Origin of the sequence: Rhodopila sp. (genome assembly GCF_965277825.1) — a bacterium.
GTDB lineage: Bacteria > Pseudomonadota > Alphaproteobacteria > Acetobacterales > Acetobacteraceae > Rhodopila.
Genome location: NZ_OZ255846.1, coordinates 1468103 through 1522962 on the forward strand (window position 1 = coordinate 1468103; position 54860 = coordinate 1522962).

At 65.5% G+C, this 54860-nt stretch carries 55 protein-coding genes, 2 tRNA genes and 1 pseudogene (2 of these 58 running past the window's edge); 28 read left to right on the plus strand and 30 right to left on the minus strand.

Annotated elements, in window-relative coordinates; translation table 11 throughout:
* The 3 genes from ACQY4T_RS07425 to ACQY4T_RS07435 form a co-directional block, all read left to right on the plus strand.
* Window positions 1–1375, plus strand: the 3' portion of a protein-coding gene (locus ACQY4T_RS07425) for a hypothetical protein (protein WP_428539527.1). The gene continues 497 nt to the left of window position 1, outside the view; 1375 of the gene's 1872 nt are visible here — the last part of the coding sequence; the start codon falls outside the window, past its left edge; the stop codon is at window positions 1373–1375.
* A 246-nt stretch (window positions 1376–1621) separates the two neighbouring features.
* The gene (locus ACQY4T_RS07430; RefSeq protein WP_428539530.1) at window positions 1622–1792 is read left to right on the plus strand and encodes a hypothetical protein; all 171 of its coding nucleotides are present in this window, start codon (window positions 1622–1624) and stop codon (window positions 1790–1792) included.
* A 92-nt stretch (window positions 1793–1884) separates the two neighbouring features.
* Entirely contained in the window at window positions 1885–2223 is a 339-nt protein-coding gene (locus tag ACQY4T_RS07435) for a ComEA family DNA-binding protein (RefSeq protein WP_428539533.1), read from the plus strand.
* 38 nt (window positions 2224–2261) lie between these two features.
* Here the strand turns inward: ACQY4T_RS07435 and nikR are convergent, their stop codons facing one another.
* Together nikR and ACQY4T_RS07445 are read right to left on the minus strand one after the other, a co-directional pair.
* Window positions 2262–2582, minus strand: coding sequence for a nickel-responsive transcriptional regulator NikR (gene nikR, locus ACQY4T_RS07440; RefSeq protein WP_428539536.1), 321 nt, complete (start codon window positions 2580–2582; stop codon window positions 2262–2264).
* A gap of 74 nt (window positions 2583–2656) precedes the next feature.
* Window positions 2657–2719, minus strand: a pseudogene (locus tag ACQY4T_RS07445) (hypothetical protein); the annotation flags it as partial.
* Window positions 2720–2812: 93 nt separating this feature from the next.
* Here ACQY4T_RS07445 and ACQY4T_RS07450 point away from each other — a divergent pair.
* Entirely contained in the window at window positions 2813–3871 is a 1059-nt protein-coding gene (locus tag ACQY4T_RS07450) for a HoxN/HupN/NixA family nickel/cobalt transporter (RefSeq protein WP_428539539.1), read from the plus strand.
* Window positions 3872–3892: 21 nt separating this feature from the next.
* On the opposite strand, the gene ACQY4T_RS07455 is transcribed toward ACQY4T_RS07450, so the two are convergent.
* Together ACQY4T_RS07455 and ACQY4T_RS07460 are read right to left on the minus strand one after the other, a co-directional pair.
* Entirely contained in the window at window positions 3893–5410 is a 1518-nt protein-coding gene (locus ACQY4T_RS07455; protein WP_428539542.1) for a 4-hydroxyphenylacetate 3-hydroxylase N-terminal domain-containing protein, read from the minus strand.
* A 150-nt stretch (window positions 5411–5560) separates the two neighbouring features.
* Window positions 5561–6007, minus strand: a complete 447-nt coding sequence (locus tag ACQY4T_RS07460) for a SufE family protein (protein ID WP_428539545.1) — start codon at window positions 6005–6007, stop codon at window positions 5561–5563.
* Window positions 6008–6188: 181 nt separating this feature from the next.
* Between ACQY4T_RS07460 and ACQY4T_RS07465 the strand changes: the two genes are divergently transcribed.
* Window positions 6189–7793 (plus strand): flavin-containing monooxygenase, encoded by a 1605-nt coding sequence (locus tag ACQY4T_RS07465; RefSeq protein ID WP_428539548.1) that lies wholly within the window; start codon window positions 6189–6191, stop codon window positions 7791–7793.
* 10 nt (window positions 7794–7803) lie between these two features.
* Here the strand turns inward: ACQY4T_RS07465 and ACQY4T_RS07470 are convergent, their stop codons facing one another.
* The 4 genes from ACQY4T_RS07470 to ACQY4T_RS07485 are packed head-to-tail and all read right to left on the minus strand — an operon-like array spanning window position 7804 to window position 11151.
* Window positions 7804–8790 carry an alpha/beta fold hydrolase gene (locus ACQY4T_RS07470; protein ID WP_428539551.1) on the minus strand — a complete coding sequence of 329 codons (987 nt, stop codon included), beginning with the start codon at window positions 8788–8790 and terminating at the stop codon, window positions 7804–7806.
* A gap of 53 nt (window positions 8791–8843) precedes the next feature.
* Window positions 8844–10487 (minus strand): thiamine pyrophosphate-dependent enzyme, encoded by a 1644-nt coding sequence (locus tag ACQY4T_RS07475; protein ID WP_428539554.1) that lies wholly within the window; start codon window positions 10485–10487, stop codon window positions 8844–8846.
* Window positions 10488–10504: 17 nt separating this feature from the next.
* Window positions 10505–10906, minus strand: a complete 402-nt coding sequence (locus ACQY4T_RS07480) for a type II toxin-antitoxin system VapC family toxin (protein ID WP_428539557.1) — start codon at window positions 10904–10906, stop codon at window positions 10505–10507.
* A complete protein-coding gene (locus tag ACQY4T_RS07485) occupies window positions 10906–11151 on the minus strand; it encodes a type II toxin-antitoxin system Phd/YefM family antitoxin (RefSeq protein WP_428539560.1) in 246 nt (81 codons plus the stop codon). Before ACQY4T_RS07485 ends, ACQY4T_RS07480 begins: the two co-directional genes overlap by 1 nt.
* A 110-nt stretch (window positions 11152–11261) precedes the next feature.
* On the opposite strand from ACQY4T_RS07485, the gene dnaE reads away from it, so the two are divergent.
* The 3 genes from dnaE to ACQY4T_RS07500 all read left to right on the plus strand — a co-directional run bounded on the left by dnaE (window position 11262) and on the right by ACQY4T_RS07500 (window position 15896).
* Complete coding sequence (gene dnaE / locus ACQY4T_RS07490) at window positions 11262–14684, plus strand: DNA polymerase III subunit alpha (RefSeq protein ID WP_428539563.1); 3423 nt, start codon at window positions 11262–11264, stop codon at window positions 14682–14684.
* 89 nt (window positions 14685–14773) lie between these two features.
* Window positions 14774–15064 (plus strand): hypothetical protein, encoded by a 291-nt coding sequence (locus tag ACQY4T_RS07495; RefSeq protein WP_428539565.1) that lies wholly within the window; start codon window positions 14774–14776, stop codon window positions 15062–15064.
* A 73-nt stretch (window positions 15065–15137) separates the two neighbouring features.
* Window positions 15138–15896, plus strand: coding sequence for an SDR family NAD(P)-dependent oxidoreductase (locus ACQY4T_RS07500; RefSeq protein WP_428539568.1), 759 nt, complete (start codon window positions 15138–15140; stop codon window positions 15894–15896).
* 18 nt (window positions 15897–15914) lie between these two features.
* Here ACQY4T_RS07500 and ACQY4T_RS07505 read toward each other — a convergent pair whose 3' ends face one another.
* From ACQY4T_RS07505 to ACQY4T_RS07515, 3 genes are all read right to left on the minus strand, one after another.
* Window positions 15915–16550, minus strand: a complete 636-nt coding sequence (locus ACQY4T_RS07505; RefSeq protein WP_428539571.1) for an isochorismatase family protein — start codon at window positions 16548–16550, stop codon at window positions 15915–15917.
* Window positions 16551–16631: 81 nt separating this feature from the next.
* Window positions 16632–17918, minus strand: coding sequence for an ABC transporter substrate-binding protein (locus ACQY4T_RS07510; RefSeq protein ID WP_428539574.1), 1287 nt, complete (start codon window positions 17916–17918; stop codon window positions 16632–16634).
* Window positions 17919–17975: 57 nt separating this feature from the next.
* Window positions 17976–18620: a DUF2889 domain-containing protein gene (locus ACQY4T_RS07515; protein WP_428539577.1), complete on the minus strand. Its 645-nt coding sequence runs from the start codon at window positions 18618–18620 to the stop codon at window positions 17976–17978.
* 357 nt (window positions 18621–18977) lie between these two features.
* Here ACQY4T_RS07515 and hemA point away from each other — a divergent pair, with 357 nt between their 5' ends.
* From hemA to ccmI, 5 genes are all read left to right on the plus strand, one after another.
* Window positions 18978–20195 (plus strand): 5-aminolevulinate synthase, encoded by a 1218-nt coding sequence (gene hemA, locus ACQY4T_RS07520; RefSeq protein ID WP_428539580.1) that lies wholly within the window; start codon window positions 18978–18980, stop codon window positions 20193–20195.
* Between the two features lie 70 nt (window positions 20196–20265).
* A complete protein-coding gene (locus ACQY4T_RS07525) occupies window positions 20266–22254 on the plus strand; it encodes a heme lyase CcmF/NrfE family subunit (RefSeq protein WP_428539583.1) in 1989 nt (662 codons plus the stop codon).
* Window positions 22255–22257: 3 nt separating this feature from the next.
* Window positions 22258–22794 (plus strand): DsbE family thiol:disulfide interchange protein, encoded by a 537-nt coding sequence (locus ACQY4T_RS07530; RefSeq protein ID WP_428539586.1) that lies wholly within the window; start codon window positions 22258–22260, stop codon window positions 22792–22794.
* The gene (locus ACQY4T_RS07535) at window positions 22791–23351 is read left to right on the plus strand and encodes a cytochrome c-type biogenesis protein (protein WP_428539589.1); all 561 of its coding nucleotides are present in this window, start codon (window positions 22791–22793) and stop codon (window positions 23349–23351) included. Before ACQY4T_RS07530 ends, ACQY4T_RS07535 begins: the two co-directional genes overlap by 4 nt.
* Window positions 23348–24844 (plus strand): c-type cytochrome biogenesis protein CcmI, encoded by a 1497-nt coding sequence (gene ccmI / locus ACQY4T_RS07540; RefSeq protein ID WP_428539592.1) that lies wholly within the window; start codon window positions 23348–23350, stop codon window positions 24842–24844. The genes ACQY4T_RS07535 and ccmI overlap by 4 nt, the downstream gene beginning before the upstream one ends.
* Before the next feature lie 162 nt (window positions 24845–25006).
* On the opposite strand, the gene ACQY4T_RS07545 is transcribed toward ccmI, so the two are convergent.
* From ACQY4T_RS07545 to ACQY4T_RS07560, 4 genes are all read right to left on the minus strand, one after another.
* On the minus strand, window positions 25007–25309 hold the full coding sequence (locus ACQY4T_RS07545; RefSeq protein WP_428539595.1) for a ribbon-helix-helix domain-containing protein: 303 nt from the start codon (window positions 25307–25309) through the stop codon (window positions 25007–25009).
* A 136-nt stretch (window positions 25310–25445) separates the two neighbouring features.
* On the minus strand, window positions 25446–25910 hold the full coding sequence (locus ACQY4T_RS07550) for an Lrp/AsnC family transcriptional regulator (protein ID WP_428539598.1): 465 nt from the start codon (window positions 25908–25910) through the stop codon (window positions 25446–25448).
* 127 nt (window positions 25911–26037) lie between these two features.
* Complete coding sequence (locus ACQY4T_RS07555) at window positions 26038–26367, minus strand: BolA family protein (RefSeq protein ID WP_428539601.1); 330 nt, start codon at window positions 26365–26367, stop codon at window positions 26038–26040.
* 226 nt (window positions 26368–26593) lie between these two features.
* Window positions 26594–27868, minus strand: a complete 1275-nt coding sequence (locus tag ACQY4T_RS07560; protein WP_428539604.1) for an MFS transporter — start codon at window positions 27866–27868, stop codon at window positions 26594–26596.
* 185 nt (window positions 27869–28053) lie between these two features.
* On the opposite strand from ACQY4T_RS07560, the gene ACQY4T_RS07565 reads away from it, so the two are divergent.
* The 6 genes from ACQY4T_RS07565 to ACQY4T_RS07590 all read left to right on the plus strand — a co-directional run bounded on the left by ACQY4T_RS07565 (window position 28054) and on the right by ACQY4T_RS07590 (window position 31608).
* Complete coding sequence (locus ACQY4T_RS07565; RefSeq protein ID WP_428539607.1) at window positions 28054–29025, plus strand: DUF2891 domain-containing protein; 972 nt, start codon at window positions 28054–28056, stop codon at window positions 29023–29025.
* Window positions 29026–29305: 280 nt separating this feature from the next.
* Entirely contained in the window at window positions 29306–29524 is a 219-nt protein-coding gene (gene infA / locus ACQY4T_RS07570; protein ID WP_158924133.1) for a translation initiation factor IF-1, read from the plus strand.
* A 27-nt stretch (window positions 29525–29551) separates the two neighbouring features.
* Window positions 29552–30160, plus strand: coding sequence for a Maf family protein (locus ACQY4T_RS07575; protein WP_428539610.1), 609 nt, complete (start codon window positions 29552–29554; stop codon window positions 30158–30160).
* Entirely contained in the window at window positions 30157–31269 is a 1113-nt protein-coding gene (locus ACQY4T_RS07580) for a ribonuclease E/G (protein WP_428539613.1), read from the plus strand. The genes ACQY4T_RS07575 and ACQY4T_RS07580 overlap by 4 nt, the downstream gene beginning before the upstream one ends.
* Complete coding sequence (yacG, locus tag ACQY4T_RS07585) at window positions 31262–31444, plus strand: DNA gyrase inhibitor YacG (protein ID WP_428539616.1); 183 nt, start codon at window positions 31262–31264, stop codon at window positions 31442–31444. Before ACQY4T_RS07580 ends, yacG begins: the two co-directional genes overlap by 8 nt.
* Window positions 31445–31532: 88 nt before the next feature.
* A tRNA-Phe gene (locus tag ACQY4T_RS07590) sits at window positions 31533–31608 on the plus strand.
* Between the two features lie 276 nt (window positions 31609–31884).
* On the opposite strand, the gene ACQY4T_RS07595 is transcribed toward ACQY4T_RS07590, so the two are convergent.
* From ACQY4T_RS07595 to ACQY4T_RS07610, 4 genes are all read right to left on the minus strand, one after another.
* Complete coding sequence (locus ACQY4T_RS07595) at window positions 31885–32946, minus strand: OmpA family protein (protein ID WP_428539619.1); 1062 nt, start codon at window positions 32944–32946, stop codon at window positions 31885–31887.
* Between the two features lie 171 nt (window positions 32947–33117).
* A tRNA-Sec gene (locus ACQY4T_RS07600) sits at window positions 33118–33210 on the minus strand.
* Window positions 33211–33229: 19 nt separating this feature from the next.
* Window positions 33230–34588: an L-seryl-tRNA(Sec) selenium transferase gene (selA, locus tag ACQY4T_RS07605; RefSeq protein ID WP_428539622.1), complete on the minus strand. Its 1359-nt coding sequence runs from the start codon at window positions 34586–34588 to the stop codon at window positions 33230–33232.
* A 103-nt stretch (window positions 34589–34691) separates the two neighbouring features.
* Entirely contained in the window at window positions 34692–35903 is a 1212-nt protein-coding gene (locus tag ACQY4T_RS07610) for a carbohydrate porin (RefSeq protein ID WP_428539625.1), read from the minus strand.
* Between the two features lie 399 nt (window positions 35904–36302).
* On the opposite strand from ACQY4T_RS07610, the gene ACQY4T_RS07615 reads away from it, so the two are divergent.
* From ACQY4T_RS07615 to ACQY4T_RS07625, 3 genes are read left to right on the plus strand one after another with little or no spacing between them, the layout of a single operon-like run.
* On the plus strand, window positions 36303–37169 hold the full coding sequence (locus ACQY4T_RS07615; RefSeq protein ID WP_428539628.1) for a metal ABC transporter solute-binding protein, Zn/Mn family: 867 nt from the start codon (window positions 36303–36305) through the stop codon (window positions 37167–37169).
* Between the two features lie 4 nt (window positions 37170–37173).
* Window positions 37174–38004 (plus strand): metal ABC transporter ATP-binding protein, encoded by an 831-nt coding sequence (locus ACQY4T_RS07620; protein WP_428539630.1) that lies wholly within the window; start codon window positions 37174–37176, stop codon window positions 38002–38004.
* Window positions 37988–38827, plus strand: coding sequence for a metal ABC transporter permease (locus tag ACQY4T_RS07625; RefSeq protein WP_428539633.1), 840 nt, complete (start codon window positions 37988–37990; stop codon window positions 38825–38827). The genes ACQY4T_RS07620 and ACQY4T_RS07625 overlap by 17 nt, the downstream gene beginning before the upstream one ends.
* Before the next feature lie 13 nt (window positions 38828–38840).
* Here the strand turns inward: ACQY4T_RS07625 and ACQY4T_RS07630 are convergent, their stop codons facing one another.
* The gene (locus ACQY4T_RS07630) at window positions 38841–39305 is read right to left on the minus strand and encodes a Fur family transcriptional regulator (protein ID WP_428539636.1); all 465 of its coding nucleotides are present in this window, start codon (window positions 39303–39305) and stop codon (window positions 38841–38843) included.
* 509 nt (window positions 39306–39814) lie between these two features.
* Here ACQY4T_RS07630 and ACQY4T_RS07635 point away from each other — a divergent pair.
* Complete coding sequence (locus ACQY4T_RS07635) at window positions 39815–41260, plus strand: NCS1 family nucleobase:cation symporter-1 (protein WP_428539639.1); 1446 nt, start codon at window positions 39815–39817, stop codon at window positions 41258–41260.
* 196 nt (window positions 41261–41456) lie between these two features.
* Here ACQY4T_RS07635 and ACQY4T_RS07640 read toward each other — a convergent pair whose 3' ends face one another.
* From ACQY4T_RS07640 to ACQY4T_RS07660, 5 genes are all read right to left on the minus strand, one after another.
* Window positions 41457–41801 carry a type II toxin-antitoxin system PemK/MazF family toxin gene (locus ACQY4T_RS07640; protein ID WP_428539642.1) on the minus strand — a complete coding sequence of 115 codons (345 nt, stop codon included), beginning with the start codon at window positions 41799–41801 and terminating at the stop codon, window positions 41457–41459.
* Window positions 41801–42034 carry an AbrB/MazE/SpoVT family DNA-binding domain-containing protein gene (locus ACQY4T_RS07645; protein ID WP_428539645.1) on the minus strand — a complete coding sequence of 78 codons (234 nt, stop codon included), beginning with the start codon at window positions 42032–42034 and terminating at the stop codon, window positions 41801–41803. The genes ACQY4T_RS07640 and ACQY4T_RS07645 overlap by 1 nt, the downstream gene beginning before the upstream one ends.
* A gap of 103 nt (window positions 42035–42137) precedes the next feature.
* Window positions 42138–43523 carry an MFS transporter gene (locus ACQY4T_RS07650; RefSeq protein ID WP_428539648.1) on the minus strand — a complete coding sequence of 462 codons (1386 nt, stop codon included), beginning with the start codon at window positions 43521–43523 and terminating at the stop codon, window positions 42138–42140.
* 137 nt (window positions 43524–43660) lie between these two features.
* Entirely contained in the window at window positions 43661–43909 is a 249-nt protein-coding gene (locus ACQY4T_RS07655) for a hypothetical protein (RefSeq protein WP_428539651.1), read from the minus strand.
* 8 nt (window positions 43910–43917) lie between these two features.
* A complete protein-coding gene (locus ACQY4T_RS07660; RefSeq protein WP_428539654.1) occupies window positions 43918–44361 on the minus strand; it encodes a hypothetical protein in 444 nt (147 codons plus the stop codon).
* Between the two features lie 524 nt (window positions 44362–44885).
* Between ACQY4T_RS07660 and ACQY4T_RS07665 the strand changes: the two genes are divergently transcribed.
* Window positions 44886–45719 (plus strand): TIGR03084 family metal-binding protein, encoded by an 834-nt coding sequence (locus tag ACQY4T_RS07665; protein ID WP_428539657.1) that lies wholly within the window; start codon window positions 44886–44888, stop codon window positions 45717–45719.
* Between the two features lie 61 nt (window positions 45720–45780).
* Here ACQY4T_RS07665 and ACQY4T_RS07670 read toward each other — a convergent pair whose 3' ends face one another.
* The gene (locus ACQY4T_RS07670) at window positions 45781–47262 is read right to left on the minus strand and encodes a catalase (protein ID WP_428539660.1); all 1482 of its coding nucleotides are present in this window, start codon (window positions 47260–47262) and stop codon (window positions 45781–45783) included.
* Between the two features lie 141 nt (window positions 47263–47403).
* Between ACQY4T_RS07670 and ACQY4T_RS07675 the strand changes: the two genes are divergently transcribed.
* Window positions 47404–47574, plus strand: coding sequence for a hypothetical protein (locus ACQY4T_RS07675; protein ID WP_428539663.1), 171 nt, complete (start codon window positions 47404–47406; stop codon window positions 47572–47574).
* 367 nt (window positions 47575–47941) lie between these two features.
* The gene (locus ACQY4T_RS07680; protein WP_428538118.1) at window positions 47942–49096 is read left to right on the plus strand and encodes an ISNCY family transposase; all 1155 of its coding nucleotides are present in this window, start codon (window positions 47942–47944) and stop codon (window positions 49094–49096) included.
* Between the two features lie 167 nt (window positions 49097–49263).
* Here the strand turns inward: ACQY4T_RS07680 and ACQY4T_RS07685 are convergent, their stop codons facing one another.
* Together ACQY4T_RS07685 and ACQY4T_RS07690 are read right to left on the minus strand one after the other, a co-directional pair.
* The gene (locus ACQY4T_RS07685; protein WP_428539666.1) at window positions 49264–49446 is read right to left on the minus strand and encodes a hypothetical protein; all 183 of its coding nucleotides are present in this window, start codon (window positions 49444–49446) and stop codon (window positions 49264–49266) included.
* A gap of 194 nt (window positions 49447–49640) precedes the next feature.
* A complete protein-coding gene (locus ACQY4T_RS07690) occupies window positions 49641–49880 on the minus strand; it encodes a DUF2188 domain-containing protein (protein ID WP_428539669.1) in 240 nt (79 codons plus the stop codon).
* Between the two features lie 257 nt (window positions 49881–50137).
* Here ACQY4T_RS07690 and ACQY4T_RS07695 point away from each other — a divergent pair, with 257 nt between their 5' ends.
* Window positions 50138–51001 (plus strand): class I SAM-dependent methyltransferase, encoded by an 864-nt coding sequence (locus ACQY4T_RS07695; RefSeq protein WP_428539672.1) that lies wholly within the window; start codon window positions 50138–50140, stop codon window positions 50999–51001.
* A gap of 323 nt (window positions 51002–51324) precedes the next feature.
* Here the strand turns inward: ACQY4T_RS07695 and ACQY4T_RS07700 are convergent, their stop codons facing one another.
* Complete coding sequence (locus ACQY4T_RS07700) at window positions 51325–52026, minus strand: response regulator transcription factor (RefSeq protein WP_428539675.1); 702 nt, start codon at window positions 52024–52026, stop codon at window positions 51325–51327.
* Between the two features lie 310 nt (window positions 52027–52336).
* Here ACQY4T_RS07700 and ACQY4T_RS07705 point away from each other — a divergent pair, with 310 nt between their 5' ends.
* Window positions 52337–52810, plus strand: coding sequence for an OsmC family protein (locus tag ACQY4T_RS07705; protein ID WP_428539678.1), 474 nt, complete (start codon window positions 52337–52339; stop codon window positions 52808–52810).
* 122 nt (window positions 52811–52932) lie between these two features.
* Here the strand turns inward: ACQY4T_RS07705 and ACQY4T_RS07710 are convergent, their stop codons facing one another.
* A protein-coding gene (locus ACQY4T_RS07710; protein ID WP_428539681.1) for a primosomal protein N' crosses the window boundary here: on the minus strand, window positions 52933–54860 show its 3' portion. The gene runs 277 nt beyond the window's last position; the window shows 1928 of its 2205 coding nt (coding positions 278–2205); the start codon falls outside the window, past its right edge; the stop codon is at window positions 52933–52935.

The following is a 54860-nucleotide window of genomic DNA, read 5'->3' on the forward strand; positions in this document are numbered from 1 at the left end:
GGCCAATTACGGCGCCGCCGAGGTACGGCTGTGGCTGCGGCTGTTCGATAGCGACGGTGCGGTCCTGGCTACCTGGGAGCAGGCGTTGCCGTCTGGTGCCGGCGGGTTCTCGATCGACAGCCGCCAGGTCAGGCAGCGTTTCGGCCTGGGCCCGTTCACCGGCCAGTTGTTCATCCATGCGATCGGCGTCGCCGGCCACGACGTGGTAAAATACGCGCTGGATACTTACGCCTCCGACAACGGCGCGTCGTTGTCGTGCACGCACGACGCTAACGCGTGGCCGTCGGACCGCTTTGCCGGGCTGCCGGCGCCTCGACCGGACGAGCGGGTGGTGCTGTGGCTGCAGAACAGCCACGCGGTGCCGATCCCGGCGGCAGGCATTGCGCTCGACCGCATGGGGGCCGAACGACCGGTAGCGATGGCGCACGAAATCGGCCCGTTCGCGACGGTGGCGCTGGATGTTGCCGATCTGCTGCCGGGGCTGCGGTGGCCCGCGCAGATCGAGATCCGCGCCGGGCGCCATGTGGTGCGGCCGCGCTATGAGGTGACGCAGAACGACCGGGTGCGGATCGCCCATGTCAACGTCGAGCGCGACAATCTGCGCGCCGATCCCGGGATAGCCACGCTGCCGGCGGAGATGGGGCGCGGCTATATCCTGCCGTTCCCGATCCTGCCCAAGGTCCGGTTCCGCACGTCGTTCCAACCGACCCCGATGTCCACCGCGCAAACCAACCTGCCGATTCGACTGGATGTGTTCGCCACCGACGGGACCCGGCGGGGCGAGAAATTCCTCGGCTGCCTGCGGCGCGACCATGGGCTGGCGATGGACCTGGACGGGTTCGACGTGGAGCAGGGACATGGCGAGCTGGTGTATGATTTCCGCGACGGCGGCGAGGCCGACGGCTGGCTGCACGCGCTGTTCCGCTACCAGGACCGCGGCTCGGGCCACGCCGCCGAGTCGAGCTTCGGGGCGCATATCTTCAACACCGCGATGACCTATCGCGACGAGCCGCAATCCTATGCCGGGCCGCCGCCGGGGCTGACCACAAGGCTGTTCCTGAGGCTGGGCAATGCGGCCCGACGCAGCTTCGCGGTGCTGATCTATCCGGCGTCGGGGCCGTGGCATAGGTTTTCCTCGACCACGCTGCAACTGCTTGACGGTGCTGGGGGGCTGGTCGCGGAACAGCCGGTGCGGATCGCCTGTTCGGGGTCTGTCATGGTGTGGCCGCACAGCGCGTTCGATGCGGCGGACTTGGCGGCGGCAGGGCCGGATGGCTACGTTCTGGTGCGCGACCAGACCTGCCGCCTGTTCGGCTATCACGGGTTGATGGATCAGGCCGGCGGGTTCTCGCTGGACCACATGTTCGGGTTCTGATGGGGGCGCGGCGGCGGCGCTGTTGCGCCGATCACACGGCGCGCGGTTTCCCGGCGGAAATTTCCGAGAATTCGTAACGAATTCGCTTTTTCCAGTTGCGGCGCGGCTGGCGGATGCGGCAAGAATGCGGCGTTGCCGATCACAATGTCGCGAGTTTATTTAAGCCAACTCCCAGGTAACCGCGACATCGGAACCACCTCGACGGCTCGCTGAACACCGCAACCAAATACGCATAAGGCCAAGTCTATGTCGCACTCCACACCTTTCTCGGTCGAAGAGCATGTCCATGGTGAAACGGTCTGGGTCGCGTTGCGTTCGCGCGGCGCGGACTGGTCCTGGCTGACGCCGGATGAGGCGGTCCGGCTTGGGCGCGAATGGATCGAGAGATACGCCGCGGCTTCGGTCGCGGCCGAATAGTTGTCGCGCCGGTTCGGCTACCGGCGCGAACCGGGCCGAACCGGTGCGCCGTCGCGGCGTTAACCTGCTTGTCGCAACAACGGGGGACACAGATGAAATTCGGCACTCTTGGCCTGGTCGGGACCGTTGTCGCCGCGCTGGCGCTGCCGGCGGCGGCGCAGACCCCACACACAACCCCGAGCAAGTCTTCAGCTACGCTGGCTTCGCCTAGCCCGACGACCGGTTCGAGTTCGGCCCGTTCGACGTTGGTTGACATCAACTCGGCGTCGGCGGCTGACCTCGACGCGCTGCCGGGGGTGGGCAAGACGCGGGCGGCCGCGATCATCAAGGGACGTCCCTACAAGGGCAAGGACGATTTGGTGAACCGCAAGATCCTTCCGTCGAACGTCTATAACGGCATCAAGGACAAGATCATCGCCAAACAAGGCTAGGCATTTTGCCGCTTGGCAGAAGTTTGGGCGGCAAAAGCCTAGGCATGGACATGCGAATGGGCGGCCACGCCGGATCCGTGATCGTGGGTGGCGACCGACGTCCGCACCGGTACGATGTGCAGATTGGCATGCCGAACACCCCTCTGCGCAGTTAGCACATCGGCCAATTCGCGCACCGCGGACGTATCCCCCTTCAACACCGACACCTCTAGACAACTTCCGTGATCAAGGTGGACGTGCATCGCGGCGACGGTGAGGTCGTGATGGTCGTGCGAGGTTTGGGTGAGCCGCCGCGCCAGGGCGCGCGTCGCGTGGTCGTAGACATAACCGAGCACGGCAATGCAGGGCGCTGCGTCCACGAATTAGGCTGCCGCGTCGCCGAATCGCAAATCATGTCCCGCACCGCGTCCGACCGGCTGGAGTAATTGCGCCGCCGTACGACAGCGTCGAGCGTTACAAGCAAATGATCGTCGATGGTGATGGTGATGCGCTGCATGGCGTCCTGATCCGATGACGGCGCCAGACTGCTCACTGGACGTCCTACTTTTCAAGCAAATAGTATGCTGAAAACGACACCGTGGGGACAGCCGTGCAGCGTGTCATATCAAGCATTTTCAGCGACCAGGGGGACAATCTCCGACCGAAGATCGCGGGTCTCTACGCGATCCTGATCGGATTCAATGTCGCCGCCTGGGCTTGGGCGTTGATGGCATTCCGCCAACATCCGGTGCTGCTCGGCACGGCATTGCTGGCCTACGGTTTCGGCCTGCGTCACGCGGTGGATGCCGACCACATCGCGGCCATCGACAACGTAACCCGCAAGCTGATGCAGGAGGGAAAGCGGCCGGTCGCGGTCGGATTGTTTTTCTCATTGGGTCATTCGACGATCGTCGTGCTGGCCTCGGTCGCCATTGCGGCGACGGCGATGGCCTTCAGGAACCGGTTCGACGGCTTCCAGAGCGTGGGCGGCGTGATCGGCACGCTGGTCTCGGCGCTGTTCCTGCTGGCGATCGCGGCGATGAACATCGTGATCCTGATCAGCGTGTGTTGGACTTTCCAGAGGGTGAAGGCCGGGGCGCCGTACGTGGAGGAAGACCTGAACATGCTGCTGGCCGGGCGGGGGCTGCTGGCGCGGTTGTTCCGGCCGATGTTCCGGCTGATAGGGCGGAGCTGGCAGATGTATCCGCTGGGTGTCCTGTTCGGCCTGGGTTTCGACACGGCGACCGAGGTGGGGCTGCTTGGCATCTCGGCCGCGCAGGCGTCGCACGGCCTGTCGATCTGGTCGATCCTGGTTTTCCCGGCGCTGTTCACCGCGGGCATGTCGCTGGTGGACACCACCGACGGCATCCTGATGCTTGGCGCCTATGGTTGGGCCTTCATCAAGCCAATCCGCAAGCTGTACTACAACATGACGATCACCTTGGTTTCCGTGCTGGTCGCCTTGCTGGTCGGCGGGATCGAGGCGCTTGGGCTGATCGGCGGTCAGTTCAGCCTGAACGGCCCGTTCTGGGATGGCATCGGTGCGCTGAACGACAATTTCGGCACCATCGGCTACCTGATCATCGCCGTCTTCGTGTCGAGCTGGATCGCCTCCGCGGTGATCTACCGGGCGCGCGGATACGATCGGTTGGAGGTTAATGCCGGCTGATAACGGCAAACGATCCCGTGGTCAGTTCCAGGTGTCGCCGGTCCAGCCGTTCTCGTCGTAGTCGGCCATGCACTGGTCGACCAGCGCCTCCATTTTGGCCATGTCGCCGCCCTTCTCCGCCCCGGTCAGGGTCTGGGCGCGAATGTCCTCCCAGCCGCCGGCGTAGTTGCGTTCGTACAACTCGTGCCGGCCGCCGAATTCGGTGCCGACGCAGTCCCACAGCAGCTTCATGATCTTGATCCGCTGCTTGTAGTCGATGCCGTGGGAGCCGCGGACATATTGCCGCAGGTAGGGTTCGATCGCGGGATTGGCGAAATCCCTTGCCGACGACGGCAGATAGATCAGGCCCGAGGTGACGGTGCGCTCGATGATGTCCTTGATGCGCGGATAGGCGTCGGGAGCGAACACGCGGTAGGCCTGTCCGGCCTTCATGTCGGGCAGCACCGCGTCGCCGTTCCAGGGGTTCGGGTTGTGCGCCATGGCGTTGGACAGCGACCAGAACAGGTTGCGCCAGGCCACCGCCTCACCCAGCAGCACCTGGTTGCCGCGGGCCTCGTCGCCGCCGGTGCAGCGCAGCGCCTTGGCCAGCAGGCCGACGATGAAGTCCAGCTTTACCGCGAACCGGGTGCAGCCCTGGAACTGGAAGCCCTGGGTGAAGCCGGAGCGCGGGAAAAAGCTGAGCACGCGGGCCGGATCGCGGTAGATGAAGACATCCTCCCAAGGGATGAACACGTTATCTAGGACGAAAATCGCGTCGTTCTCGTCGAACCGCGAGGATAGCGGATAATCGAACGGGCTGTTGTGCCTGGCCGCCTGCTCGTACGAGGTGCGGCAGAACAGTTTGAGGCCGGGGGCATCGATCGGCACCAGGAACATCAGCGACATGTCCAGGTCCTCGGTCGCGGTTTTCGAGGATTGGCCCATGAAGTTGTAGTGCGTCATCGCCGCCGATGTGGCGACCACCTTGGCACCCGATACCATGATGCCGCCGTCGACTTCCTTGCGCACGCAGACGAAGACGTCCTTGCTGGCTTCCGACGGCTTGTGCCGATCGAGCGGCGGATTGACGATCGCGTGGTTCATGAACGGCACGGTTTCTTGGGCCCGTTGGTACCAGGCTCGGGCGTTGCCGGCGTAGGGCCCGTAGTATTCCGGGTTGCCGCCCAGGGTGTTGCTGTAGGCGGCCTTGTAGTCCGGGGTGCGGCCCATCCAGCCGTAGGTCAGGCGCGACCACTCGGCGATCGCGCCCTGTGCCTCGATCAGGTCCTGGCGCGACCGTTGCACCCGGAAGAATTTGTGGGTGTAGCCGCCCGAGCCGGTGTCGGTCGGGCACGTCAGCGTATCGTGTCGCTTGGGGTCGTGCAGCGCGTCATACAGCCGAGCGATCGAGCGGACGGAGTTGCGAAATGCCGGATGGGTGGTGACATCGGCGACCCGCTCGCCATCGATGTAGACTTCGCGTCCGTCGCGCAGACTTTCGATGTATTCCGCCCCGGTGTAGGGCCGGCGCTTGTCGGCGATGACGTCTTCCGGACGCATGTTGGGTTCTCCCTGATGAGACCGACCGGGGCTGACACAGGCCGATCGTCACGCCGGCGGAGGTTAGCCTATCGCAACCTGAAGTGCGCAATATCTTGGAACCCCAATGGATTGCACTTCAACGTGCCGGCAGCGCCGCCGGGCGGCGGTTCAGCCGGTCCGCTGCATGGCGGCGACTTCCCGCACCTTGCGCGCCATCGCCGCGATGCCGTTGCCGCGGTTCGTCGACAGCGCCTCCAGCAAGCCGAGGTCCTTCAGGAACACCGGGTCGGTGGCGAGGATTTCGTCCGCCGATCGGCCGGAATAGACCCGCAGCAGCAGCGCGACCAGGCCCGACACGATGGCCGCGTCCGACAGGGCGGCGAAATACAGCTTGCCGTCGCGCGGCATCGCCTCCATCCAGACCCTGCTCTGGCAACCGGGAACGCGGTGCGCGTCGTTGGTCCATTCATCGGGGAATGGCGGCAGTTTGCGGCCCATGCCGATGATGAACTCGTAGCGCTCCATCCAGTCGTCGAACACCGACAGGTCATCGGAAATGGCTGCGATGGCGGCGGCGGCGGTGGGGTCTTCCGGCTGCACGAATGATTCGGTCATTGGCGGGATGTGCTGGCGGGCGCTGGGCGCGTCAAGCCCGAGGCTGGTGGTCCGGCGACAGGCGGCCGGCTTCGGGGTGCCCAATCGGACGCCCCGGTCTTGTCGTGCCGCGTTCCCAGCGCCCATTATCCGGTCGTGCGCGCGATCAAAGCGCGTGCATCGAACAGCGGAGTGAGCGGCAGTGGCGACCTCGAAGCAGTACGACGCGATCATCATCGGCGCCGGCATGTCTGGGCTGTATCAGCTTCACCGGCTGCGCGAACTCGGGCTTTCGGTGCGCCTGCTGGAAGCCGGCACCGGGGTCGGGGGCACCTGGTACTGGAACCGCTATCCCGGCGCGCGGTTCGATTCGGAAAGCTATTCCTACGCCTATTCGTTTTCGCGCGAACTGCTGGACGAATGGGATTGGGGCGAGCACTTCGCCGGTCAGCCGGAAACCCTGCGCTACCTCAATCACGTCGCCGACAAATTCGATCTGCGCCGTGACATCGAGTTCCGCAGCCGGGTGGCGGCGGCGCATTACGATGACGAAACGCGCACCTGGGACATCCGCGTGGAGGATGGCGAGCGCTTCACCTGCCGTTTCATGATCACCGCCGTCGGGCCGCTGTCGGCGCCGACCCTGCCGGCGATCGAGGGGGTGGAGGACTTCACCGGGCAATCTTTCCACACTGCGCGCTGGCCGCATCAGCCGGTGGATTTCGCCGGCAAGCGCGTCGCGGTGATCGGCACCGGCGCCACCGCGGTGCAGACCATCCAGGAGGTGGCGAAGACGGTCGGTCAGTTGACCGTGTTCCAGCGCACCCCGAACTGGTGCGCGCCGCTGCACAACGCCAAGATCGGGCCTGAGGAAATGGTCAGGTTGCGGGCCGGCTATCCGGAGATGTTCCAGCGCTGCCAGGAGACGTTCTCCTGCTTCATCCATACCATGGACCCGCGCGGCACGTTCGAGGTCACTCCGGAAGAGCGCGAGGCGTTCTGGGAAAAGCTTTATGGCGAGCCGGGCTTCGGCATCTGGCAGGGCAATTTCCGCGACATGCTGACCGATCGCCGCGCCAACGCGCTGATTTCGGAGTTTGTCGCCGGCAAGATCCGGCAGCGGGTGAAGGACCCGGCGACGGCGGAGAAGCTGATCCCCAGGAACCACGGCTTCGGCACCCGGCGGGTGCCGCTGGAGACCCGTTATTACGAGGCCTATAACCAGCCCAACGTGCGGCTGGTCGATCTGTTGGAGACCCCGATCCAGCGGATCACGCCGGCCGGCATCCGGACCAGCGATGCCGAGTACGAGTTCGACATCATCGTCTATGCCACCGGCTTCGACGCTGTCACCGGCAGTTTCGACCGCATCGACATTCGCGGCCTCGGCGGTCAGCGGTTGAAGGAGCGCTGGCGGCATGGGCCGGAGACCTATCTTGGGGTGATGGTCAACGGCTTCCCCAACATGATGATGCTGATCGGGCCGCACATGGCGCTGGGCAACATCCCGCGCAGTATCGAATACAATGTGGATTGGGTGAGCGGCCTGATGCGCCATGTGCGTGATCGCGACATTAGCCGGGTCGAGGCGACCGAGGCGGGGGTGACGACGTGGACCGACCATGTCAAGACGCTGGGCGAGGGGCTGCTGTCGAATGAGGTCGACTCCTGGATGACCGGGGTCAACCGCAACGTCGAGGGCAAGCAGGTTCGTATCGTCAACCGCTACAGCGGCAGTGCGCCGGCGTATCGCGCGCGCTGTGATGAGGTGGCGGCGGACTGTTACGGTGAGCTGTCGCTGGGCTGACGCGGCCGGGCTACAGCGTGCGCAGGAATTCCAGCATTGCGGTATTCACCTCGGCCGCGCGTTCCTGCTGTGTCCAGTGGCCGCATCCCGGCAGGATCGTCGCCGCCCGCAAGCCCGGAACCAAGTTGGCAAGGCCGGAAACCGCTTCGGCCGCGCCCGGAAACGCCAGCACCGGGTCGCGCGAGCCCGCCATGAACAGCGCCGGAATACTCACCCTTGCCCCGGCCATCGCAGCCAGAAGCTCCCAGTTGCGATCAATGTTTCGATACCAGTTTAAAGCACCGCGAAATCCGTTCCGGGCGAATTCCGCGGCGTAGAAGTCGAGATCGGCCTCGCCAAGCCAAGCCGGCAAAGCCATCGCGCCGCTAGTGCTTGCCGACGCGGTCACCGCTGCGAGCCCGCCGACCCGGGGGATCATGGCAAAGTCCGCCGCGCCGCGCTCGCTTTTGTCGTATTCGCCTGACAACCGCAGCAGGATGCCGCGCAGCGCGGCCCGCGGGTCGGCCTCCATATCCGCCTCCGCCACCCCCGGCTGCTGGAAGTAAAGCTGATAGAACACCGCGGCGTCGGTTTGCGGCATCACGGTTGTCGGACGCACCTTGCCGCGCGGCCTGAATGGCACGCTCAGGGCGATGATGCCGCGGAACCGATCCGGCCTGAGCAGCGCCGTGTACCATGCCACCGGCGCGCCCCAATCATGCCCGGCGATGACCGCGGTTTCCTCGCCCAGGGCGTCAATCACGCCGACCATGTCGCCGACCAGATGCAGCAAGGTGTACTGATCGATCGCCTCGGGCGCCTCGGTTTGGCCATAGCCGCGCATGTCAGGCGCCACAGCATGAAAGCCGGCCGCGGCGAGCGCCTCGATCTGATGCCGCCAGGAATACCAGGATTCGGGAAAGCCGTGGCATAGCAAAACCAGCGGACCGCTGCCCTTCTCAGCCAGGTGCAGGCGGATGCCGTTGGTCTCGATCGAGCGGTGGGTGATATCGGTCATGACCGACGTATCCTTTCTTGCCGCGCGATCAAGCTGTTACGGTTCTGCGACTGTCAAGGCAGCGGCGGGCGCCCGGCCGGCCCGCGCACCCGCGGCAGCAGGATCATGTCCCACGGGCTGGGCATCTCGCCGACCGGGACGTGGATCAGCGCCGGCGCGCCGGATGCGAAGGCCTTGCGCAGCGCGGCCTCCAGCGCGTCCGGCGTGGAGGCGCGGTACGCCGCCATGCCGAAGCTTTCGGCGAAGCGGACGAAATCGGGGTTGGTCAGGTCGCTGGCGATCAGCCGGTTGCCGTATTGCTGGGCCTGGATTCGGCGCACATTGCCGAACGCGCCATCGTCGAACACCACCGCCACCACGGCCAGCCGGTGGTGCATCGCGGTCGCCAGTTCGGCGGCCTGGAACATGAAGCCGCCATCGCCGGTCGCCAGCACCACGTTTCGCCCCGGCGCCGCGGCGGCCGCGCCCAGCGCGGTGCCATAGCCCCATCCCAGCGTGTCCTGGTAGCCGGGCGAGAGGAAGGTCCTTGGCGCATGCACCGGCAGCGCCAGGCGGCTGGCGAAGCCGACTTGGGTGACTTCCTCGACGTAGATGCCGTCCTTGGGCAACGCGGCGCGGATCGCGCGCAGGAATCCCATCGGCGGTTCATGCCGCGCCAGCCGCTGCTCGAACGCGAGGCGCACGGTGGCCAGTTCTGGATTGGGCGTCCACGTGGCGCGGCGCGCCGCCAGTTCGGCCAGTAGGGCTCGCAGCGTTACCGCCGCGTCGCCGAGCAGAGCGCAAGTGGGTGCGCGGAAGCGTCCGATCGCCTCGGGATCGATGTCGATCCGCACGATCGGCAAGCCGTCATCGATGCCCCAGTTGGCCTGTTGCCAATACAGCCGGGTGCCGATCGCCAGCACCGCGTCGGCCGTGCGCCACAGGGCGTGCCCCTCGGTGAACGACACCGCCAACGGATGCGAGGTCGGGATCGCTCCTCGGCCGCGGCGGAACGATGAGACCGGCGCATGCAGCAATTCGGCGACCGCCTGTACTTCGGGACCGGCGCCCAGCGCGCCACCACCGACGATGATCAGCGGCCGCCGAGCCTTTGCCAGCAGGTCGGCGGCGGCGGATATGGCGGCCGGATCGGCGCACGGGGCGGTGACCGGCAGCGGCGGGGCCAGCGAGACGTCAGCGGCCTGGCCCCAGACGTCGATGGCACACTCCAGCGCCACCGGCCCGGGACGGCCCGACATCGTCGCCGCGATCGCTTGCGCCACCCGTTCGGAGGCCTCCTGCGGTGAGCGGATCCGTTCGGCCTGTTTGACGATATGGCGCAGCAGGCCGATCTGGTCGTGGATTTCGTGCAGGTGGCCGTGGCCCTGGTCGATCGCGAAGGACGGGATCTGGCCGGCCAGCGCCAGCACCGGCGCACCGGTCGCGTAGGCCAGCAGCAGCGCCGCCGAGGCGTTCAGCACGCCCGGCCCCGGCACCACCGCGAACGCCTGCGGCCGTCCGGTCGCCAGCGCGGCGCCGAGGGCCATGTAGGCGGCGGCCTGCTCATGCCGGGGGTGGATCACGCGAATGCGGTCCGAGGCCTTTTGCGCGGCGTCGAACAGGTGGTCGTTGTGTACCCCCGGCAAGGCGAACAGCGTGTCGACGCCGTGCGCCGACAGGGTTTCGATCACCGCCTCGGCCGTGGTCATGCGCGGCATGGTGCGTCCTTCCCTGTTCAGCCGATCAGGCGCACAGCTTCGCGCCTGGCCGCGGCGGCGAGTTGCTTGTCAAGCGTGGCCAGCGGCAGGTCTCGGCGCAGGGCGAGTTCCAGGTAGGTGGAATCGTACACCGTAAGGCGGTGGCGGCGGGCCAGGCTGAGAACGACATCTCCGGCGGGCGCATGATCGACCTCGACATTCATCCTTGCGAGTGCGCGTAGGAAGATCGCCCCGTCGCGCTCCGAGATACTGCCGCGGCGTTCGTTGACCAGCAGGACGTTGCGGACCTCAAACCACCAGATCGCCGGCGTCACGGCGCCCCCCATCTCCAGTCGCGCCCAGGCCAGATCGGCGATGGTGTCGTCTTCATCCTCCAGGCCCCAGACCGCCGCGACCGAGGCGTCCAGGACGAACAACATCAGTATTTGTGGCCCTCGTGGCGCGCGTCCAGCAGTTCCTGAAGTGGAACCTTCCCCATGCCCTTGCGCAGCGCCTTGATGGTGGCGACTGCCTCGGCCCGCTCCGCCCGGCGAAACTCCTCATCGGGCACCAGGCGGGCGACCGGGCGGCCATGTCGCGTGATCACGACGGTTTCGCCGCGCTGGACGTCATCCAGCAACCGGGGCAGATGGGTTTTGGCTTCGGAGGCCTGAATTTCGCGCATGGTCCGCCTGTTTCGACCGGTTGATTCGACTGGTCGAAAAATAGTGATTCACCACGCACGATGCAAGTCCTGCCCTGCCCAGACTCGGCGGTCTCTGATACAAGGCCGTAATGCCTCATTCTGACTTCGTCCATCTGCGCACCCATTCCGCTTATTCGCTGAGCGAGGGCGCCATCCGGCCCGACAGGATCGCCGCGATGGCCAAGGATGGCGGGATGCCAGCGGCGGCGATCACCGACACCGGCAATCTGTTTGGGGCTCTGGAGTTTTCGCAATACTGCGCCGCCAAGGGCGTGCAGCCGATCATCGGCTGCCAGGTTGGTCTCGCCCGAACCGACAATCCTCGGCTGCCGCCCGATCCGCTGGTGTTGCTGGCGCAGGACGCCACCGGCATGGCCAACCTGCAGCTTCTGTCCTCGCTGGGCTTCCTGGAGACCGATCCGGCGCTGAAGCCGCAATTGCCGTTCGCCCGCATCGCCGGCCACGCTGCCGGTCTGCTGCTGCTTGCCGGGGGCACGACCGGGCCGATTGGCCGCCTGCTGGCCGAGGGTCAGAAGCCCGAGGCGGAGCGCCTGCTGGATGCGATGGCGGAGGCTTTCCCTGGCCGCACGCTGCAGGAACTGCACCGCCACGGCCTGGCGGTCGATGCCGCGATCGAGCCCGGCCTGATCACCCTGGCGGACGCCAGGGGCATCCCGCTGGTCGCCACCAACGACTGCTACTTCGCCGGGCCGGACATGCATGAGGCGCACGACGCGCTGCTGTGCATCGCCGAGGGCCGCACGCTGTCCGAACCCGACCGCCGCCGGGTGACGCCGGAACACTGGTTCAAGCCGGCGGCCGACATGCGCACGCTGTTCGCCGACCTGCCCGAGGCCTGCGACAACACCCTGGCCGTCGCTCGTCGCTGCGCGGTAATGGCCGAAGTCCGCAAGCCGCTGCTGCCGGTGTCGCCCAAGGTCCGCCCCGGCCAGACCGAGGAAGCAACCGTCCGCGCCATGGCGATCGAGGGGTTGCAGCGGCGTCTGGACGCCGCCGGGGTCGAGCCAGCGGCGCGGGAACCCTATCGCGCGCGACTGGATTACGAGTTGTCGGTGATCGCCAGCATGGGCTTCGCCGGCTACTTCCTGATCGTGGCGGATTTCATCCAGTGGTCGAAGGCGCAGGGGATTCCGGTCGGTCCCGGCCGCGGTTCGGGGGCCGGGTCGGTCGCCGCCTGGGCGCTGACCATCACCGACCTCGACCCGCTGCGGTTCAACCTGCTGTTCGAGCGGTTCCTCAATCCCGAACGGGTGTCGATGCCCGACTTCGACATCGACTTCTGCCAGGAAGGTCGCGACCGAGTCATCGACTACGTGCGTAACGAATACGGTGGCGACCGGGTTGCCCAGATCATTACTTTCGGGAAACTGCAAGCCCGAGCGGCGGTGCGCGATGTGGGGCGGGTGCTGGGGCTGCCGTTCGGGCAGGTCAACAAGGTCGCCGAACTGATCCCCAACAATCCGGCCAAGCCGGTCACGCTGCGGCAAGCGGTGGACGGCGAACCCAGGCTACAGGTGCTGCGCGACGAGGACGAGGGTATCGGCCGGCTGATGGAGATCGCGCTGCGCGTCGAGGGTCTGTATCGGCACGCCTCGACGCACGCCGCCGGGGTGGTGATCGGCGATCGCCCGCTGGTCGAACTGGTGCCGCTGTATCGCGATCCGAAATCGGATTTTTTGGTCACGCAGTATTCGATGAAGCATGTCGAGCAGGCTGGGCTGGTGAAGTTCGACTTCCTCGGCCTGACCACGCTGACCATCCTGCGCCGAGCGGAGACCTTCCTGAAGGGGATGGGGATCGAGGTCGAACTCGATCGACTGCCGCTCGATGACACCAGGACTTTCGAGATGCTGCAACGCGGCGATGCTGGCGGCGTGTTCCAGATGGAAGGCCAGGGCATGCGCGACACGCTGCGGCTGATGCGGCCCGACCGGTTCGAGGACCTGATCGCCGCCGTCGCGTTGTACCGTCCGGGACCGATGGCCAACATCCCGGACTACTGCCGGCGCAAGCACGGCGAGACCTGGGACGCGCCGCACCCGGTGATCCACGACATCCTGGCCGAGACCTATGGCATCATGGTCTATCAGGAACAGGTCATGCAGATCGCCCAGCAGATGGCCGGCTACAGCCTGGGGTCGGCCGACCTGCTGCGCCGCGCCATGGGCAAGAAGATCGCCGCCGAGATGGAGGCGCAACGGAACATCTTCACCGGCGGTGCTATCGGCAACGGCATCGACCCGGCCAAGGCCACCGAGGTGTTCGACCTGATGGCCAGATTTGCCGATTACGGCTTCAACAAATCGCATGCAGCCGCCTACGCCTTGGTTGCCTATCAGACCGCCTGGCTGAAGGCCAATCACCCCGAGGTGTTCCTCGCCGCCAGCATGAGCCTGGCGGTCAACAACACCGATCGCCTGGCGGCGCTGAAACAGGAAGCCGAACGCAGCGCGATCACCATCCTGCCGCCCGACATCAACCGTTCCGGGGCCGATTTCGCCGTCGAACGCACTGACGACGGCCGCCTGGCAATCCGCTATGCGCTGGCCGCGGTGAAGAAGGTCGGTTCGGCGGCGATGCAATCGATTGTCGCCTGCCGCGCCGAGGCGCCGTTCGAGGATGTCACCGACTTCGCCGCCCGGGTCGATCCGCGCCAGATCAATCGCATGCAGATCGAGAACCTGGCGCGCGCCGGCGCGTTCGATCGGCTGGACCACAACCGTGCCCGAGTGTTCGCCGGTGCCGAAACGATCCTGCGCCGCGCCCAGGCCGACCAGCAGGAAAAGGACAGCGGCCAGATCGGCCTGTTCGGCGGCATCATCAGCAAGCCCGAACCGCTGCGGCTGCCCGAAATCCCCGACTGGCCGCCGCTCGAACGCCTGGCGTTCGAAGCCGAGGCGATCGGCTTTCATCTTACCGCGCACCCGCTCGATGCCTATGCCCAGGCGCTGCGGCGGCTTGGCGTCGTGCCGTCGGTCCAGGTCGACGCCCGCGCCGCCGCGGGGGTCAGCCGCGTCAAGTTGGCCGGCACTATCGTTGCGACCAAACAACGCATTACCCGCACTGGCAGCCGCATGGCCTGGGTACGGATTTCCGACGCCGCCGGGTCGTTGGAGGTCACCTGCTTCAGCGAGGTGCTGAACCGTGCCCGCGACCTGTTGGTGTCGGGTGCCAACGTGCTGGTGACGGCCGAACTGAAGACCGAGGGCGAGGCGGTCCGTGTCACCGCGCTGGATGTCACGGCGCTGGACAAGGCTGCGGCGGCGGCCGGCGCGTCGATACGCGTGTGGCTACGCGAAACCGCCGCCGTGCCGCATATCCGCGACCTGCTGGGCCGCGAGGCCGGCGGCCGCGGCCGCGTCACCCTGGTGCCCAGCATCGACAGCGAACAGGATGTCGAAATCGCCCTGCCCGGCGGCTATAACGTCACGCCGGGGCTGGCTCAGGCGCTGAAAGCGCTGCCCGGCGTGGATCAGGTCGAGGAAGTCTGACCGGCCCTCAAGGACCAGCCGCGAGCGAGGGCCGAGGCGTCCGCCGCACTTCTTCTCTGCTACGCTTACCGCGTGCTGAGGAGTTGTTCATGGTCCCGACAATAAACCCCCTGGTCGCCGCCGGCGTCGTGGTCGCCACTGCGGCGACCGACGCGGTCTATGTGATGTTTACGTCCGCTGTCGCGGCGCGCCGCCGTGTGCCCGCCGCCACCTGGAGCAGCGTCTGGTACCTGCTGTCTTCCTACGCGGTCATCAGCTACACCGCGAACTGGGTCTATGTGGTGTTCGCCGCGATCGGGTCCTGGCTTGGCGCGTTCATCTCCATCAGCCTGCTGCAGCGTTCGGCCGCCCGGCCGCCGGGACGCGCCACCCCGGGATGATCCGCCGGCTTGAGCGGGTGACGCCAGCCGCCGGATTGACCATGCTGGCAGTCGGCATTCACAGGAGGCTCGGATGGCAGACCTGACAGGTCAAACGGCGTTGGTGACCGGCGCCCAACAAGGCATCGGCAAAGCCATCGCGATCGCTCTGGCACATGACGGTGCCGATGTCGCGATCAACTACCTCGATGACGAGGCCGCCGCCGAAGAGGTAGCCGCCGCGGTGCGTGCGGCAGGCCGCAAGGCGACCGTGCTGCGCGGTGACGTCGCCGCCTCGGGGGCGCCCGGTGCGCTGGTCGATGCCACCGTCGCCGCGTTCGGCAAGATCGATATCCTAGTCAACAACGCCGGCGTGTTTCCGCGCGTCGCGTTGCTGGACATGACCGAGAAAGACTGGGATTTCGTCCATTCGATCAACCTGAAGGCAAGCTTCTTCTGCGCCCAGGCGGCGGTTCGGGTGATGATCGCGGCCGGCATCGGGGGCCGCATCGTCAACCTGGCCTCATCGGCGATGTTCGGCGCATCGCCACAAGGCGTGCACTATGCCGCCAGCAAGGGCGGCGTCGTCTCGATGACCCGGGCCATGGCGATGGAACTGGCGCCGCGCAAGATCCGCGTCAACGCGATCGCGCCGGGCCTGACCGACACCGCGCAGCCGCGCTATGGATCAACCGAGGCGGAACTCGTTGAAATGGCATCCGCCATTCCACTGGGACGGATGGGCCAACCGCAAGACATCGCCAACGTCGCGGTGTTCCTGGCCTCGGACCGGTCCGGCTTCATCACCGGGCAGACGGTGCATGCCAACGGCGGAAACTTCATGGCCACCTGACCAATTGCGCCGTTCGGGTCAGGGTTTGTCGTTGGACCGCCGCCATTGCTCGATCGCCTCGATCGCGCTGGCTGCATCGATCACGTCGGCGTAGCGCCGCTCGACATCCTTCAGGTTCTGCGCGTGCGCCGCGGCATCATGGTCGCCGACACAATCGTGCGGCACCATCACGCGGAAACCCAGCGAGAACGCATCTATCACGCTGGCCCGCACGCAGCCGGAGGTGATGCAACCGGTAACGATGACGGTATCGACGCGCTCCTTGTTCAGGATCGCGGCGGCCGAGGTCGCAAAGAAAATCGATGGCGCGGACTTCATCAAGGTCACGTCGGGGGCGGCCGCGGCAATGCGCGGGTCAAGCTCCACCGATGCCGACCCGCGCAGCAGATCGAACACCGCGCCCACCTTCCAATGCGGCGCCGCGCGCGGGCTGTCATAGCCGTTGACGCAGGCGATGACCGGCAGCCCGGCGCGCTTCGCCGCCGCGATCACCGGAACGGTGTTGCGCACCGCCTGATCCACCATGGGCGCACCGCCCATCGGAAAATCGGCGCCGACGAAGCCGCGCTGAAAATCCACCACCACGACACCGATCTTGGTGCCGAAGCCGACTGGCCGATCGCCGTAGCCGCGTTCCGCGTAGATGTCGGACATCGCTAGAACCCTCAGTGTGTTTTCGACCAGGCCGGCGGCGGGGCTGGCACGCGCGGCGATTACCACCGCGCGCGACGCGCCTCAGGAGTGCACCAGTGGACAGCCTCCGGCGTTCAATGGCCGGAACGCCTGATCCGCCGGCGTGGTCGCCAACAGCTTGTAGTAGTCCCAGTCATACTTGCTCTCGGCCGGCGACTTCACTTCGTAGAGATACACCGGATGCAGGCAACGCCCGTCCGCCCTGATCTTCCCCGGACCAAAACAGTCGTCGTCGGTCGGCATCGCCTTCATCCTTGCCACCGTCGCGGCGCCGCTCTTTTTCGCATCGGCAACGCCCATCGCGGCGACCGCCTTTAGATAGTGCATCGTTCCGGCGTAGCAGCCGGCCTGCCCCATCCCAGCCCTAGCCGAACCGATATGCGGCTGCAGCCGCTTGCTGAAGGCGCGGGTGCGGTCGTCGCGATCCCAGTAGAACGTGTTCGACACCACGATCCCCCGCGCCGTCTGCAGCCCAAGTGCATGTACGTCGCTGACGAACACCAGCAGCCCGGCCAGCTTCACGCCCTTGGCGGTGATCCCGAACTCGCCGGCCTGCTTGATCGAATTCACCGTGTCGGCGCCGGCGTTGCACAGCCCGATCACCTTGGCGCCGCTGGACTGCGCCTGGAGCAGGAACGAAGAGAAATCGCTGTTGCCGAGCGGTGCCAGGACGTTGCCCAGCACCTTGCCGCCGGCCTGGGTGACGAAGTTGCTGGTATCGCGTTCCAGCGCGTGGCCGAATGCGTAGTCGGCGGTGATGAAGAACCAACTGTCGCCGCCGGCCTTCACCATGGCCCCGCCGGTGGAATGGGCCAACATCCAGGTATCCATCGTCCAATGCACCGTGGTCGGCGCGCATTGCGGCCCGGTCAGATCGGCCGTCGCACCGGGTGAGTTGATATAGGCTCGGTCGGCTTGCTTGCAGACGCCGGCCACCGCCAGCGCGACCGCGCTGTTGGGCACGTCGATGATCAGGTCCACGCCGTCGCGCTCCAGCCACTGGCGCACCAGCGCGGCGCCGATGTCGGGCTTGTTCTGATGGTCGCCGGTGATGATCTCGACCGGGATATCGCGGCCGGCCGCTTTGGTGTCGCTGACCGCCAGTTTGACGGCCTCGATGGCGATCGGGCCGCTCAGGTCGCGATACACGCCTGACTCGTCGCCCAGTATTCCGATCTTGATCGCTTTCGACTGCGCACGCGCCTTGAACCCCGGCAGCGTCGCGGCAACAGCCGCGCCGGTCAGAACACCGCGTCGGGCGAGCAACATGGTAGGTATCCTTGTCCAGTGGATCGAGACCCGGCCGAGGCAGCCGACCAGCGGCGGCAATCTTGATCGCCGGCAACAAGCTGTCAATTCGTTGCCGCTGTGCGCGGCAAATCCGCCCTACCCGGCGGTTTCCTTGGCCGCCACGTCTGGCCCAGTATCCGGCCCGGTATAGAGATGCGGCCAACGGCGCTTCACCAGCGGCCCGTTCTGATCATAAGCCAGGCAACTATTCAGCATCTTGTTGCCGCCGCCCCATTGTTCGGTGATCCTTGTGTCGAGGGCCTCGCTGCCGGGCGTCTGGTGCGCGATGCCCTCCGCCGCCATGTCCCGCCGAACCTTGGCCGGGTTGATGGTTTGCAGGGCGGTGGTGGCGAGTTGCTGCAGCAACTCGCGCAGATGGGTGCATCCCACGGTGCCTCCGACCCGCTGGGCCGCCTCACGCAGGAAGCCCGGCTTGATCCGCAGTCCGGTCAGTCGGGCGAAATTGGGCGCCGCGGCCGGGCAGACCGCATACGGCGTCTTGTCGCTGACCGCCTCGACCGCCTGCACATGCATCTGCTCATTTACCGTCAGACGCAGCCACATGTCGTGCACCGGCTCGCCGGGCTGAATGATGCCGCGGTCGAGATTGGTCTGGGCGAAGCTCTTGCAGTCGGTCAGATGCGCCTCGATGTCGTAGTCGCCGTCGCTCCGGCGGTAGCCGTTGATCTCGATGGCGCGCGTGTGCAGGTGTTCGCGCGCGGCGGGCTGGGTCAACGGCATGGCAGGCTCCCAAAGCGGTGCACGGACCGGACGGTAAGCCACCGATGCCGCATTGCAGCAAACCCTATCGCATCCGCCGTGGAGGTTGCAAAGCACCTCGCCGGCATCCCCGGTTCGCCCGCGCGATCCGGCGGACACTGATTAAGCTTAAATAATCCTGGCGATTCCGGTTGACGCGATGATCAATCTGCGCATCTTTCGGTTGCGCGTTGATTAACCTGGAACGTTGATTAACCTGGAACAAAGTCCGCTGTGATCAGGTTCATTGGTTTAGGGGATCCGATCGCCTAGAACGGTCCGTCGCCCTGGATTGCCAGGGCGCAATTTAACGGTGGCGCAAACTAAGGGTTCCGAACGATGAACGCGTTCAAAGAGCATTGCCGCCGGTCCCTGACCTCGATCCGCGACCAGGGGCGTTATCGGATCTTCACCCCGCTACAAAAGCGGGCTGACGACTTCCCGTATTACGGACGGCCCGACGGCGCGCGTGTGCTGGTTTGGTCGTCCAACGACTACCTCGCCATGGGCGGCCATCCGGTGGCGGTCAACGCCGCCTGCCTCGCTGCTCGGACCATGGGCGCGGGGGCTGGGGGAACCCGCAACATCAGCGGCACCAGCCCGGTCCACGACGAACTCGAGGCAGAGGTCGCCGATCTGCACGGCAAACAGGCCGGGCTGCTGTTCACCTCCGGCTTCGTGTCCAACCAGGCGGCGTTGTCCACCATCCTGAACAGCGCGCCATTCGGCGCGGATCAGCCGTGGCAGGTGTTTTCCGACGCCAAGAACCACGCCTCGATGATCGCCGGCATCAAGGGCTCGCGCGGCATCGTCAACATCTTCCGCCACAACGACACCGCGCACCTGGAAGCTCTGCTGCGCGCCGCGCCGAAGGCCGCGCCGAAGCTTATCGCCTTCGAATCGGTCTATTCGATGGACGCCGATATCGCCCCGATCGGCGCAATCTGCGACTTTGCCGAAAAATACGGCGCGATGACCTACCTCGATGAGGTCCACGCTGTCGGCATGTATGGCCCCAATGGCGGCGGCGTGTCGGAACGCGACGGCGTCGCCGGCCGCGTCGATATCATCGAGGGCACCCTGGCCAAGGCGTTCGGCTGCCATGGCGGCTATATCACCGGCGACGCCGAGGTGGTGGACTTCATTCGCTCCACCGCGCCTGGGTTCATCTTCACCACCTCGCTGCCGCCGATGACCGCGGCCGCGGCGCTTGCCAGCGTGCGCCACGTGCGCCAGGACCATGTGCGACGGGCAAAGCTGTTCGAACGGGCCGCCGCGTTGAAATCCCGGTTCGACGCCGCCGGCTTGCCGCGGATCGAATCAATCAGTCATATCGTGCCGCTGCACGTCGGGGAGGCCGCGCTTTGCATGGATGTCAGCCAGCGCCTGCTGAACGAGTTCGCCATGTATGCGACCCCGATCAACTATCCAACCGTGGCCCGCGGCGAGGAACGCCTGCGCTTCACCCCCGGCCCGATGCATACCGACGCGATGATGAACGAACTGGTCGCCGCGCTGTTGCAAATCATCCCGGTGGAACGGCGCCGAGCGGCCTGATCCAGACTTCCGCGGCTCCCGCCGCCTTCGCGGGGGCAAGCCGGACCAGAGGCGGGGGCGGGCGTTTGTCATGATAATCGAGCTTGGCCATTTCGCGCTAATCCTGGCGCTGTTCGTGGCGATCATTCAATCGACGATTCCGCTGATCGGTGCCGAACGGCGCCATGTCGGCTGGATGGCGATCGGCAAATCCTGCGCCCTGATCGGCTTCGCGCTGACCGCGCTGTCGATGCTGTCGCTGATGTATGCCTATGTGACTTCGGATTTCACGGTCATCAACGTGGTGGAAAACAGCCACACCGACAAACCGTTGCTGTATCAGATCACCGGCGTTTGGGGCAACCACGAGGGCTCCATGCTGCTGTGGGTGTTCATGCTGTCGCTGTGCGCCGCCGCGGTGGCGCTGTTCAGCGACAACCTGCCGCCGGCGTTGCGCGCCCGCGTGCTGGCGGTGCAGGGGATGATCGCGACCGGCTTCCTGCTGTTCATCCTGCTGACCTCCAACCCGTTCCTGCGCACGTTTCCGCCGCCGGCGAACGGCCAGGGGCTCAATCCGGTGCTGCAGGACCCCGGCCTCGCGTTCCACCCGCCGTTTCTCTATTTGGGCTATGTCGGCTTCTCGGTCGCCTTTGCCTTCGCCGTCGCCGCGTTGATCGAGGGCCGGGTCGATGCCGCCTGGGCGCGCTGGGTGCGGCCGTGGACGCTGGCGTCGTGGTGCGCGCTGACCATCGGCATCGCCATGGGATCGTGGTGGGCATACTACACGCTGGGCTGGGGCGGCTGGTGGTTCTGGGACCCGGTCGAGAACGCGTCGTTCATGCCTTGGCTGGTCGGCACCGCGCTGATCCATTCCTCCATCGTGGTGGAGAAGCGGGACACGTTGAAATCCTGGACCATCCTGCTGGCGATCATCACCTTCTCGCTGTCCTTGGTCGGCACCTTCCTGGTTCGCTCCGGCGTGCTGACGTCGGTGCATGCGTTCGCCACCGATCCGCAGCGCGGCAGCTTCATCCTGTTGCTGCTGGTGTCGGCGATCGGCGGTTCGTTGACGCTGTATGCCATTCGTGCCCCGGCGCTGAAGGGCGGCGGGCTGTTCGCGCCGATTTCGCGTGAGGGCGCGCTGGTGCTGAACAACGTGCTACTATCGTGCGGCTGCGCGACGGTGTTCCTGGGCACGCTGTATCCGCTGTTCCTCGACGCCACGGGCGGCCCGAAGCTGTCGGTCGGGTTCCCGTTCTTCAACCGAACCTTCGCGCCAATGATGGTGCCGATGGTGATGGCGGTCGGTGTCGGCCCGATGCTGGCCTGGAAGCGCGGCGACGTGCTGGGTGCGCTGCAGCGGCTGTGGGTGGCCTACATTGCAACCGCGCTGGTCGTACTGGTCGCGTTCTATGTCACCCATGGTGGTCCGGTGCTGGCGGTGTTCGGACTTGGCCTATCGGCCTGGCTCGCCACTGCGGTGCTGACCGAGTTCGCCGAGCGGATCAGGCTGTTCCGCATCCCGCTGGGTGACAGCGTCCGCCGCGCCATCCACCTGCCGCGGGCGAGCTATGGCATGAGCCTGGCGCATTTTGGCCTAGCGGTGTCGGTCGCCGGGTTCGCCGCCTCGGCCTGGGCGCAGGAGGCGATCCAGACGCTGAAGCCCGGCGGCAGCATCGACATCGCCGGCTATCAACTGACGTTGCAGCATGTGGACCGCGTCCCGGGTCCCAATTACACCGCCGACGACGCCTCGATCCGGGTCACCAGCGGCGGCGATTTCGTCACCATGATGCACCCGCAACGGCGGTTCTTTCCGCTGCAACAGCAGACCACCGGCGAGACTGCGATCCGCACCAACCTGCTGGCCGATCTTTACGTCGCACTGGGCGATTCCGGCACCGCTGGAGACTGGACGGTCCGGGTCTACTGGAAGCCTCTGGTGCCGTGGATCTGGCTCGGCGCGGTGATCATGGCGTTCGGCGGCATGGTCAGCCTGAGCGATCGCCGCTGGCGCGTCGGTGCCGCCGCCCGAGCGCCGCGGCGGGCCGAGCAGCCGGTCCCCGCCGCCGGCGAATAGATCATGAAGCGCCTGTTTTACCTGCTGCCGCTGGCGATCTTCCTGATCGTCGTCGGATATTTCGCCCTCGCGCTGCGGCCGGGTCACGACATCCACGAACTGCCCTCGGCGATGATCGAAAAACCGGCGCCGGACTTCGACCTCGCCGGCCTGGACAGCGACAAGGCGCTGGATCTGGATGCGCTGAAGGGACAGCCCTTCATTATCAACTTCTTCGCTTCCTGGTGCGTGCCCTGCCGGATCGAGCATCCGCTGCTGATGCGGTTGTCGGAGCAGAACCACCTGCCGCTCTACGGCATCGCCTATAAGGACAAGCCGGCCGACTCGGCAAAACTGCTGGCGACGTTCGGCGATCCGTATCGCCAGGTCGGGGTTGACCAGAGCGGCCGCGTCGGGCTGGATTTCGGCGTCTACGGCGTGCCGGAGACCTATGTCATTGACCGCACCGGCACCATCCGCAAGCGCTTCGTCGGCCCCTTGACCGCCGAGACGGTGAACCAAGAGCTGCTGCCGTTGCTCAAGCAACTGGGTCAGACATGACGGTGGCTTCGGCAACCGTTCGCGCTCGCTTGGCCTGGGCGTGGCTGGCGGGCGACTGGCTGCCTCGGGCCTGGCGTCCAGGCGCCTGGCGGCTGATTGCCTGCGTGCTGGGTGCTGCGCTGTTGCTGACCGCGCTGGCGGCCCATGCCGTCGAACCTAGCGAGCGGCTGGCCAACCCGGCGCTTGAGGCCCGCGCCCGCAACATCAGCGCCGGGCTTCGCTGTCTGGTCTGCCAGAACGAATCGATCGATGAATCCGGCGCCAGCCTGGCGCACGACATCCGCATCTTCGTCCGCCAACGACTGACCGCCGGCGACAGCAACGCCCAGGTGATCCAGGCCGTGGTCAATCGGTATGGCGCCTTCGTGCTGCTGAAACCGCCGGTCGAGCCGGCCACCTACGTGCTGTGGTACGGTCCTCCGGCGCTGGTGCTGTTCGGGTTAGCGGGAACCATGCTCTGGTTGCGCCGCCGCCGGGCAGCGTCGGTGGACGACGCCCCGCTCAGTCCCGAGGAATCCCGCCGCCTGGACGGCCTGATGCGGGAGAGAGACGTTTGATCCTGCCGTTCCTGCTGGCACTGCTGGCCTTCGGCACGCTGCTGCCGATCCTGGCGCCGCTGTTGCGCGGCAGCCGCCCGGTGCCACCTCGTGCCAGCTTCGACCAGGCGGTCTATCGCGACCAACTGCATGAACTCGATCGCGACATCACGCGCGGCATGCTCTCGCCGGCCGAGGCCGCCGCCGCGCGGCTGGAAATCCAGCGCCGCCTGCTGGCCGCCGACCGGGTCCCCGCCGCGCCGCCCCGGCTGTCGCGCAGCCCGGTATTGGCCGCCATCGTCTTGCTCGTCATCGCCGCCGGATCGGTCTCCAGCTACCTTTGGCTCGGGTCTCCTGGCGTGCCGGACGAGCCCTATTCGTCGCGCACCGCTGAACTCGCCGCCGATAACAGCCAGCCCTCGCTGCGCGCGGCGGTCGCAGCCCTTGCGACGAAGCTGAAACAGAACCCAGGGAACGCCCAAGGCTGGGTGCTCTATGGTCGCAGCCTGGCGATGCTGAACCAGTGGGACCAGGCCGAGGACGCTTACCACCACGCCATCGACCTGGGCCAGACCAGCCCCGACGTGCTGGCCGACCACGCCGAGGTGATGGTGATGCAGGCCGGTGGCACGGTGACCCCAGCGGCCGAGACCGCGCTAAGACAAGTTCTGAAAGCAGACCCTGCCAGCGGCATGGCTCGGTATTACCTGGCCATTGCCGCGATGCAGGCCGGCGAGCCGCGCCGCGCGATCGACGGGCTGCAGGCGCTGCTGGCCGAATTGCCGGCGGATTCGCCAGTGCGGCCACAGTTGGGCCGGCAGGTCGCCGGGGCTGCCCAGGCCGCCGGCATCCCAGTGCCGAAACTGGCCGAGGGCAGGCCGCCCGCGCCCGGCCCGACGGCGGCAGCCGAGCTTGCCGGTTCCGGGGGCGCCGGTTCAGGGGTCGCTGGTTCAGGGGCCGCTGGTTCAGGGGCCGCTGGTTCAGGGGCCGCTGGTTCAGTGGGGGGACCGGACGCCAAGGCGGTCGCCGACGCCGCCAACATGTCCGATGCCCAACGCCAGACGATGATCCGCGGCATGGTCGCGCAGCTGGCGGCGAAGCAGCAGGCCGATCCATCGAACCCGGACGGCTGGCTCCGCCTTGGCCGCGCCTATAGCGTGCTGCATGAACCCGACAGGGCGGCTGACGCGTTCGACAAGGCGGCCGGCTTGAAGCCGGACGACGTCTCGATCCCGTTACAGGAAGCCCGAGCGCTGCTGAGCGATCATGCCCCGACCGACAAGGTCTCGCCTCGGGTGGTCGGTCTGTTGAAACGCGTCGAAGCGGCTAATCCGGACCAGCCGCTGGTGCTTTGGTATCTCGGCATGGCTGCCGTCCAGGATGCTCATCCCGATCAGGCTCGGAAGTATTGGAATACGTTGCTGACCCAGGTGCCGCCGGGCAGCGAGGACGCCAAGGTCATCCAGTCGGCGCTGGATACGCTGTCGCGGCAAAAACCTGGCGCTGGAGGGTAGCACCGGGTTACGTCGCGGTTTGTTTGAGGATCCGATTCACGCGCCAAAATCGTGGACGCTCCGCGTCTGGCGTTGGTCTGCGTTCGGATAGCGGCCGCAAGCCCAGCATTTTGTTGCGCTCGCGGTGACTCGGGACGCGGTGTTTTGGCGTCCCTTCGGCGGTTACGCGGCAGAGCGGGTCATCTCCCGCACTACCCTGCGATGCAAGAGCGGGCCATGGCCGGCGCTTGCATGTCCCACCTCGGTCGAGGCGGTGTGGAAGTAATTCGCGATATAGACCCGGACCGCGCTGGTGCGGCCCCCTACGTGCCCGGCCGCTTCGATCTGACGCACCAAGGTGCTCATATCCTGCGCTTCGCGTTCGCAAATTTCGCTCAGCATGTCCCAGAGCTCGGGTTCCAGCCGCATGCTGGTCCGGCCGCGCTCAGCGACGACGTTTCGATTGACTAGACGACTAGCTGCCATTGGCCACCTCCTGATTGCCAGGACGGAGAAGACCAGGAAATCGTTAAGAGAACGTTCACAACGCGGAGAAAACAGCGGCTTTTGGCAGGCCGGCGTAGCCACCGGGACGGTGCGGCCGACCCGTGCGTCAATCCGGTCACACCGGCAGCGGCGCCGCCTTCATCCGCTCCATGCTGAAACGGCTGCTGACGTTGCGCAGCGGCACCGCGGCGATCAATTTGCGGTAGAAATGATCATAGGCGGCGATGTCCGCGACCACGACATGCAGCAGGTAATCGACGTCGCCGCTCATGCGCCAGGCGTCGATCACTTCCGGCGTGTCGCGGATCACTTGAGCGAAACGGTCTAGCCATTCGCTGGAATGATCGGCGGTTTCGACCGCGACGAACACCGATACCGGAAGCCCGACCTTGTCGGCATCCAGAATCGCGACCCGGCGTTGGATGATGCCGTCCTGCTCCATCCGGCGGATGCGCTTCCAGCACGGGGTCGGGGTCAACCCCACCCTGGCGGCGATGTCGGCCAGCGACATCGACGCGTCAACCGAGATCAGCCGCAGGATCTCACGATCGAGGCGATCGATATCCTTGTCCGAGGCCATTCACCGCAACCCAAAGGCAACGCGCGTGTTTGGGAGAAGAAAATCATCCAAGTCAAGGTACTTATCAAGAACCGGAGAATTATCTTCCGTCAGTCACCGCCAGATCCTGCGCCGTGCGCTCGCCCGTTCACGTGCAGTTCGGCGGCTTTCTTCCGTCAGCCTCCGCTTGTTCCTGCGGCGTGCGCAGGGTCAGCGCCAGCGCGTGCATGCCGCCCTGCTCCGCCGGTCCGAACTCCGCCGCCAGGGCGGCGTGTACCACGCGCGACCGCGCGACGCGGCTGACACCCTGGAACGCCGCGCTGATCAGCAGCACGCTGTAATGCGATTGGCCGCCAGGCTGCGCTCCGGCATGGCCGGCGTGGCTGGCGCTGTCATCCTGGATCGTCAATTCCGCCGGTGCGAACGCCTGGACCAAGCGTGCCCGCATCCGGTCGGAACGCAGCGAGGGGTTTGTCATGGCGTCGTCGTCTATCCTTCCCGATCCGATCCGACTTGGTAATCCGTCCGCCGTCAGATCGAGGCAGACATCAACCGCGAGTCAACGCACAAACACGGCTGCATCCTAACGCTGCGGTTCGGCTGGTCAAACCTGGCCGGTGGTCCCGCGGTCGCATGTGCCATCGCTGCCCGGCGATGCCCGGCGTTGCAGGCCGGCTGTTTCGCGCTTTCCGCCCGCCGCGGGACTATCGCCTCGCTGCCGCCAGAGGCGTCGTTGCCACCGCCCGCGCGGCATTCACAACGCACATCCCAACGCCGTCAACGTCGAGACCAGCGCCGCCGCGGCCAGCACGTACAGTCCGGCCTGGAACGTGCCGGTCGCATCCTTGGCGAAGCCGACCGCGATCGGCCCCAGGTAGCCCGCGAAATTGCCTAGCGAGTTGATCAGTGCCAGCCCGGCGGCGAGTGCCGTCCCGGTCAGGAATGTCGAGGGCAGCGGCCGCCGCCAACACCCACAGGCTGTCATGCAGCATCGCCGCCAAGAGCATCCCGATCGTCGCCAGGCCGCAGGTCACCACCAGCGTCCAATAGCGATCGGCGATCTTGTCCGACAGGTGCCCGCACGAAACGATCGCGATGGTGCCGAACAGATATGGCACTGCGGTCAGCAGCCCGGCCTCGGTATTGGAGACCCCGATCGCTTTCAGGATCTGCGGCAGGAACAGCACCGTCCCTACGCCGGCCATGCCGATCCCGGCGAAGATCACCGTCAGGATCAGCAGTCGCGGATTGGTCATCGCCGACAGGATGCCGAACGAGCGCACCTGCTCGATCGCATGGGTCTCACGGCGCAGAGCGTCATTTAGCCAATCGCGCTGTTCCTGCGTCAGCCACTTTGCGTCGGCCGGCCGCTCGGTCAGCCAGAACAGCACGGTCACGCCGACCAGGGCGGTGGGAATTCCCTCGCCCACGAACATCCACTGCCAGCCGTGCAGCCCCCAGATGCCTTCCATCTGGAGGAACGCGGTGGACAGCGGCGCGCCGATCGCGGTCGCCAGCGGCAGTCCGGTCAGGAACCAGCCCACCACGCGGCCACGATGGTTCTGCGGGAACCAGCGGTGGAAATACAGCAACAGGCCGGGAAACAGGCCCGCCTCGGCCACCCCGAGCAGCACGCGAACGATGAAGAAGCTGGTCGGACCGGTCACCAGCGCGGTCGCCGCCGACAACAGGCCCCAGGAGATCATGATCCGAGCGATCCAGATCCGCGCGCCGACGCGTTCCAGGATGATATTGGACGGAACCTCCAGCAGGCAGTAGCCCCAGAAGAACGCGCCCGCCGCCAGCCCATAAACCGATGCGCTCAGGCCAAGGTCATGATTCATGGTCAATGCCGCGAAGCTGACATTGATACGGTCCACGTAGCAAAGGATGTAGAGCAGGAAGCAGAACGGTATCAGCCGCAGATAGATTTTCCGCAGCGTCGTCCGCTCCAGAGTCGAGGTCCCGGATGCGTCCATGGTCGCCCCCCTCGGCGTTTGGTTTGTGTTATTGTGAAGACGATGTCATTCAATCGAGCACGGACACAAGCTCCATCGCGGGACGTCGGATTGCCTCCGCCAGACACAGCGCCCCGGATCGGGATGGCTGCTGGCGTGGTGTTGCCCGAAGCTTGCTGGCGGGATGAGGTATTCTGGAATCCCCGATGACCCCTGACCTCGCCAACCGCTTCGCGGAAATCGCACTGGGGCACGTCAGCCGCGAGTACCCCAATAAGCTGGACCATGTCATGGCAGCCCCGGACGATGCCCAAGGTCCCCGGGCGCTGCACCCGGTATTCTACGGCAGCTTCGACTGGCACTCCTGCGTGCATGGTTACTGGATGTTGGCCCAGCTCTATCGGCGCTTCCCCACGATGGCGAACGCCAGCGCAATTCGCGGCCGGTTCGACACCCACATTGTCGCGGAACGCATCGCTGGCGAATGCGCCTACCTCGCGCGACCTTCGACCTCGGGCTTCGAACGCCCCTATGGCTGGGCGTGGTTGCTGAAGCTGGCTGCCGAACTGGCCGCGCACGAAACACAAGAAGGCCGCGCCTGGTCCGCCGCGTTGCAGCCGCTAGCGGAGATCTTCGCTGCTCGGTTCGGCGCCTTTCTGCCGCTGGCCAATTACCCGATCCGCGCCGGCGTGCATTCCAATACGGCCTTCGCCGCCCGTCTTGCGCTGGACTATCCGGACGCGGCGTTGCGGACCCTGCTGACCGACACGGTGCGGCGCTGGTATGGCGGCGACGCGGACTGCCAGGCGTGGGAGCCGGGCGGCGACGAGTTCCTCTCACCGGCGCTGATCGAAGCCGAGTGCATGCGCGCGGCGCTGCCCGAAGCGGAATTCCGTCCCTGGTTCGCGGCTTTTCTGCCTCGGCTCCGGCAGCGCATTCCCGCCGCTTTGTTCACACCGGCCACCGTCAGCGACCGCGCGGACGGCAAGATCGCGCACCTCGACGGGGTTAACCTGAGCCGAGCCTGGTGCTGGCGCGCGCTGGCCGACTTCACGCCCGATCCTGGGGCGACACGGCGCGTGGCGGAAGCGCATATCGAGGCCAGTTTGCCGCATGTCAGCGGTGAATACATGGGCGAACACTGGTTGTGCAGTTTCGCGACCTTGGCGTTGGGGTGAGGTTGTCCGGAGGCCCGCGGGCGGTGACGACCCGGTCGGGCGCGCCATCTCCGATGTCGATCGAGAACGACCCTGTGCTCCGGGCTGGTTCGAGCGTCCTTGGTGAGCCTGCTTCTGTCCCCGTATTGAGCACCCGGCCTGTTGGGTTCTCCCCGCGTCAGGCCACGTTGCACGGCCTGCGGCGGGGCCGCATGGTCGGCCGCCGCGGCGTCCGACACGCCTTGACCTCGCTCGCTGCGAACCTCATGTTCCCGCCTGTTCAACCGAACCAAGAGGCCTGATGTCAAAAGAGGACATGATCGAATTCAGCGGCACGGTGATGGAGCTCCTGCCCAACGCCATGTTTCGCGTCAAACTAGACAACGAGCACTCCATCCTTGCTCATACCAGCGGCAAGATGCGCAAGAACCGCATCCGCGTCCTGGCCGGCGACCGGGTCAATGTTGAGATGACGCCGTACGACCTTTCCAAGGGCCGCATCACCTTCCGCTTCAAGTAGTGCGCGACTAGTGCGCGACCCTGGCGGGTGAAGCCGCTGCCGCTGATCCTGGCCTCCTCCAGCCCGCGACGACTGACGCTTTTGAAGCAGATCGGCATCGTGCCGGATCAGGTCGTCCCCCCCGACATCGACGAAACCCCTGCCCACGACGAGTTGCCTCGCCCGTATGCGCAGCGCATGGCGCGTGCCAAGGCTGCCGCCATTGCGTCCTCCGACCATCTGGTGCTCGCCGCCGACACCGTGGTTGCCGCCGGGCGGCGCATCCTGCCCAAGGCCGACAGCGGGGAGCAGGTCCGCGCCTGCCTGACGCTGTTGTCCGGTCGCCGTCACCGGGTGATGACCGCGATCGTCCTGATGAACCCGCCGGTCGCCCAGCCGGACCTCAGCCCGGATATCGGGCGGCAACGCACCGAACGCCTGGTCGAAAGCATCGTCACCTTCAACCGCCTGACCGAGGCCCAGATCGAAGCCTACGTCGCCACCCGCGAGGGTGAAGGCAAGGCCGGCGGCTACGCGATCAACGGGCAAGCCGCCGGCTTTGTGCGTTTCCTGTCCGGCAGTCACTCCGGCGTTGTCGGGCTGCCGCTGTTCGAGACCGCGCAATTGCTGCGCGGCGTTGGCTGGCAACTGCCGTGACTGTGTCGATCCGCGTCGCCTGCAGCCCTGGCGAAGCGCGGATCGCGGTGATCGACGACGATCGCCTGCTGGACTTTGCGCTGTGGCGTCCCGGCGCCCCCGACGGGGTCGGCGATGTGCATCGCGGCCGGATCATCGCCCAAGTCCCCGCGATCGCCGGCGCCTTTGTCGCGCTGACCGACGCCGAGGGATTTCTGCCCGATAGCGAAGGCGCCAAGGGACTGAATGCCGGGACCATGCTGACCGTCCGCATCACCCGCGCCGCCCAAGGCAGCAAGGGTCCGCGGCTGACCGCCAGGCTGGATGAGCCGGTCTCCGCCGGTCCACTGGCATTGCTGCGGCGCGGGCCCGACCCGGTGACCCGACTTGCCGCGCGTTATCCCCGCGCACGCATGCTGGTGGACGATGCCGGCCTCGTTGCCAGGCTGCACGGCCTGGGTCAGCGCGTCTCGGTCGCGCCGCGGGGCGCGGCGATGTTTGACGACGAGGTTGCTGAGGCGATCGACGCTCTTGCCGATCCCATCGTCGAGCTTCGCGGGGGCGCCCGCTTGTCGATCTGGCCGACCCCAGCATTGGTCGCCATCGACGTTGACGCCGCCGCCGCGCTGGCCGGTTCCGGCGGCCCTAGTCGGCGGCACGAGGCGCTGAACCGAGCCGCCGTTGCCGCGGTGGGCGAACAGATCCGGCTGCGGAACCTGTCGGGCGGCATCGTCGTTGATCTGGCCGGACTGTCGCCGCGCAAACGAGCGGTATTGGCACCCGATTTTATCGCTGCCCTAGCAAAAGACCCGCTGAGTCCTAAATTCCTCGGCTTTACCGCGCTCGGCCTGGCTGAGATCGTGCGTGCGCGGGTGCATCCGCCATTGCACGAGCTACTGGCGGGACCTCTGGCTGCGGGTCTGTCGGCGCTGCGCGCGGTGTTGGCCGGCTTCGACCAGAATCCGCGCGCGCTGCCGGCGGTGCGAGCCCATCCGGGGGTCGTATCGGCGTTGCAGGCCGATCCGGCCGCACTGCCCGACCTTGCTCGGCGCATCGGCCGGGCGGTGACCTTGCGATCAGACCCATCCCTGCCAGCGACGGCCTGGGTGCTGGAGAAGGACCATGGCTAAGTCATCATCGAACTGCCCGATTTGCGGCCGAAGCGCTTCGGAGGCGACCCTGCCGTTTTGCACGCCGCGTTGCCAGGAGGTCGATCTGGGCCGCTGGCTCACCGGCGTCTACCGCATTCCGGGACCGCCGGCCGAATTGGACGACGACCCGCCGCCATCGCCCGAGGCGGCCTGATCGCGCCGCGCCGGTTACCAGTCCGAGGAGCGCTTGATCCGATGGCGAGCATGGGTTAAGCACCCGGCCTCCGAGACGGCTACGCGATGCCCAGGTAGCTCAGTTGGTAGAGCATGCGACTGAAAATTGCAGTGTCGGTGGTTCGATTCCGCCCCTGGGCACCATTTCCTCGATCGATGCGGTTTGCGGCGCCAGCCCTTTGAACGACCGCACCGCGCCCCGACAGAGTTCAAGCCGAGTGCGTATGTGCCGTTGGGAATGGCGCTTCGTCCTTGCCATCCAAGCACTCGATGGCCAGGCGGCCACACGCGTTGCCAGCCTTTTACCGGCGCACCCCGGATAACCGCCGCGCTGAGTCTGGTCTCGCATAGGCGCAATTGAGATCGGCACGAAAAAGGGGCGCCCGAGGGCGCCCCAATCCTTCAGTCCGATAAGCGGATCTACTTGATGATGATTTCGACGCGCCGGTTCTGCGGCTCGCGAACACCTTGGCCGGTCGGAACCAGCAGATGGGTTTCGCCAAAGCCCTGGATCGCGATGGCGCTCTTGGGCACGCCGTCCTTGACCAATTCGGCCGCCACGGCGTTGGCACGCCGCACCGACAGACCCTGGTTGTAACGGGCGGTGCCCGAGGTGTCGGTGTAACCATTCACCTCAAGCTGGGTGTATTGGACCTTGGTGGAGTTCGCGGCCGCCTCGGACACGATCTGGCGAGCACGATCGGTCAGCGTCGCTTTGTCCCAGTCGAAGAACACCAGATAGGAACGCGATACCGGGGACGCCGGAACCGGCGCGGCAACCGGGGCGGCCGGCGGCGGGGAGACACCGAAGTTGTAACGCAAGCCGACCAGGATGGTGTGGTTGAAGTCGTCGTCCAGCCTGATCTTTCCGGGGACGCCATTGACCTGGCCGGGATAGTTGCGGTGGTCGACCAGGCCCAGGAACCGGTAATCGGCGGTCAGCGCCAGACCCGGTACTGTTTCGATTGGAAAGGCCGCCCCGACGATGCCCTGATAGGCGATACTGCCATCGGTTCGGGTGCCAGCGGTAGCGGCAAAGCCAGGGCCGCTCGCGTGCAGATTCCGATCCTGCGTCCAGATGTAGCCGCCACCGACGCCGACGTAAGGCTGCACAGGAAGTGAAGGGAACAGACCGTCCAGACCATAAATCACGTTGATCATCGGGCCGAACTTCTGTTCCTGACCGCCGGCGTTGTTGGCGCCCGACAGACCCTTGATGGTGTTGTAACGATAGGTCCCCTCGAGTTCTACCCGCAGCCCATTGCCGAGGCCAAAGCCGATGTCGAGATCAGCCGCTGGGCCGACCCGGGTTTGAAGGTGACCACCGGCACCAAACGCCCCGGCGGCGACCTTGGCGGTTTCGTCGTGCATGATGTTCACACCGCCGGCGCCACCGATGTAGAGGCCGGTGAGGGGCTGGGCCTTCGCGGCAACCGGCAGCGCCAGGACCGTAGCCGCCAGCAAAGCATTGCGGAACTTCATTGATACTCTCCTCAGATTCTCGACCGTTGCGGGGAAGGTCCAAAAAAACCGAGCGGCCTGCCCTTTCGCTGGTATAACCATAGCGGTGCATCCCAAGCATAGCGAGAGGCTCGGAATCGAAAACGCCACACTGTTGCGATTGGGCCACAGATCGTTCGCACCACAGGAAGGCGGAAGAGAGCAGGAGTCGAACCTGCCCGGGACCGCTGGGCAGCCCCAACCGGGTTTGAAGTCCGGCCGACCCACCGGGGCCGCTTCTCCTCCGCCACGCAGTATCTTCCGCCTAGGTCAACTGCGCAATGAAGCCGGCCTCGTCGCCGGCCTCGAGGCATCGGCAGTCCAGGATCAGTCGGCCTCGGGCGATCCTGCCGATCACCGGACGGGGCAGCGCGCGCAGTAGTTTCGCCAAGTTTTCCAAGCCAGTGCCGCCGATGGTGACGGCGAACGAGGGCAGCAGATCGACCGGCAAGGCGCCCGATCCGATCTGGCTGCGGCACGCCTCGGTAGCGATGACGCGGTCCGGCCAGCGTTGTGCCATCACCGAACCGATGCGTTCCGCCGTGGCTTGGATGTCGGCCTGCGACCGGGTCAGCAGACGCAGTGCCGGCAGGCGTTCGGCGAGCCGATCGGGATCGGCATAGAGTCGCAGCACCGTTTCCAATGCCGCGAGACGCGCTTTGTCCAGTCGTAGCGCGCGCTTGAGCGGATTTCGATTGATCGCGGTGATCGCGGTTTTATTACCAACGATCAAGCCAGCCTGCGGGCCGCCCATCAGCTTGTCACCGGAGAAGGTGACGACATCGGCCCCGGCGGCGAGTGATTGGCGCGGCGTCGCTTCGTGCGGCAGACCCCATCGCTCGAGGTCCACAAGGCTGCCGCTGCCCAAGTCCTCGATCAGCGGAATGTCGGCTTGATGCGCGATGTGGCCTAGGGTTTCGGTCGGCACCATCGCGGTGAAGCCGACGATCGCGTAGTTGGCCTGATGCACGCGCAGCACGGCAGCGGTGGTCTGCGGAACGATAGCATCGGCATAGTCCCGCGGATGGGTCCGGTTGGTGGTGCCGACCTCGCGCAGAATAGCACCAGAGCGGCTGATGATATCGGGGACGCGGAATGCGCCGCCGATCTCGATCAGTTCGCCGCGCGAAACAAGCACCTGCCTGCCCAGCGCCAGCGTGTTGAGAGCCAGCATCACCGCGGCGGCGTTGTTGTTGACCACCGTTGCAGCCTCCGCACCGGTCAGTTCGCACAGTAACGAGCCGACGTGATCATCGCGTTCGCCGCGCCGGCCGGTGGCAAGATCGAATTCCAGCGATGTGGCGTTACGCAATGCCTCGGCCGCGGCTTCGGCGGCCTCGGGCGGCAAGGTCGAGCGGCCAAGGTTGGTATGCAGAACTGTTCCGGTCATGTTGAACACCGGGCGCTGCGACGCCGCGAACCGAGCGGAGAGATGGTCGGCAGCCTGATCGAGGACCGCCGCGAGCGTCGTGCCGCTGGGCGCGCTGAAGCCCCCGGCGGCGCGCCTGGCGGATAGGGTGTCGCGCAGCGCCGCGGTGACCGCGGTGCGGCCGAAACGGATCAGCAGCGGTTCGGTCTCAGGGGCTCGCAGCAGCGCGTCGATCGACGGCAGCGGGCTAGGCATGTTGGACCATGGCTGCCGTATCGTAGGCCGGGGATGGCGGCGAGCATAGCGGGACGCGGGTCGGCGTGGATCGGGACTTTGGGTTGCACTTTGACGGTAGCGTTCAAAACGTCACGTTGGTGCGCAAACCAAGCACCAGCTCGTTGCCGACACGCTGCCCGGGAGTTTGCGGGTTTGCGATGCCGCCGCCCGGCGTGAAGACATATTGCAGGTCGGGCTGAACGATCCACCAGGGCGCGATCTGGGCTTGGTAGGTCAGCTCGATGAAGCTCTCGCTGGAGCGGATCGGCACACCCATGCCGGAATAAAACACCGAATCCTTGTCCAGGTTGGAGGCGGCGTTGCTGACCCGCGCAAGGCCATAGCCGAGCCCAACCGAGTCGTTATCCCGGCCTGCGAACGGCGCCTTGAGCGTGATGCCGGTGTTCACGGTGAAATTCAGCAGATTGCGATCACCCGGGCCGCCCATAAGTCGGGCAAACACGCCGACGGCGCGCGGGCTTTGGGGATCGGGCCGCCAGAGCATCTGATCCATCACGCCATAGATGCCGAAATTGTTGTGCCGCATCAGTGCATTGCCGCTGCTGGCGGGATCGGCGAGCGAGATCCCGGCGGTGTCGAAACGCTGATCCGGAAATGAGCCGGCATCGTAATATGCACCCAGTTTATATAGCCCCGGCAGGCCGGTTGGGGGCGCTCCGGCCTGTGGCGTCCCGGACGGCGGCGGGTTCAAGGCGTATTGGACTTCGGCGATGAACAGTGCCCCGGTGCCGGTGTTGAACCTGGTGCCCGAGCGTTCGGCGCCCCGCAGTTGGCTATCATCGGCAAACCGGCCGCCGGGCGGATTGTCGTCGAACAGGCCGCCCAGCACGGTGACTGTATCGGTTGGCTGTCCACGCAGGCGAACCCCCAAGGAGGACAGCGGATAGGCCGGACCGCCGGCATAGAGGTCAAGCGAGGGAAGTGCCGGCCAGCCCATCATGGTATTGATGAACAGGCTCGATCCCTGACTGGTGATGAATTCCTGATCGAGGCTCTGTTGGCCGATTTTGATGTCGAATTTGCCGTCCAGGAAGCTCTGTTGATACCACAATTCCCAAAGCCGCGTGGCGCGTTCAGCCTCGATACCGCTGGCGGTCTGGATTGTCAGCAGATTGTCGGTGCTGAGATTGCGGCCGTGGATCTGCAGCGCGCTGACGTTGAAGACCCCGCCTGGCAGGCCGAAGGCTTTCCCGGTGTCGACACCAAGGCTCATCATGGTCAGGCCATCGTAAGCGGCACCGCGATGCACGCCTCCGGTAACGTTGCCAAGCACTTCGCTGGTCTCCGTGAGACCGAAAGAGACGCCACGGTTCGCAAGTAACGGGCGAAGGCCGCCGATGTCGCCGAGCAGATTTGCGCGCTCCCACAATCCGGTGGGAGCCTCTGGCGAGGGCACCCCGACGCCGGTTTGACCGGGTGTCGGGTCCGCTGGATCGGACGGCGTGGCGGGCCCGGCAGGGCTTGTTTGAGCCATCGCCGGCAACGCCCAAAGCAGCCAGATGGCAGCCCCAAACATGCACTTCGAGGCTTGACGGTGCGGCATTCTGGCTTCCCCTAATAATCAACAACTAGACCGACTGTACGTTATAGCGTTGCACAGCCTGGACAGGGCAAACGCTACGTTATAGCGTCTCATCTCTCAAGCGCCTTTCGTGCTTGCTTGGAGATCAGAATGAACAAGTTCCCCGTCTTGGCCGCACTCGTGGTCCTGATCGCAGCTCCATCGCCGGCGTGGACCGCGGCTCCGATCAACGTCGTTGCCGCCGAAAACTTTTATGGCGATGTCGCGCGCCAGATTGGCGGTGCGGACCTGACGGTGACGAGTATCCTGACCAATCCCGACCAGGACCCGCATCTGTTCGAAGCGAGCCCATCCGTGGCACGGGACATTTCCGCAGCCCGGGTCGTCATCTACAGCGGCATCGACTATGATCCGTGGATGCAAAAGCTGCTGGAGGCGGCGCGCAGCCCGAACCGTACGGCGATCGTGGTGGCCGGTCTTGTCGATAAGAAACCCGGTGACAATCCGCACATCTGGTACGATCCGGCGACCATGCTGGCGCTGGCCAAAACCCTGGCCAGCGATCTGGGCAGCGTCGATCCCTCCCACGAGGGTGACTACCAGCAGCGTTTGGCGCGGTTCCAGCAGTCCATGCAACCGATCCAGGCCAAGATCGCAGCGCTGCGCGGACGACTGGCGGGCACACAAGTGACGGCGACCGAACCGGTGTTCGGCTACATGTTCGCGGCACTCGGGATGGAGGTGCGCAACATGGCGTTCCAGATTTCGGTGATGAACAACACCGAGCCGAGCGCATCCGATGTCGCCGCGTTCGAGAACGACCTCAAGACACACCAAGTAAAGCTGTTGATCTACAACAGCCAGGCGTCCGACCCGGTCGCCGAGCGGATGCAAAAAATCGCCAAGGCCTCGCATGTCCCGGTCGTTGGCGCGACCGAAACCGAGCCGCCGGGCAAGACTTACCAGGCCTGGATGCTGGGCGAACTTGACGCGGTGGATCACGCGCTGCCGAAGTAGCCCGGTGAACGCAATCGAGTTTCATGACGTGCGCCTGGCGCTAGGCGGCCGCATCGTCCTGGCCGGCGTCAACCTGAACATCGCCGCACGGGAGTTCGTCGGTGTAATGGGGCCGAACGGCGCTGGAAAGACGACGCTGATGCGCGCCATCCTCGGACTGGTGCGCCCGAGCCGCGGCAGCATCCACGTGCTGGGCCGGCCGGCGGCGCGCGGCAATCCCGCGATCGGCTACATGCCGCAGGTCCGCGGCGCCCTGTCTGGCATGCGGCTGAGCGGCTGGGACTTCGTGGCCGGTGTGCTCGACGGCAATCGCTTGGGTCTGCCGATCCCGGGCAAGGCGGGCCGGATCGAGATCGACCGGGCGCTCGATCTGGTCGGCGCCCGCGAGCTCGGCGCGCGGCCGCTGGCCGAGACCTCGGGTGGTGAGCGGCAACGCCTGCTGCTGGCTCAGGCGCTGATCGGCCGGCCTCGGCTGTTACTGCTGGACGAGCCGCTGATCAGCCTCGATCCGAACCACCAGAGTGGTGTGGTCGCGTTGACCAAATCGCTGCAGACCGAGCTCGGGATCGCGGTGCTGTTCAGCGCGCATGAGTTGAACCCGCTGCTCGGCGCGCTCGACCGGGTGCTCTACCTCGGCCGCGGGCAGGCGGCACTCGGCACGGTCGATGAGGTGATCACCGGCCCGGTGCTGTCACGTCTGTATGGGTCCGAGATTGACGTGGTGCGTCTCAAGGGCCGGATCTTCGTCATGGCCGGCAGCCAGGATGTGGAACGCGACGAACACCGCCACGATGAGGGTGCCAACCATCGGGGGGCACATGCGCGCCATGCTTGATTATGATTTCATGCGCAACGCCTTCGCCGCAGCCAGCATCGTCGCGATCGTCTCGGGCGCGGTCGGTTATTTCCTGGTGCTGCGCGGGCAGACCTTCGCCGGTCACGCGCTGGCCCATGTCGGCTTCACCGGGGCCACCGGAGCATTTCTGGTCGGCATTACCCCGCTATGGGGCCTGGTGCTGATGACCGTCGCCGCCGGTATCGGCATGGGCTTGCTGGGCGAGCGGCTGGCGCAACGCGACGTGGCAATCGGCATCGTGCTGGCGCTTTCTCTTGGTTTCGGCCTGCTGTTCCTGCACTTTTACACCGCCTTTGCGACGCAGGCGACGGCGCTGCTGTTCGGCAACGTGCTGGCGGTGGATGTCGGAACGGTCTGGACCCTGCTGGCGTTGGGCATCGTCACTCTGGTCGTGCTGGCGGTGATTTCCCGACCGTTGCTGTTTGCCAGCTTGCAGCCTGAACTGGCCGAGGCAAAGGGCGTTTCGTTGCGGCTCTATTCGGTGCTGTTCCTGGCCTTGGTGGCGCTGGCGACCGCTGAGTGCGCGCAGATCGTTGGTGTGCTGCTGGTGTTCACCCTGATGGTCGGTCCCGCGGCGGCGGCTCAGCGGCTGACCAGCGGCGTGGGAACCGGTGTCCTGCTGTCCGCCGCACTGGCGCTGCTGGAGGCCTGGGCCGGTATCACGCTGGCCTTCTATACCGATTGGCCAAGCAGTTTCTGGATCACCGCGGTCAGTGCCGGGTCTATCTGGCCACTGCCATGCCACGACGGACAGCCTCGAGGCAATCGATTGAAGCCATGGACCAATTGGCAAGCGTCGTGACACCACCAAAGCGCTAGCGGGAAGCCGAATGCGCGCAGGCGGCGCAGGTGCCGTCGAGTTCGACGACTGCCTTGCCGGGGTGAAAACCCTGACGCTCAGCAGCATGCTTCAGCGCCTTGGAGACGGCGAGGTCCTCGATCTCAGCCACGCTGCCGCAGTGCCGGCAGATCAGAAACTGGACCGGATGATCGTGCGGAACCGCTTCATTACAGGCGACAAACGCATTCAGCCGCTCGATCTTATGGACCAATTTCTGCTCCATCAGGAAATCGAGCGCGCGGTAGACGGTGGGGGGCGCCGCGCCCTTGCGTGTCGCCTGGAGCCGATCAAGAAGCTGATACGCGGTGGCTGGGGCCTCAGCCTGCAGGACCAGTTCCAGGACGAGTCGGCGCAATTCGGTGAGCTGGGCGCCTTGGCATAGGCAGGTCCGAGCCGCCGCGTCCAGTTGCGCTTCGATGGCGCGCCGTTTCGACTTCATCGATCACCTCGAGCTGACGCATTCCGGTATGGTATATCATACTATTTTGGTTTGCCAGCGGGCGCTTTCTGATGCACGTTCCTGGTAACGCAGGGCGACGCCAAAGCCGGAAACGGCCTCTCGGACCGTAAGCCGATCGGTCGCGTCGTGCAGCGGGTGGTCCGAAGGGTGAGGGTAATCGGGTTTCCGTGGCGGCGCGGGATCTGGTCCTGGTGTCCGAAAATCATCTTGCGGACCGCCGCTCCGAGCTGTCTGGCTAACCGAGAGGCAAGGTTGAACAAGTTCCGGGCAGGCCGGTCCGGGCATCGCCGTACCCACTCACCGCGGACAAGACCCGGGACCCGTCAGGCGGGAGCCGCGCCGCCGCCTTCTGCCGCGGATTGCCCCAGGTCCCGAAGTTCGCGCTTGCTGGTTCGGCATTGGTGCGGTTGAACTTCTGTCTGCATCTCTATCCGGCACTGGATGGCACTGATTTTGCAAAGCTTTGCGGGGAATGGACGGAGATCAGCATGGCCAGTGCGACAACTTTTGAGGCGCAACCCGAGGAACTGTCCGGTGCTGGCCTGGAGCCCGGGCTCTACAACGCGGATCTCGCGCCGGTGCCGCTGGCGCGGCGCGACTGGACCTGGATCAACATGTCCACCGTCTGGATGGGCATGGTCCACAACGTGGTGGCCTACGAGACCGCTGCTGGTCTGATGGCGCTGGGGATGAATGCCTGGCAAGCGATCGCGGCCACCGCCATCGCCTACTTCGTGCTGTTTTTCGCGATGTGGTTCAACGCTGTTTCCGGCACCCGTTATGGCCTGCCTTTCTGCGTGCTGATCCGTTCATCATTCGGCCCGCGGGGCGCTCAGCTTCCGGTGCTGATACGCGGCTTCGTGGCGATCTTCTGGTTTGCCGTTCAAGGCTATGCCGGCAGTCAAGCGATCGACGCCATCCTGGGTACACTGTGGCAGCCGTGGACGACATTCAGCCTGTCCATCCTGGGTCTGTCGCTGCACGGGTGGGTGTCGCTCGGGCTGTTCTGGGCGTTGCACGGCTGGATCGTCAGCCACGGCGTGCATCGGATCCGCAACTTTGAACTGTTTGCCGGACCGCTGGTGATCATCGTCGGCGTGATGGCGACGATCTGGGGTCTGCGCGTCGGCCATGGCCTTGGTCCATTGTTCAGCCAGCCGTCCCACCTGTCGGGCAGCCACGGATGGCTGATCTTCGCCACCGGGGTGACCGGCCTGCTTGGCACCTGGTGCACCTTCGCGGTCAATATTCCCGATCTTTCGCGCTTTGTCCGCTCTGAGCGCGACCAGGTCATCGGGCAATTGATCGGTCTGCCGATCACCGCCGTCGTGTTCACACTCATGAGCGTGATCGTGACGTCGGCCACGGTCATCGTCTACGGCAAGCCGATCTGGAATCCGGTCAACCTGCTGCTCGCGATCGGTCATCCGCTGCTGTTGATCTTTGGCGGCATCACGATCGTCATCGCCACCCTGTCGGTGAACGTCGCGGCCAACATCATGCCGGCCTGCTACGACCTGGTGAACCTGTTCCCAAGACGGCTGAATTTCTCAAGCGCGGGCATGGCGGTGCTGGCGATCGGCCTGCTGTTCTTCCCATGGGTCTGGTTTCAAAACGCCGACAGCATCTTCAAGGTCCTGAGTGCGATCGGCGGCGTACTTGGCCCGGTGACAGGCATCATGCTGGCGGACTACTTCGGCCTGCGTCACCAGCACTACGACGTGGCCGACCTCTACCGTTACGATGGGCGCTATGGTGCCTCCGGCGGCTGGAACTACGCCGGGATCATTGCATTCGTGATCGGTGGGTTCGCGGCCCTGAGCGGGCTGGTCGTGCCCGCGCTGGCCCCGTTCTACGCGTTCTCCTGGTTCATCGGCGTGGCCGTCGGCGCGATCGTCTACCTGGCGCTTTCGCGAACGCTAGCGCGCGCGTGAGCGTCTGGGGTGCGGGCGTTGGTCCGCCCGCTTTCGGGATCCATCGGCTCGTCCGGACCACTGCTGCGATCGCATGGTCGGGGTCAGGGTCAAGCCGGGCGCGTGCCGTTGGCCTAGGATATTATGCGTGTCGATCGGGGCCGGCAGCTCGATCGGGTCACCGACTTTCGGGGGTGATGCGTCCCCCGGATATCATTCAGATCGCGGGTATCGCCGCGACCTGCTCCAATAGGGACTCGACCAGTCCCGGCGGCGCGGCGGCAAGATAGCGGACATGACGAGCGACATAGTCGATGCTCTTGGTCTGATCGGCCAGCAATACGCCGCCGATCTTGGTTCCAGGGGGAACGGGAACCTCGAAGGGCCAGCCGCGCCGGTTGTTGGTGGCTGGGGCAACGAAGATGTACCCGGTCCGATCGTTGAATTCACCATCGGATAGGACCAGCGCCGGCCGTTCACCGGATTGCTCGCGACCCACGCGGGGGTCGAGGACGACGCGAACGAAATTGCCGCGCGCTGGAACATAGCCAACACGAAGCATCAGATGATCTCGCGTCCAACCGTTGGGCCAAAGTCGATTGGGTCCGGCCGGTTCTCGGGGTTGCACTGCGCCAGCAGGTCCGCGAGTTTCAGGCGCTTGCGCCGGATCACCAGATGACTGCCTTCGACGAGCACCTCGACCTGAGCGCCCGCCTCGAGGCCGACCTGCTCCAGCATCGGCTTCGGCAGCCGGACGCCGACGCTATTACCCCACTTTTGCAATGTTACCGCCATGCGGGCCTCCTTGAATATACATAGTATATTTTCCAAGGAGCTTAAAGCGTCGCCGCCAGACGCCTTTTGGGCGGTGGGTCCGACCGGCCCGCAAGTGCGGCGGCTACTCGGCGACGGCGGGGGCTGCCTTCAGGGTGCGATCGATCTCTTCGATCGAGCGCCCCTTTGTTTCGATACCCAGGAACAGATAGACCGCGCCGGACAGCACGAACCAGCTTGCCAGATAGAGAAACGCGGGCTGGATCGCACCGATCGTGGCCTCCGGCTTGACCACGTTGGAGCTGCCGACGACCAGGGCCAGGCCGAGCGGGCCGATGATCTTGCCGATGCCGCCGAAGCCGTAGGCGCTGCCCATTCCGGAGGTGCGCAGGTGCGACGGCCAGACCTCGGCGGCATAAGGTCCGACCACGGCGAAGCCGCCATCGGCGAAGAAGAAGGCGACGATCAGCAGCAACCAGAACGCCGAGACGCCGAACATCATGTCGCTGTGGTAAATTCCGGCCAATGCGATGAACAGTGCGGCGCCAAAACCAAGTATGCCGCCCGAAAGGCGGCGGCCGATCTGTTCGGAAAGCCAGGAGAACGCGACGCGCCCAACGATTCCGCCGATGGTCAGGGCGATCATGGCCTTGGACGCCTCGGCCGCCGAAACGTGCAGCACAAGGACGAACAGGGTGGGTGCCCACAAAATTACGCCGTAGACGCCGGTCTGGGCGCCAAGATTGCCCAACCAGGAAACCATCAGGCTGCGCGGGTAGCTGAACAGGTCGAGGAAGCGGGTGGGCGTCGAACTGCATTCCAGCGGCGTCGGGTCGGGCAGCGTGTCCGGTTCCACCTCCAGCGCCCAGGCGAGCGATTTCTTGGCTTCCGCGACGCGGCCCTGGCGCAACAGCCAGCGTGGCGATTCAGGCACCCAGACGCGGATCAGCAGCACCGCCAGTCCGGGAAGCACGCCGATGGCGAACAGGCCGCGCCAGCCGATCTCGGGCGTCAGATAGCCGGCGAACAGGCTGCCGATCATCACTCCGATGGGGATGAAGGAAGTAACCAGGCCGCCGATGAAGCCGCGTTTCGATGCTGGCATGAATTCCTGCACCAATGGCAGGTCCACGCAATACAGGCCGCCGACACCGAAGCCGACGAGAGTGCGGAACAGCATCAGAAAAATCCAGCCATGATCGGGCGTGAAGTAGAGCGCGCCAGTGGCCAGGGAAAAGTTCAGGATGGTCAGGTTGAACACTGGCCGGCGGCCGATCTTGTCGGCCATCCAGCCCCAGAAAGCGGCGCCCAGGATGGCGCCGATGCCCGACGACAGCAGAATCATCGCTGACTGCAGGAAGGTCAGCTTCCATGGCCCAACGACAAAGGCCAGAACAAAGCCGATCAGGAAATAATCGAAGAATTCCAGCATGTCGCCGAGCACCGCGGCGGCGACGATGCGTTTTTGGTTGCCGGTCAGCGACAGGCGCTGATCCAAGACCTCGAACATTGTTTCCCTCCGGCGCCAGACATGGGGGGCCGTGACTGCTGTCTGGCCGTCGGCTGAACGTTGGGGGAATGCTGTCACATCCGGTGCGGCGAGGCCAGGGTGGGGCGGCTGGGATGACCCCAGGCGCTGCCTCAGAATCAGCGCTGCTGCAACAGCCGCACGGCCTCGTCACGCCGCCGGTTGCACTCCCGGAGAGCAACCAGGGTAAAGCGCAGCGCCCGCTCGTTGCGGTTGCCCCAGCCCGATATCGCTTCGACGGTGCGCGGCTTGGCCGGTGGCGGCGGTATAGAGCTGCCTATAGGGCATGATAGCACCTCCCGCGGGATCAGCGTCACCGGAGCCTTGACGGGCGCCGCACAGCCGGCCAGCAGCAATGCAGCGGACAATGCTCTGATCATCGGACACCGAGCTTCTGGTGGTTGGCCGATAGGATCGCCGCCAAATCCGCGTGGTCCTGGTAGATCACATTGCTCAGATCGCTGATTTGCTTGTCGCGATCTTGCTTGTTGGCTTCCAGCCTTGTCACCCGAACGTCCAACTGGCGAAGTGCCGCGGTCTGATCCGGCAAACCGGCGACCTGTCGGCTCAACTCCTCGAAGCGAACCTTGTTCTCCGCCTGGTTGTCGGAGATCTTCTGAAGCAGCTCGTTGCGCAGCATCGCGACGCTGTTTTCAACGGAAACGAGCCGCTGCGCCGTGTTGTCCGTTTTGTTGGAGGCGTTGGTGACGTAGAAGAATGCCGACACCACGAAAACCGTTACAGCTTGCAAGATCGAGCCGAGCGATATCTCGGTATTGAAACGGAAGCCGCCGGTTGTTTTCTCGGAGGGCTGGGTCACGTCCTGGGCTTCAAGGCAGGACGTGCGAAGCTGAAAAAAGTCATCGGATTGTCAACCTTATATCGAAGCCGGACCGCTTCTGACGCGGGTGCGCCGAAAGCTGCCGTTTGGTCACAAAGCAAAACTATGCTGTACGGAAATAAGCGCTTGCCATCAGGCATGCGCAGCGGAGGTATTCTGACAATGAGGCGCGGTGAGCGAAGGTGGCGCCAGCCGCATCCTGCCAATCGCGTCTCAATTGCGCGCAACTGACCCGTTGGTGGTAGAACATTAATCGAACACAGGGTTAATGTCAATGATAATTTCAAAACCGATCAAAACTATCCGGAACATTGCGTCGGTGAACGCTGTCGCCCGGTCTGCCCGAACGCGAACTTCGACCGTCAGCCGGCCCAGGATTTTGCGACGACAGACATGTGATCGCTCCCATAGCTCGAATGATCAGGCCAAAGTTGCCGCCAGCTCGGCTTGGTATAACTCTTGTCCAAATCACGTGACTTTCAGACTCCGCGGATGTTCCGCGTATGCGCGGTCACGCTGTCGAGGACGATCAGATGTTGCAACAGGTCGCCGATTTCCGCGCCGAGGCGGAGGAACTGCAAACGCTGCTGGCCACCCTCAAGGACCAGGATTGGCAGCGCCCGACCTCATTCAAAAGCTGGACGGTCAACGACGTGGTTCAGCATCTGCACGCCAGTGTCCTGATGGCATCGGCCTCAGTCGCCGGAGCCGAGCCGTTCGCCCGGTTTCGCGACGAAATCCAGACCGCGCGCGAGAACGGGATGACCCGCCTGGAGGAAACTCGTCAACGACTGGGTGATTTGACCGCGGGACGCCTACTGGAGCGCTGGCACCAGCAGATGGTCGCCCTGTGCGACCGGCTGTCGGGACTGCCCGCGGATACGCGTCTGAAATGGGCCGGTCCGGACATGGGTGTACGAATGTTTACCACCGCGCGCCAAATGGAAACGTGGGCGCATGGGCAGTCGATTTATGATTTGGTGCGAAAGCCGCGCCAGCCAACTGGGCGGCTGCGCAACATTGCCGAACTGGGCGTGCGGACCTATGGCTGGACGTTCTTCAACCGCGCCATTGAGCAACCTGGACCAGCCCCATTTGTGGGCCTGCGCGGGCCATCGGGGGAAGTCTGGGAGTGGAATCCCCCAGCGGGCGAAAGCAACGTCACCGGAAGCGCACTCGATTTCTGTCAGGTGGTGACGCAGGTGCGCAATGTCGCCGACACCGCCCTGCAGGTGACCGGCGAACCGGCTCGGCGTTGGATGAACATTGCCCAATGCTTCGCCGGACCGCCCGAGGATCCGCCGCTACCCGGCGCACGCCTCATACCCGCCAGTTGATGCAAGATCGAAGCTTGGATCAAGATCGGCCCCCTCCGGTTGAGGAAGGGGGCCTGCTTGCTTAATCGGCTGCCATTTTCTGCTGCGCGCCATTGATGCCTTTTTCGACCGCCGCGCCAAAATCCTGGTGCACTTTGTACCAGTGCTTCAGCATCCGCTGCTGGATCTCGTGGCGCTTGGCGTTATCATCGATGCCCATGTTGGGTTCGGTCATGCTGCCGACGATGCTCGCCACCAGGTGCGCTCGCCCAGTATCGTCCAGCACCTTCTCCCAGAACATGCGGGGCTGACCGTAGAGGTCCGTGTCGTCGCCGGAGTAGGTGGTGTAGCGGGCGCCGTCGCCATTGATCTTGAGCGGCGGCTCCATCACCGCCTTGTCCTCCACCGGGCCGCCGAACGAATTCGGCTCGTAGTCGACCGTGCTGCCGCCGTTGCTGCCGGTCACCATGCTGCCGTCGCGATGATAGGTATGAACCGCGGCGCCCTTGGCCTGATTGACGGGGATATGGTCGTAGTTGATACCGATCCGGTAGCGGTGTGCATCGGCGTAGGACAGAACGCGGTTCTGCAGCACCTTGTCGGGGCTGAAGCCGATGCCGGGCACCAGGTTGGACGGCTCGAAGGCGGACTGCTCGACTTCGGCGAAATAGTTTTCGACGTTGCGGTTGAGCTCCATTTCACCGACCTCGATCAGCGGATAGTCGCCGTGCGGCCAGACCTTGGTCAGGTCGAACGGGTTCCACTTGTAGGTTTCGGCGTCCGTTTCCGGCATGACCTGGATGGAGACCGTCCATTTCGGGAAATCGCCCTTCTTGATGGCGTTGATCAGGTCGCGGGCCGAGTAGTCCGGGTCGTCGGCTGTCATCTGGGCGGCGTCGTGATCGACGAACGTCTTGTTGCCCTGATTGGTCTTGACGTGGAACTTGACCCAGACCCGTTCGCCGGCCTTGTTCCACAGGCTGTATGTGTGGCTGCCATAGCCGTTCATGAACCTGGCCGAGACCGGCGTGCCCCGATCACTGTAGAGGAACATCACCTGGTGGATCGCCTCGGGCGACAGGCCCCAATAGTCCCAGCGGCGCCAATGCGGCTTCAGATGGGTGCCAGGTTCGCGCTTCTGGGTGCGAATGAAGTCGCTGAATTTCAGCGGGTCGCGGATGAAGAAGATCGGCGTATTGTTGCCGACAAGGTCCCAGTTGCCGTCCTCGGTATAGAACTTCATCGCGAAGCCGCGGGGGTCGCGAGCCGTGTCGGCGGACCCGTTCTCGCCACCGACGGTTGAGAAGCGGGCGAACATCTCGGTCTTCTTGCCGACCGCGCTGAACACCTTTGCACAGCTATATTGGGTGATGTCCTTGGTCACGGTGAATGTGCCATAGGCGCCATAGCCCTTGGCATGGACCACACGCTCCGGCACCCGCTCGCGGTTGAAGTGGGCCATCTTCTCGATAAGATGATAGTCCTGTCCCAGTACCGGGCCGCGTGGGCCGGCGGTGAGCGAATGCTGATTGTCCTCAACCGGCCGGCCGAAGGCCGTGGTCATAGTGGGCTTCTGTGGTGCGTCAGCCATTGCTGTGGACCTTCTTTAAATAGGTGATACGCCCGTCGGTGAACCGCCAAGCGCTACGAGCTTAAAGCTCCGGCCGGGTCGACGGTTGCTTCCACGGCGAGGCCGGATAGCGGGATGATCGATTTGGTTCTGAGTTTTGTCAGGCTGGCGCCGAAGTCAATGGCGCGGCCTCCGGTTACTCTCGCTCGCCATGCTACCCTGTCCTGGCACGTTTCAGTCGCCCGTCGTTCGGTAAACGTTCTGTTCAACGGCAATGGCGGCATGGCGTTGCAACCTAAATTGTAGTCGCCCCAGGGTTCGGCCTCGCTGAGGTTGGCATGACGCCACCAGCTTCAGCTACGGCGGTCAGTCCCCTCGCACGGCTGAGCAGATCATGTCCGACTACCCAGAAGGCCGGCGAGTAACGCCATGGCCGCATAGCTCGCTTTGCCGTTATGCACAGACAGTCGGCCGCGTCAAGAGAACCGGGATTTGCAGCTTTCAGCGCGCCTACCACAGATGCCGCCCGGAGTCGGCGTGTCAAGGTTCGAATCTGATGGTGTTGGGAGCGCGTGATCTGTCCGTGTTTGTTAGCGCGTGAAATGTCCGGAATGTTCGCCGCCTGTTCGAGAGGTAGGACATGCGGCGACAACGGGCTTTGTGGGGTGTTTTCGTGAGCCGGTTCGAGGCCGCGCTGGAGCGCTTTCGCCATCGGCGTCTGAGCGCCGATCAGGCCGGGGACCTGCTTGGTGTATCGGGTCGGCAGTTCCGCCGTATGTGCGTCCGGTTTGACGACGAAGGCGTCGAGGGACTGCGCGACCGGGGCCTAGGGACGGCGTCGCCGCGGCGTGCTGACACCACGGAGATCGGTCGGATGTGCGCGCTGTATCGTGACCGATATCGGGATTTCTCGGTCAAGCACTTCCACGAGACAGCGCGCCGCGAGCACAACTACAAGCTCTGTTACACGGTCACCCGGCTGGCGCTGCAATCGGCTGGACTGGTGCAAAAGGCGACGCTGCGGGGCAAGCACCGCAAGAAGCGCGAGCGGCGGCCGCTGCCTGGCATGCTGCTGTTTCAGGACGGCTCGACGCATTGCTGGCTACCCGGCACCGCCGCCCAGCAGGACCTGATCGTCACCCTCGATGATGCCACCGGGCACATCACCTCGATCTTCCTGACCGAGCAAGAAGGCACCATGTCGAGCCTGCGGGGACTGGCTGAAACGATCCAGCGGCACGGGCTTTTCGGGGCGTTCTACACCGATCGCGGCTCGCATTATTTCCTGACGCCGGAGGCCAGTGGCAAAGTCGACAAACAGAACCTCACCCAGGTCGGCCGCGCCCTGGCACAGCTCGGCATCCGCCACATCCCGTCCTATTCGCCCGAAGCGCGCGGTCGCATGGAGCGGGCTTTCGGCACGCTGCAAGGTCGTCTTCCTCAGCAACTGCGGATCCGCGGGCTGGCCAGCGCCGAGGTTGCGAACGTGTATCTACGAGAGGTCTTCATGCCCGACTTCAATGCCCGCTTCGGCGTCGCGGCATCCGAGGCAGGATCCGCCTTTGTCGCCTATGTCGGCGCTCCGTTGGCGGATACGCTGTGCCTGCAAGAGGATCGCCGTGTCGGGCGGGACAACTGCGTGTCATGGCGCGGCAAAACGCTGCAGATCCCCGAGCAGACACACCGCCACCACTACGTCCGGGCGACGATCCGGGTGCATGAATACCCCGATGGCGGTCTGGCGATCTTCGATGGGCCGCGCTGCTTGGGCCGCTATGACCGCGACGCCGTAGCCATCCAACCAACCGTTCCGAGGGCCGCCGCATGACCATGCCATTCAACACTCCGGCGCATCAAAAACCACCGAGATGGACATTTGATTTGTTTTATCAGGCGGACATCTTCACGCGTCACGGACACCCGGCGGCTCTAGCGTTGACTCAGCCTAACTACTCAACGACGCTGTGGCGGCCGCCAAGAGGCCCAGGCGCCCCCTCAGCGTCCGACGCCGCTGGCAACGATCGGATCCGGCGGAGCATTGGGCGGCGTGCCCGGCGGCCCCGGATCAGGCGGAATGCCGGGCGACGGGATCGGATCTTCACGCGGGCCTCCCGGCGCCCGCTCCGGCGCCGGATCGGGTGGCGGCGATTCCGGAGGCGTATTAGGCGGTATCGGCATCGTCATCCTCCAAGCTACTCATTTAAAACCCAAGATCGCACCCCCGGTACGCTTCTGAAGCCCCGGATCGAACCCTGCGGGATGCTTCTGGAGCCCCGGATCGAACTCCGCGAGATGCTTCTGAAACCCCGGATCGCACCCCGCTACTAATTGCGGGATGCTTCGCACGCCCCTAATCGCGGCGCCCGCGGGCCTCAGGACTCCACGTCGGCCTCCGGCCGGTCATCGCCCTCGGACAGTTCCGAGTGCCATCTGCCGTCGCCATCCTGAAATTCGATCTGAGTGGTATCGCCAGGAATGCGCTGTTCCGCCGCAACGCGCCGCGCCGCCGCAAGCGCTGTCGCCTTGTCGGCAAACGGTTCCGAGAACACGTCGCCCAGCCGATACGCCCAGCCGCCATCATGCTGGACGACCTTGTAATGCAGCTTTGGCATGGCCCTCTCCTTTCGCGATCACCGCATGATCGCGCTGGCTGCTTCCGCGAGCACAGCATGGTCGCGCCGGCCGCAGCGTTCAACCCAGGTGGATCCTGCGACAAAACCCAACTCCAGGCCTGGAACGTGGGACGTCGCCTGCTTATGGCGGCAGCCGCTACCGCCCAGAAAGACGACTCCCCGCCTTGGATGGAAGGCACACGCGACGCCACCCCCACGCTGTGACATAATCCCATCCTCCGACCTGGAGGCTAGCCATGACCCACGCCGACGATGCTCAGGACAACGCCGCTCAGATTGCCTATTGGAACGATCGAGCGGCGGTCACCTGGACCAATTTCCAGGATCGCCTGGATGCCCAGTTCGAACCGATCACCGCGCTGGCTCTGGGCTCCGCCACGCCCGCCGCCGGCGAATACGCCATCGATATCGGCTGCGGCTGTGGCGCCACCGTATTGGCTCTGGCTGACCGGCTCGGACCTGGCGGCCAGGTGGTCGGCCTGGACGTGTCGCAACCGATGGCGGCTCGCGCCCGTCAGCGGATCGAGGCGGCCGGGCTGACCAATGCGCGGGTGATCGTCTCCGACGCCGCCACCCACCGCTTCGCCGAACCGCGCGCCGACCTGCTGTTCTCCCGCTTCGGCGTGATGTTCTTCGCCGATCCGGCCGCCGCGTTCGCCAATCTGCGCACCGCGATGCGACCCGGCGGCCGGTTGCTGTTCGCGGCCTGGCGCCCGCTCGCCGATAATCCCTGGTTCAGCGTGCCGATGCAGGCCGCCGCCGCACTGCTGCCGCCGCAACCGCCGGCCGATCCGAGCGCCCCCGGCCCGTTCGCCTTGGCCGATCGGGACCGCACGTTGGGCCTGCTGCAGGCTGGTGGATGGCAACAGGCGGTGCTGCAAAAGCACGATTTGGGAATGCGGATCGCCGCCGCCGGCCAGATCGAACAGGCCACCGAGTTCGCCACCCACATGGGTGCCCTGGGCCGCATTCTGGGCGAACAGCCGCCGGAAAAACGCGGCCCGGTTCAGGACGCCGTCGCGGCCGCGCTCAGGCGCTATGACAGCCCGGACGGCATTGTCTTGCAGGGGTCGATCTGGCTGATCTCGGCGCGCGCTTGACGCCGGCCCGTGCTGCCGCGACGGCAACGGCGGCCACCGACGACGCTGCCACGACCGATGATGCCGGCGGCGACAGATGCCGCGAGCAGCGATGCCGCGAGCAGCGGTGCGCCGAACGACGATGCGCCGAACGACGATGCCCCGAACGACGATGCCCCGAACGACGATGCCCCGAACGACGATGCCCCGAACGACGATGGCGGAGGCGTTTTGCCTCAGCCGGCCGTGGCTCGGTGTCGGACCAGAATCGAGCGCAGCGGTACGGTTCCAGACCACCGCTTTAGCCGAGCGAGAACGCTTCGGTCAGGCTGTGTCGGCGCCGATCAGGCCGCGCTGGGATCCAGCCGGTAGCCGCCCGGAGCCGTCATCAGCAGGCGGCAGTTGGTCGGATCGACCTCGATCTTCTGGCGCAGTCGATACACGTGCGTCTCGAGCGTATGCGTAGTCACGCTCGCGTTATAGCCCCAGACCTCGTCCAGCAGCGTCTGGCGTGACACCACGCGTTTGGCGTGCCGATAAAGGAACTTCAGGATATCGACCTCTTTCGCCGTCAGGCGGATGCGCTTCTTGTCGGCGCCGATCAGCGATTTGGACGCTGGGCGAAAACTGAACTTCCCAATGGTGAAGACCGCGTCCTCGCTGTTGTCGAACAGCCGAAGCTGGGCCTGCAACCGGGCAATCAGCTCCTTCACCCGGAACGGCTTGGCGATGTAATCGTTGGCACCGGCGTCCAGCCCGCTGACCACGTCGCCTTCCTCGGCGGCGCCAGTCAGCATGATGATCGGCATGGTATGACCTTGCTTGCGGATCTTGGCGCAGAAGTCGCGTCCGTTACCGTCGGGCAGGTTGACATCCAGGATGATCGAATCAAACCGCGCTTCCGCCGCGCCAAGATGCTGGCTCGCCTCATCCAGCGTCGCCGCCTCGATCGACTGAAACACCCCACTGGAGGCAACCTGATCGGCCAATGCTTGCCGCAGCGCGTCGTCATCCTCGATAATTAGAATAGGTCTCGCGGCCGACATGGGAATCTCCTGGTGATCAGACATAACTCATCTCTTTACCGTATTTGGTGTGTTATCGCAAAGAACTTTTATGTGACCCCGACCGATTCGCACGATTTGAGACGCACTCGAACTCCACTCGCCGCTGCGGCCGGACAGGTGCCGACGCCGCCTCGCCAGCACCTCGCCGCCGAGCGGCGCACACCACCTAGCGACCGCGCGCCTGCCGATGCGTTGCACCGCTTGCATCACCTCGAGGACCCGCGACAATGGCCCTGCGAAAGTCATTTGCCGTCGCCCGAGGACGGATACAAATGAAGGAACTGCAAGCATGCCCGGCACGCGGCACAGCTATCGCGTCAGCGTCGAGTGGACCGGCAATCGCGGGCTCGGCACCCTGGACCACGCCGGCTACGGTCGCGAACATACCATTTCGGCCGCGGCCAAGCCGCCGATCGCCGGGTCGTCCGACCCTACCTTTCGCGGCGATCCGGCGCGCTGGAACCCCGAGGAGTTGCTGCTGGCCTCGATCTCGGCCTGCCACAAATTGTGGTATCTCGGGCTGTGCGCCAAGGCTGGCATCGCGGTGCTCAGCTACCGCGATGAAGCCGAGGCCACGATGGCGGAAGATCGCACCGGCGCCGGTCGCTTCATCAGCGCAGTGCTGCGACCGCGGATAACGCTGCGCGCCGGCGATGATGTCGCCGCCGCCACCCGCCTGCACCACGACGCGCATGCATATTGCTTCATCGCCAACTCGGTGAACTTTCCGATCGAGTGTGACCCCGTCATCAGCCTCGGGTAGCACCCGCGCCGCCTGCCCGCGTTCCAGTGCGATCGCTCTCGGTGGCATCACCAAAGATATGAATCGCTATCTCGAACAATGAGTTGCAGAGCATTGTCGGTTCCGCCTGAACCGGCAATGCGCTAAAGGAACGAAATCGGGTCCACATCGACGTCCACCCGGCCGCCGCGCGGCACCTGGACCGCGGCCAGCCAGGATCGCAGGATCGGCTGCACCGGCACATCGCGCCGCACCTTCAGCAGCAATCGCCGGCGGTGACGTCCGCGCAGCAGAGCCATCGGCGCCGGCGCCGGACCCAGCACGACGATCCCGTCTCCCCTGGGGGCGGCCCAGCCCAGGTCGCGCGCCACGGTATCGGCCGTGATCGCGGTATCGGCACTGACGATCAGCGCCGCCAGGCGCCCGAACGGCGGCCATGCGCCATCGCGCCGGCTGTCGGCCTCGCTGTGCATGAAGGCATCCAGGTCGCCGCCTAGCAGCGCCTGCATCACCGGGTGTTCGGGGATGAAGGTCTGCAGCATCACCCGTCCCGGCGCCTCGGCCCGCCCGGCTCGGCCGGCGACCTGGTGCAGCAGTTGCACGGTGCGTTCCGAGGCGCGCAGCTCGCCGCCGGCCAGCCCCAGATCGGCATCGACCACGCCGACGAAAGTCAGATGCGGAAAGTGCCAGCCCTTGGCGACCAGTTGGGTGCCGATGATCAGGTCAACCGACCGGTCCTCGATCGCGTGCGCCGCCGCCGCCGCGGCACTTGGCCCGGCGATGGTGTCCGATGCCATGATCAGCCGGCGCGCCTCGGGGAACACGGCCTCGGCTTCCTCGGTGATGCGCTCGATGCCCGGGCCGACCGGAGTCAGGCTGTCGGCGGCGGCGCAGGACGGGCATTCCGGCGGGATCGGGATGGTGTGACCGCAATGATGGCACAGCAGCTGGTGGCGGGTGCGGTGCTCGACCAGCCACGCGGTGCAGTTCGGGCACTGCATCCGGTGGCCGCAATGGCGGCACAAGGTCAGCGGCGCGTAGCCGCGGCGATTGAGGAACAACATCGCCTGCTCGCCCTGCGCCAGGGTGCGCCGCACCGCCTCCAGCAGCGGCGGCGCCAGGAACCGGCCGCGATCGGGCGGGGTCTCGCGCAGGTCGAGCAGGCTGATCGCGGGCATCGTCGCCCCGGCATGACGCCGGGTCAGCCGTAGATGGGCGTAGCGCCCGGCCTCGACATTGGCCACCGTTTCCAGGCTGGGGGTGGCGGACACCAGCACCGCGGCGGCGTCGCAGAAGCGGGCGCGGACCACGGCCATGTCGCGGGCGTTGTAGACCACGCCGTCCTGTTGCTTGAACGCTGCCTCGTGCTCCTCATCGACCACCACCAAGCCGAGGTCGGGGAACGGCAGGAACAGCGCCGACCGGGCGCCGACCACCACCGGCGCCTGACCCTCGGCGACCGCCTGCCAGGTGATCTTGCGCACCCGTGAGGCCAGGTCCGAATGCCACACCGCCGGCGCCACCCCGAACCTTCGCCCGAACCGCTCGGTCCACTGCGAGGACAACGCGATCTCGGGCAGCAGCACCAGCGCCTGGCGGCCGGCGCGCAGGCAGGCGGCGACCGCTTCGAGGTAGACCTCGGTCTTGCCGGAACCGGTGACCCCATCGAGCAAGGTGACCGAGAATTCGCCGCGCCCGACCGCCGCGCGCAACGCAGCGGCGACCTGGCGCTGCTGGTCCGACAGTGCCGGTCCCTGGTGGTCGGGGTCGGGGCGGCGGAATGGCTGGTCCGGCCTGGCGGTCTCGGCGATCAGCAGGCCGGCCGCGGTCATGCCGCGCAGCACGGCCGAACTGGCACCTGCCTCATGCGCCAGATCGGTGCCGGACCGCGGCTCGTCGCGGGCCAGCACGTCCAGCACCCGTTGCCGGGCCGGGGTAATGCGCACCGCCGGCAGCGGGTCGGCGCGGCGATAGCGCACCATCGGGCGGCCCACCCCGGCCGAGATCACGCGCAGCGCCATCGCCATCACCTCGCCCGGCGGGGACAGCGTATAGGCGGCGATCCAGTCGA

Bases quoted from the DNA above. Each gene is read 5' to 3' on its own strand.
- ACQY4T_RS07430 (WP_428539530.1), top strand. From the start codon at position 1,622: ATGTCGCACTCCACACCTTTCTCGGTCGAAGAGCATGTCCATGGTGAA.
- ACQY4T_RS07435 (WP_428539533.1), top strand. From the start codon at position 1,885: ATGAAATTCGGCACTCTTGGCCTGGTCGGGACCGTTGTCGCCGCGCTG.
- ACQY4T_RS07455 (WP_428539542.1), bottom strand. From the start codon at position 5,410: ATGCGTCCGGAAGACGTCATCGCCGACAAGCGCCGGCCCTACACCGGG.
- ACQY4T_RS07460 (WP_428539545.1), bottom strand. From the start codon at position 6,007: ATGACCGAATCATTCGTGCAGCCGGAAGACCCCACCGCCGCCGCCGCC.
- ACQY4T_RS07470 (WP_428539551.1), bottom strand. From the start codon at position 8,790: ATGACCGATATCACCCACCGCTCGATCGAGACCAACGGCATCCGCCTG.
- ACQY4T_RS07475 (WP_428539554.1), bottom strand. From the start codon at position 10,487: ATGCCGCGCATGACCACGGCCGAGGCGGTGATCGAAACCCTGTCGGCG.
- ACQY4T_RS07480 (WP_428539557.1), bottom strand. From the start codon at position 10,906: ATGTTGTTCGTCCTGGACGCCTCGGTCGCGGCGGTCTGGGGCCTGGAG.
- ACQY4T_RS07485 (WP_428539560.1), bottom strand. From the start codon at position 11,151: ATGCGCGAAATTCAGGCCTCCGAAGCCAAAACCCATCTGCCCCGGTTG.
- dnaE (WP_428539563.1), top strand. From the start codon at position 11,262: ATGCCTCATTCTGACTTCGTCCATCTGCGCACCCATTCCGCTTATTCG.
- ACQY4T_RS07495 (WP_428539565.1), top strand. From the start codon at position 14,774: ATGGTCCCGACAATAAACCCCCTGGTCGCCGCCGGCGTCGTGGTCGCC.
- ACQY4T_RS07500 (WP_428539568.1), top strand. From the start codon at position 15,138: ATGGCAGACCTGACAGGTCAAACGGCGTTGGTGACCGGCGCCCAACAA.
- ACQY4T_RS07505 (WP_428539571.1), bottom strand. From the start codon at position 16,550: ATGTCCGACATCTACGCGGAACGCGGCTACGGCGATCGGCCAGTCGGC.
- ACQY4T_RS07515 (WP_428539577.1), bottom strand. From the start codon at position 18,620: ATGCCGTTGACCCAGCCCGCCGCGCGCGAACACCTGCACACGCGCGCC.
- hemA (WP_428539580.1), top strand. From the start codon at position 18,978: ATGAACGCGTTCAAAGAGCATTGCCGCCGGTCCCTGACCTCGATCCGC.
- ACQY4T_RS07525 (WP_428539583.1), top strand. From the start codon at position 20,266: ATGATAATCGAGCTTGGCCATTTCGCGCTAATCCTGGCGCTGTTCGTG.
- ACQY4T_RS07530 (WP_428539586.1), top strand. From the start codon at position 22,258: ATGAAGCGCCTGTTTTACCTGCTGCCGCTGGCGATCTTCCTGATCGTC.
- ACQY4T_RS07535 (WP_428539589.1), top strand. From the start codon at position 22,791: ATGACGGTGGCTTCGGCAACCGTTCGCGCTCGCTTGGCCTGGGCGTGG.
- ACQY4T_RS07545 (WP_428539595.1), bottom strand. From the start codon at position 25,309: ATGGCAGCTAGTCGTCTAGTCAATCGAAACGTCGTCGCTGAGCGCGGC.
- ACQY4T_RS07550 (WP_428539598.1), bottom strand. From the start codon at position 25,910: ATGGCCTCGGACAAGGATATCGATCGCCTCGATCGTGAGATCCTGCGG.
- ACQY4T_RS07555 (WP_428539601.1), bottom strand. From the start codon at position 26,367: ATGACAAACCCCTCGCTGCGTTCCGACCGGATGCGGGCACGCTTGGTC.
- ACQY4T_RS07560 (WP_428539604.1), bottom strand. From the start codon at position 27,868: ATGGACGCATCCGGGACCTCGACTCTGGAGCGGACGACGCTGCGGAAA.
- ACQY4T_RS07565 (WP_428539607.1), top strand. From the start codon at position 28,054: ATGACCCCTGACCTCGCCAACCGCTTCGCGGAAATCGCACTGGGGCAC.
- infA (WP_158924133.1), top strand. From the start codon at position 29,306: ATGTCAAAAGAGGACATGATCGAATTCAGCGGCACGGTGATGGAGCTC.
- yacG (WP_428539616.1), top strand. From the start codon at position 31,262: ATGGCTAAGTCATCATCGAACTGCCCGATTTGCGGCCGAAGCGCTTCG.
- ACQY4T_RS07595 (WP_428539619.1), bottom strand. From the start codon at position 32,946: ATGAAGTTCCGCAATGCTTTGCTGGCGGCTACGGTCCTGGCGCTGCCG.
- selA (WP_428539622.1), bottom strand. From the start codon at position 34,588: ATGCCTAGCCCGCTGCCGTCGATCGACGCGCTGCTGCGAGCCCCTGAG.
- ACQY4T_RS07615 (WP_428539628.1), top strand. From the start codon at position 36,303: ATGAACAAGTTCCCCGTCTTGGCCGCACTCGTGGTCCTGATCGCAGCT.
- ACQY4T_RS07625 (WP_428539633.1), top strand. From the start codon at position 37,988: ATGCGCGCCATGCTTGATTATGATTTCATGCGCAACGCCTTCGCCGCA.
- ACQY4T_RS07630 (WP_428539636.1), bottom strand. From the start codon at position 39,305: ATGAAGTCGAAACGGCGCGCCATCGAAGCGCAACTGGACGCGGCGGCT.
- ACQY4T_RS07635 (WP_428539639.1), top strand. From the start codon at position 39,815: ATGGCCAGTGCGACAACTTTTGAGGCGCAACCCGAGGAACTGTCCGGT.
- ACQY4T_RS07640 (WP_428539642.1), bottom strand. From the start codon at position 41,801: ATGCTTCGTGTTGGCTATGTTCCAGCGCGCGGCAATTTCGTTCGCGTC.
- ACQY4T_RS07645 (WP_428539645.1), bottom strand. From the start codon at position 42,034: ATGGCGGTAACATTGCAAAAGTGGGGTAATAGCGTCGGCGTCCGGCTG.
- ACQY4T_RS07650 (WP_428539648.1), bottom strand. From the start codon at position 43,523: ATGTTCGAGGTCTTGGATCAGCGCCTGTCGCTGACCGGCAACCAAAAA.
- ACQY4T_RS07665 (WP_428539657.1), top strand. From the start codon at position 44,886: ATGCGCGGTCACGCTGTCGAGGACGATCAGATGTTGCAACAGGTCGCC.
- ACQY4T_RS07670 (WP_428539660.1), bottom strand. From the start codon at position 47,262: ATGACCACGGCCTTCGGCCGGCCGGTTGAGGACAATCAGCATTCGCTC.
- ACQY4T_RS07675 (WP_428539663.1), top strand. From the start codon at position 47,404: ATGATCGATTTGGTTCTGAGTTTTGTCAGGCTGGCGCCGAAGTCAATG.
- ACQY4T_RS07685 (WP_428539666.1), bottom strand. From the start codon at position 49,446: ATGCCGATACCGCCTAATACGCCTCCGGAATCGCCGCCACCCGATCCG.
- ACQY4T_RS07690 (WP_428539669.1), bottom strand. From the start codon at position 49,880: ATGCCAAAGCTGCATTACAAGGTCGTCCAGCATGATGGCGGCTGGGCG.
- ACQY4T_RS07695 (WP_428539672.1), top strand. From the start codon at position 50,138: ATGACCCACGCCGACGATGCTCAGGACAACGCCGCTCAGATTGCCTAT.
- ACQY4T_RS07700 (WP_428539675.1), bottom strand. From the start codon at position 52,026: ATGTCGGCCGCGAGACCTATTCTAATTATCGAGGATGACGACGCGCTG.
- ACQY4T_RS07705 (WP_428539678.1), top strand. From the start codon at position 52,337: ATGCCCGGCACGCGGCACAGCTATCGCGTCAGCGTCGAGTGGACCGGC.